Here is a 57,671-nt window from a genome sequence, read left to right as displayed (position 1 = left end):
ATCCGGACTCCAGCCCACGACCTCGTCAGGCATCGGATGCCAAGTCAGGCGACGGGGTTCGCCCCCTTCGACCGGCACGACGTAGACGTCGAGATTGCCGCCGTACTGGCCTGTGAACGCCACCAGCTTGCCGTCAGGAGAAAGGTGCGGATTGGAGGTGGCGCCCTGGAAGCTGGTCAGCCGTCGCGCATCGCCCCCGGCGCGATCGACGATCCAGATGTTGTTGGCGTAGGCAAACGCGATATGACGCTCGCTCACGGTCGGCTGACGCAACAGGAGGGTCTGCGCCGTACCCGACGACGGCGCCAGAACAACGAGTGCGACGAGTGCGAAGACAATGGCCCACCGTTTCATGGCTGGCTCCCGAATTGTTTGACGAGCGGAGAAGGGGTTCGGCCTGTCGTCACCGCCTGGGCGACCTCGACCGACTGGACCCTGGTACGACCCCGGCGGCGGGCCGGTTTCAATCCCGACTATAACAATGGCGCCCGCCCCCGAATCCGGAAGCGGGCGCCATTGGTTATGGCCAAACGGTCAGCGGACGCCGACCTGGCCTCGCACCGCCTCGACCATCTTGGCGACGTCGTACCCGACGCCGTCGCGGAAGACGATCTCGACGTTCTTGATGTCGGTCACCTTCTGGGCCGGGTTCCCGGTCACCAGCACGAGATCCGCGTTCTTGCCAACCTGAATCGATCCGGTCTCTCCGAAGATGCCCAGTGCCTTGGCCCCATTGGAGGTGGCGATCTGAATCGCCTCGACCGGAGTAAAGCCCGCTTCGACCAGGAGTTCGACGTTGCGCTGGTTGCCATAGCCGAACAGGGCCCCACCGTTACCGGTCGGGTCGACACCCGAGCCCAGTAGGCCGCCCGCCTTGGCGAAGGCGTACTCGTACTTCATACCCGTCTTGAAGATCTCGAGCGGAATGCCGCCGTTGCTCTCCGCGATCCGGGCCCGCGAGGTGAGGTACTCGGTCCGCGCATCCGCCGACATGGCGTCGAGGGTCCGCTGCTCGAGGGGCGGCCGATTCGGCACGAACAGCTCGTAGACGACGAGGGTCGACGTCATCGGCACCTGACGATCGATCAGCGTCTGGAAGGTCTTCTTGACCTCCGGGCTGTTGACGTCGAGTCCGATGAAGCTCTGGTTCAGATTCGGCGAGCACTCGTCGGGCTTCCGGGTCTTGTCGTAGTCCGAGTTGGCAAACAAGCCGTGTTCGAGCGCGTCGATGCCGAGGGCAACCGCCTCCTGGTAGGGCACGGAGCAAAGGTGGCCGGTGAACTTGAGGCCATGCTTGTGGCCTTCTTCGATAGCCGCCTTCATGGCCGCCCGACTCACCCCAGTATAGAACTTGAGCCAGCTGACTCCCTCCTGTGCCCAGTAGGTCACCACCCGCCGGGCCTCTTCCTCGCTGTTGATCGCGACCATGGTGCTGCCGAGGCCGAGCCGCTGGCCGGTCAGATACGGGCCGGTGATAAAGAGGCGGGGACCGGGAAAGCCACCCGACTCGATCGACCGCTTCAGGTTGAGTTCGGCGTAGGGATTGTTGGCGCCCGTGGTTCGGATCGTGGTCACTCCGGCCGCGAGGTAGAGTAGTGGCGCAGAGTAGTTCGACTGCACGGCTCGACCCGCTGCCGTGGTGTAGTAGCTGTGGTCATGGAGGCCCACCATGCCCGGCATCAGGGTCTTCCCGTTGCCATCGAAGGTTCTCGCCCCCGCCGGCACCGCAACCGACCCGGCCGGCCCCACGGCCGTGATCTTCCCGCCCGCAACGACCACCGTCTGATTGTCGCGCGCCGCCGTACCCAGGCCGTCGATGACACGAACGTTGGTGAAGGCGACTGTCGGAACATCGACAGCAATGAACTGGCGCGCGCCGGGACCGAACTGCGCCGGCCGTTGCGCCGTGACGACGGTCGCGCCGGCCAGCCCGACGACGCCGGCAATGAACAGGGAAGGAACGAGACGCATGCGGATATCCTGGAGTAGAAAGCGAATGAGCAACCCGTGCCGTGCGAACAACCTTCGATTATACTGCTGATTGTGTCCAGAGTGGAGCGGTAGCGTGAACGGAACTGGTCCTGGCGACCTGGCCGACGGAAAATCCCTCGCCACGAGCCGGAGCAGGCGGTGGGCGTATGTCATGGCAGGACATACGTTTGTCGCCCTGGGCATCATCGGTGCGTTCCTCCCGATCATGCCCACGACCATTTTTCTGATCCTGGCCGCCTCGTGCTACGGCAAGGGCTCCGCTCGGCTGCACCGCAAGCTGATGAGCCACCCCACCTTCGGCCCGATCCTGCTCGACTGGGAAGCCAATCGGGCCATGACGGTCCGAACCAAGGTGATCGCGATCAGCGCCATCGTGGTCGGCTTTGCGATTGGGGCCTACTACATCCCGCTCTGGTGGATCCGGATCATCCACGTCACGATCGGGCTGGCCCTGATCAGCTACCTGCTCAGCGTCAAAACCCGACGCTGAGCGCCCATCGCTACAGGATATAGCGTCTCAGATCGTCGTCGCCAACGACTTTGGCGAGCCGCTCTTTGACCTTCTCGCCGTTCATCAGGATCGGGCTGCCATAGTCGGGCAGCTCGAACAGCACTTCGTCCATCAGGGTCGACATCACGGTATGTAACCGACGGGCACCGATGTTTTCCATCCGCTCGTTGGCCAGGCCCGCGATCCGGGCAATTTCCGCAATACCGTCATCGGTAAACTCGAGTGTCGCGCCTTCGGCCGCGACCAGCGCCTGATACTGCTTGGTCAGCGCATTCTCCGGCTCCTTCATGATCCGGATGAAGTCGTCTTCCGTCAGCGACGTGAGTTCGACCCGAATCGGAAAACGTCCCTGCAACTCAGGGATCAGATCCGACGGCTTGGACACGTGGAATGCACCGGCCGCGATGAACAGCACGTGGTCGGTGCGCACGTATCCGTACCGCGTCTGCACCGTGGAGCCTTCCACGATCGGCAGCAGGTCCCGCTGGACGCCCTCGCGCGAGATGTCCGGCCCGCCGGCTCGCGAGCGTTCGCCGGCGATCTTGTCGATTTCGTCGATGAACAGGATGCCGTGATTCTCGACTCGATCGAGGGCCTCGTTGATCACATCGTCCATGTCGACCATGCGGCGAAGCTCTTCATCGGTCAGGATGCGGCGCGCTTCCGGGATCCGCACCGTCCGCCGCTTTTTTCGCTTGGGCAGCATTTCCTGGAGCCACTCGCCCCAGTTGACGTCGGCGCCCTCCATGTGTTGCGGCGGCTGCGGCATCATGTCGAGCGAGGGATAGTTCTGCGCCTGAACCTCGATGTCGACTTCGCGATCGTCGAGCTTGCCGTCGATCAGCAGCTGCCTCAGCTTTTCCCGTGACCGGGTCCGGCGGTCGTCTTCTTCTGTGGCCTCCTTGGACACGGCACCGGTCGGCGAGACCACGAACACGCCGGGCGTTTCCGACGGCTGAGCTGCTGGAGGTGGTGGCGGCGGCGGCACCGGAGGAAGCAGCAGGTCGAGCAGACGCTCATCGGCCTTGCGCTCCGCCTGGTCGTAGACCTCGTCCTCCCGCTCAGTACGCACGAGATTGATGGCCGCATCGACCAGGTCGCGCACCATGGTCTCGACGTCGCGACCGACATAGCCGACTTCGGTGAACTTGGAGGCCTCGACTTTGACGAACGGGGCCCCCGCCAGCCGAGCCAGCCGCCGGGCGATTTCCGTTTTTCCAACCCCGGTCGGTCCGATCAGAATGATGTTCGATGGCGTGATCTCGTCCCGGATGCCCTCGGGGGCCTGACTCCGACGCCAGCGATTCCGGACCGCGATCGCAATCGCTCGCTTGGCAGCCTGCTGACCGACGATGTAGCGATCCAGCTCAGCGACGATCTGCCGCGGCGGCATTTCTTCGAGCCACGGCAGTGGCTGCTGCGCATCCGACCCGTCCGGGGCTGCCGGTACATTGGCACGCGTCTCACTCATGGCCGGACCGGCAGTTCGAGGATGGTCAGATTGCGATTGGAGTAGATGCAGATTTCCGCCGCGATCTCGAGCGACCGCTCGACGATATCTCGCGCCGATTTGCCGGGATCCGGCAAGAGCGCACGCGCAGCCGCCAGCGCAAAATTGCCCCCGGACCCGACCGCAAGTACGCCGTCATCCGCTTCGAACACCTCACCCGAACCGCTCAGGAGGTAGGTGTGTTCGAGATCGGCGGCCAGCAACAGGGCTTCGAGCCGGCGCAGCATTCGGTCGCCCCGCCAGTCTTTGGCGAGCTCCACCGCTGCCCGCGGCAGATTGGCAGGATAGCGATCGAGCTTCTCTTCGAAGCGCTCAAACAGGGTCAGCGCATCGGCCACCGAGCCCGCAAAGCCGGCCACCACACGGCCGCTCTTTAGCAGGCGAACTTTGTTGGCGGTGGCCTTCATGACGGTATCCCCAATCGTCACCTGCCCGTCGCCGCCCAGGGCAACTCGGCCGTCCTTTCGAACGCAGACGATGGTAGTACCATGAAATTCTATCGGTTGTCCCATCCTTGATTCCTTCTAGCCCGCCCGAGGGTGGGCCTTGCGATAAACGTCTTTGAGTCGCTCGACGCTGGTGTGCGTGTAGATCTGCGTGGTGCCGAGCGAGGCATGCCCCAGCAGTTCCTGAACGGCCCGGAGGTCGGCCCCCGCATCCATCAGATCCGTCGCAAAGGTATGTCGGAGCGAATGAACGCGCTGCCCTTCGACTCCAGCCGCCCGGTAGAGCCCGTGAATCCGCCGCTGCACGCTCCGGGGCGTCAACCGGGTACCCCGACGGGAGAGGAACAGGGCCTGGCGATCGCCCCGAACGTCGCGGAGCAGGGCCTCGCGAGTCTCGAGGTACCGCCGAAGCGCCGTCTCGGCCTGCCTGCCTACCGGAACAATCCGCTCTTTCCGGCCCTTACCTCGCACCCGAATCTGATTCGAGAGCAGATCGAGATCTCGAAGGTCGGCCCCGGCGAGTTCCGAGAGGCGTAAGCCGCTCGAATAGAACAGTTCGAGCATGGCCCAATCCCGCACCGGCCCGAAACGACCCTCGACCCCGCCCGTCTCAGCGGCCTGGAACACCGCCGCCGTCTGCTCACGCCTGAGGTGTGTCGGCAGTCGTTTCTCGATCTTGGGAATCCGCGCTGCTCGGGCCACGCCGTTGCTGACACCGTGGTGCACGGCCAGAAATCGGTAGAACGAGCGCAACGCGGAGAGCGCCCGCGCCGCCGATCGACGAGTCAAGCCGCGTCGCTCGAAGTCGCCCAGGTAGCCACGCACGCCAAGTCGATCGACCGATGCCCAGGTCCATTCGCCGTAGAAGTGCCCGGCAAACCGGGCAAAGGCGGTCAGGTCGCGGCGGTACGCTGCCACAGTGTTGGGTGACTGATCCCGCTCCCGCGCCAGATGGTCGAGGAAGTCGCTGAGCAGCGTGGCGTTGTCGCTCACAATCCCTCCCGCCACGCGGCAAAGTCCCGCTCCGCCCGCTCGACCAGGGCTGCCCGGCGATCGGCCTTCTTGACGGCGGTCTCGAACGGATCGAGCAGGCCGAAATTGGCGTTCATCGGCTGGAAGTGCTTCGGATCCGCCTCGGCCAGGTAGCGGTAAAGACCGCCAAGCATGGTGGTTGGTGGCGGCACGGCGATCGGCTGCCCGGTCAGCACCCGGTGCAGGTTGATCCCCGCCATGATTCCGGTGCCAAGCGACTCGGTGTATCCCTCGACCCCGGTGAGCTGCCCCGCAAAGAACACCGGCTGCTCCGCACCACGAGTCAGACCAGGGCCGAGTGCGCCAGGACTGTTGACGTAGGCGTTGCGGTGGATGCTGCCATAGCGGAGGAACTCGGCGCGCTCGAGTCCCGGTATCATCCGGAAGACGCGCTGCTGCTCGGGAATGCGCAGCCTGGTCTGGAAGCCGACCAGATTCCACATCTGGCCGGCCCGGTCCTCCCGGCGCAACTGAACCACCGCGTGAGGAATCCTCCCGGTTCGCGGATCACGCAGTCCGACGGGCTTCATCGGCCCGAAGCGCAGGGTTTCCGGACCACGGGAGGCCATTTCCTCCACGGGCAGGCATCCTTCGAAGTACGGCACCTGATCGAACTCATGTGCAGTGAACTGATCACCACTGCTCAGCGCCGTGAGGAAGGCCGCATACTGATCAGCGGACATCGGCGCGTTGAGATAGTCGTCGCCGTCGCCCTTGCCGTAGCGCGACATAGCGTACAGCACCTCGTGATCGAGGCTCTCGGCCGAGACGATCGGGGCAATCGCGTCGTAGAACGCGAGCGCACCAGTGCCCAGCTCGTCGGCAATGGCCGATGCCAGCGCGTCGGAGGTAAGCGGACCGGTCGCGACGACGCCGGGGCGCGGCAGCTCGGTTGCTTCGCCGGCAACCACGGTGATCTTCGGATGCGCCCGGATCCGGCGATCGACCTCGTCAGAGAAGATCTCGCGATCCACCACCAGGGCGGCGCCGCCTGGCACTCGGGCCAGGTCTGCCGCGGTCAGCAGCAGACTGCCCAGCGACCGCAGCTCCGCCTTGAGCAACCCGTGGGCGTTGACGGTCTCGACCGACTTGAAGGAGTTGCTGCAGACCAGCTCGGCCAGCTTTCCCGTCTGGTGCGCAGGGGTCGACACTGCCGGGCGCATTTCGTGGAGGGTAACCTCGACGCCACGCTCGGCCAGCGCCCAGGCGGCCTCCGAGCCGGCCAGGCCGCCACCGATCACCGTCGCGCGGAGACTCATGGCCACCCGGCGCGGGCCCGCGCCAGGCCGAGCAGGGTGTCGGCAACGGCGTCCGCGGCCACCCCGGTGACGTCGATCTCCGCCTGAGCCTGCCGATACCAGGGCAGCCGCTCCCGTGCCAACGAGGCAAGCCGGGCCCGGCGATCACCTCCGGCCAGGAGCGGGCGAGCGCGATCGTCCGCCAGGCGTGCCGCCGCCTCGTCGGGGTCGACGGCAAGGTGCACGACGAATGCCTGCACGCCTACCGACGCGAGATTGCCGGGCTGCGCCGCCCATCCTCCGCCCGGGGTGATCACGTGCGGCGGCAACCGGAGCGCTTCGACCACGGCTCGGTGCTCGCGGACGCGGAATGCCGGTTCGCCCTCGGACTCGAAGAGCTCGCCGACCGTCTGCCCGGTTGCCCGCTCGAGCAGGGGGTCGATGTCGGTCCAATGGGTCCCGAGCCGCTCGGCGAGGAGGCGCCCCACCGTCGACTTCCCGGCTCCAGGCAGCCCGATCAGCACCAGATGCACCACAGGCGCCTCACGAATCCGGCGGAGACCAGCGGCGACCGAGCCCGGCCAGATAGCTCTCGAGGTTCCGTTCCAACTCGCCCATCGAATCGCCCCCGAACTTTTCCAGCATCGCGTCCGCCAGCACGACCGCGACCATGCTCTCGGCAATAACGCCAAGCGCCGGGACGGCCGTCACATCTGAACGCTCGCTGGCGGCCTGGGCCGGTTTGCCGGTCAGCAGGTCGACCGTAGCAAGCGGGCTCATCAGCGTGGCAATCGGTTTCTTGGCGACGCGAATCACCAGCGGTTCTCCGGTTGTGATGCCGCCTTCGAGACCGCCGGCACGATTGGTTGCCCGCGTAAATCCGCCGCGACGATCGAGATGGCGCGGCTCGGGGGCGGCAATCGGATCGTGGACTTCGGAACCCGGACGCCGGGCAGCTTCGAAGCCCAACCCGATCTCGACGCCTTTCACCGCTGGAATGGCCATCAGAATGCCGGCCAGTCGGCCGTCGAGCTTGCGGTCCCAGGCGACATGACTGCCCAGCCCGACGGGCAGCCCCGTCACCACCACCTCGACCTCGCCACCGAGGGTGTCGCCGGCCTTCTTGGCGGCGTCGATCACCGTGATGATCTCGCGCTCGGCAACCGGATCGAGCACCCGGACCGGCGAGGCATCGGCTGCAGCATTGAGATCCTCGGGCAGCCGGTCCGGACCTGCGCAGCGAACCCCGCCGAGCGAGACCACGTGGCTGCCGACCCGAACGCCGCACTGATCGAGCAGCCGCTTTGCAACGGCGCCGGCCGCGACCCGGGCGACCGTTTCCCGGGCACTGGCGCGCTCGAGGATGTCCCTGGCGTCGATCCGGTCATACTTGAGAACGCCCACCAGGTCCGCATGGCCGGGGCGCGGTCGGGTCACCCGCCGGCGGCGGACCTCTCCGGCGCCTTCGGCGGCCATCACGTCGACCCAGTTGTCCCAGTCGCGGTTTGGAATCAGCATCGCAATCGGCGACCCGAGGGTCTGCCCTGCCCTGACGCCTGCCAGGAACTCGATTGCATCAGCCTCGATCTTCATCCGGGCGCCGCGGCCATGGCCCTGCATCCGGCGGGCGAGGTCGCGATTGACCCAGCCAGCCTCGAGTTCGAGCCCGGCTGGCACCCCTTCGACGGTGGCGACAAACGCCTTCCCGTGGGATTCCCCTGCAGTCGTAAAACGGAAGTGCATCCCGGAAAAGTAACCGATACCGCGGGCGGCTGAGGTGCCGGGATTTCGCTATGAGAAGGGGACAAGAAACGACCGCCGGACCGTTCAACGAACGGCCCGGCGGTCTTGAGGGATCGGGACGAGCGAATCCCCTGGAACTACCTCTCGGTCGTGTTACCGACCCTGGTCGTCCACGATACGCGGCGTGACCAGGATGATCAGGTCCTTCCGGTTCTCGGTGTTCGACGTGAAGCTGAACAGGCTGCCCAGCAGCGGCAGGCTCGACAGCAGCGGAATTCCCGTCCTGGCGCGGGTTACGGTGGTGACCGTCAGGCCGCCGATGACCGCGGTCTCGCCGTCGCCAACCAGGATTTCGTTCTTGGTGTACTGCTTGTCGATGCTGAAGCCAAGATCGGCGGCCGAGAGCTGCTTCACCGCGGAACGCTCGGTCTCGATGTTGAGGACGATCTGCCGATTGTTGGTGACATGCGGCGTGACGTCGAGCTTGATGCCGACTTCTTTCCACTGCACGGTTGCCCGTGCGACCTGGCCCGGGCCGCCGCCGATCGAACTCGCGTCGACGACGCGGACCGGAATCTCTTCACCAACCAGCAAGGTCGCCTTCTTGTTGTCCTTGGTGGTAATGATCGGCTCGGTCTGCACGTCGGTCAGGTCGACCCGCTCGAGCGCATTGAGGAAACTCGTCAGGGTAAACCCGCCGAGCGCAATCGAATAGGTCAGGTCGAGCGCAGCGGACTGAATCGTCGCGTCGGCGTTACCGATGGCCGAGATGGCATTGCCGCCAAGGTCTACGATATTGACGCCAGGCGCGTACGGCTCGCCATCCGAGGTCGGATCAGGGCGCTGAATCAGCCGGTTGTAGAACTGCGATCCGGATCCGAGATCGTACTTGAAGCCGAGCTGCTCGACGTCGGTCCGATCGACGAAGATGATCTTCGCCTGGATCGCGATCTGGGCCGGGCGAATGTCGAGACCGGTCACGAAATCACGTACGTTCGGCACGGTCGAGCGCGGTCCGGTGATGATCAGAGAGTTGCTGCCCGTATCGGCAACCACCCGCGAGCGCGAACCCATCGGCATCACGCTCTTGACCGTCTCGACCAGTTCACCCGCGCTGGCATAGTTGATCTTGACGACCGCGGTTTCCAGCGGCTCGAGCGAATCGATGGCTGCCAGCGTTTCCGGCGCATCGACCCGAAGGATGCCGCCTTCGACTTCCTGAACCGAGAGGCCGTACGCGCCCAGAATCGCCTTGAAAGCATCGGGCCATGGCTTGTCCCGAATTTCGGCGGTAACCCGGGCGTCGATGTTTTTGCCGAGGATGATGGACCGACCGCTGATGGCCTGGAAGCCCGAGACGACGTCCTGGATGCTGGCGTTGTCCCAGCTGACCGTCAGGCGAGGCTCCTGCATCATCACGGCTGGCGAGAAGACCGACGGGCGGGCCACGCGGGACAGCGTCCGCTCGGCCGGTGCGTCAGCGGTGGCCACGGCGGGACGAACCGAGACTTCTTCGGTGTCCGGCTCGACGATCTGCGCGGCAACCGTGCGACCCGCGACCGGCGGCGCCACCACCGGTGGCAAAGCCGCCGCTGCCAGCATCGACCCGGTCGACCAGGCGACAAAGGCCTGATCGGACCCGAAGGCAACCCGGACCTCGTCCTCGCCGCGGATGACCGTGTAGGGCTTCATCCGATCCATCACGAGCACGACCCGGACGACCTCGTCGCTGAATTGGCGCACGCGCATGCCGATGACACCGGCCCGGTTGACGCCGTCGTACTGATCTCGGATGTCGGACGGAAGCGTGGCGCCTCGCAGATCGAGGACGATACGCGCCGGATCTCTCAGTGTCATGTCAGTGACAGACACGGCGCCCTGGATCCGAATTGCCAACTCGGCGCCGCCTTCGACGGACCGAAGGCTGACCGCGCGGACTTCACCACTCGGCACCGCTGCCCGAGAGACCGGCACGCCACCCAACGTCAACACGGCGGCCGCCATGACCGACCAGGAACTGAACCTCATTTAGTTCTCCTCCTGCTTGCGAAGCGACACGGTTTCCTGACGCTCCGTACCGAAGTCATCGATGGTGAAGGTGACGTCTTTGGGCCGAACGCTGGTAACCCGCATCCGTCCAAGGCGATCGCCGGGACGGAGATTGTACTTCCGATTGCCCACCTTTTCGCGCATCACGACGACACTGCCGCTGGTCGAGCGCGTATCGTAGTAGATCGCCACGAGGACGAGATCCGGCAGCTCCGGTCCGACGCGACTGGAGGCCAGCAGGGACTGGAACGGATCGCGACTCCCGCCGCCGTACGAGAAGCTTTCCCGCCCGAGCGTCTCTTCCTCGTTCGTCACTGCCGAATCGAGGGTCGTCTCGGCGGAATCGAGCGAACCTGCGGCGGAGTCCGCCGGGGCCGCTGCGGCCGAGACGGTCGCGGAATCCACCACGGCAACCGTGGCAGGTGTCAGCGCCGCCCGCTTGGCCTCGCCGTCCTCATCGCCACCGCATGCGGTCAGGGCCAGCGCAAGCGCGCTCCCGAGACCGAGCAGGGTTCTAGCGGCCATTGTGGCCTCCTTCCGGCGTTGCCGCCTGGCCCTTCACGTAGGTCCGAATCTGAAACCGCGCCTCGAGTACTGCGCGGGTGGTGTCGCCCAGCGCCCGCGCGTGTGCCGCCTGCGCAGACGCGACGGTCAGATCATAGGGAACGATGATCCGACGCAGGCTCGCAATGTCCGAAAGGAACTCGCCGATCTGATCGTAGCGGCCGACCACGGCAAGGTTATAGCTGTAGGTATCGAACGGAGCGGGACCCGCGACCACCGGCTGCGGAACCACCTGCGCCAGGTCGACCCCGCGAATCTTGGCGCGGGTCGAGATGTCGTCGAGCAGGTTGGGGACCTCGTTCCGCTCGGGCACCAGCTGACGGAGCAGCGACAGGGTGCTTCGGTTCGATTCGATCCGTGTCTTCAGTTCCTCGATGGTGCCGCGCGCCAGATCGCGCTTGACGCTGTCGGTCTGGGCCTCGAGCATGGTGATCGAGTCCTGCACCATCTTGACCTGCTCCTGCTTGACGGGCACGCCCTGCACCCCGATGGCGCTGACCGCCTCGCCGGAGTAGAACATGTATCCGATCAGGCCGGCAAAGACGACGCCGAGCAGCGGAGCGGCTTTGGGATTGTCGAGTAGAGCCATGGCTCAGTCCTCCCGCTGGGCGACGGTGGTGGTCCCCGGAGCGTTGGCCTCACCCTGCCCGGTGGCCCGCGACGGGGCCGTGGGACGCTGGTAGGTCGCTCGCAGAACGAAGGCGGTAACGGCCCGCTCCCGCTCGAGTATCGTGTTGGCCGAGACCGCGGTGACTTCGCTCAGATAGGGCGAATCCTCGAGCTGCCGCAGCAAGCGGGTGTACCCTTGGATGTCGACAGTCCGCCCGCTGATGGAGACCTGAACCGGCGGCGCAACCGCTGCGGCCGAATCGGCCACCGGCGCAGCCGCCGCGACAGACACAGTCTGGACGTCCGTGAGCCAGGTGTACGGAGGCACCGCCCGCGCGACCTCGTCGAGGATTCGCGGCCAGACGTAACGCTCGCCGTCCACCGTATTGATGGTCCGGATCTGCGCCTGGATCGAATCACGAACCGACTCGAGCCGGCGCTTTTCGCCCAGGAACGCCCGGAAGCGCTGATGCTCGGCCCGCGCCTGCTCGAGCTTCGGTTCGAGGTCGGCCAGTTCGCTCGAGGTGGTGAGCTGAGCAACCGCCACGTAGCCGAGCCAGGCGACGCTCACCGCCAGCGCAGCCAGACGGTAGGGATCCTTGATCTTCTGGCCGGCACTCTTGAGCCCCGCGAGCACGCCCGCAACGGGCGACGCCGCGCGGGCTCGTTTCGCACCCGGCTTGAGATTGATTGCAATCATCGTCGTCGAACCCTCTCTTCTTCGATCAGGCTGCCTGCCGCAGCGCCAAGCCCACGGGCAGCATGAGCAGCGGGGCGACTTCATCCACGTTCAACTGATCGAACACTCCGTCGGCTACCTGGATCCGTTCGATCGGATTGGCGAGCTGGACCGGCAGCTTGAGCCGATCACCCAGCACCTTGGCAAGTCCCGGAATCCGCGCGCCACCACCCGAGAGAAAGAGGCGGCTCAGACCGGCCGTGGACCGGTTGGATGTCTGCAGGAAGGCCGCAGCCCGTTCGATGCCGACCGCGAGCTCTTCACCCCGGCTCTGCAGGAACGGCGTCAGCACATCCGAGACTTCAAAACCCTGGAGCAGCTTGGCAGCTTCATCGGACGAGAGGCCGCGTTCCCGCTGCAGATCTTCGCGGAACCGCCGCGTGCCGATCGGCAGGTCGCGCGTCAGCACCGGAACGCCCTCTTCGAGAATGTTGACGTTGGTAACCTCGTGGCCGATGTTGACCAGCCCGACCACACCCTTCATCGCTTCCGGGTAGTTGACCTCGAAGGCGTTGTGGAGGGCAAAGGCATCGACATCGATGACCGACGGGTCGACCCCGATGTCCTTGAGCAGCGACACCTTGGTTTCGACCAGTTCCCGCTTGGCCGCGACCAGCAGCACCGACATCTGCAGACCTTCAGACTCGGGATCGAGAATCTGGAAGTCGAGTTCGACGTTATCCATGTCGAACGGCACGTGCTGCTCCGCTTCCCAGCGAATCAACTCGCGCGCTTCGGTTTCCTTCATCCGATCCATCGGGATCTTTTTGATGATCACGTCCCGCCCGCCAACCGCAGTCACCACGTTCTTCGGCTTGATCCCGGCCTCAGCGAAGAGGTTCCGGATCGCCTCGGACACGATGCCCGGGTCCATCACTTCGCCTTCGACGATGGCGTCATCGACGACAGTCGCCATGGCAACCTTCGAAAGCACCGGTTCACCGGAGCCATGCGAGATCACCGCGAGCTTGATGAGGCCGCTCCCGATATCGAGACCGACCGTGGTTCGGGTGCGGTTAAACAGTGCCATGTCTCGCCCAAGTGGCTAGATGGTTGACGGTCACGCTAGGAATAGTGCAAACTTTTGTCAAGGCGACGACGCGCTCGCGATCTCGTCACTCAAATCTTTATTTTTCAACACCTTAGCACTACCGAACACCTTGAGCCTCCGCCCCTGACCCTCAGGCGGCGTCCAGCCGCTGGTGTAAACAAGTAACGTGGTGGCGGGCAACCGTTATGCCAACCGTGGCAGCCGGGTGCGATCCTCCGCATCCGCCGCACTATCCCATTTCTCGACAACGAGTTACGCGAGCCGTGCTGGCGGGGAGCCGAGAGACGACTTCCGGTCATCATCCGGAACCACCGCAAAGTCCACTAGCCGCCGCGAACCGCTATTGATGTGCTTGGACCCACGGACGGGCAATCGGGTACGGTGTGAGCACCGAATCGCCGGCTTCCTGGCGGAGTCCAACCAGCAGGGCCTGCGAGCTGGCTGCAAGATCTCGCGCAGCCAGGTCGCGCTGGACAGCCCGAACCTCGAGCATCCACACCGTTGGCGATACCCGGAGGAGCCGGCGTTCGACCAGCGTCCGGACGTGCACCGATTCGCTCGGAAACGATTGAGCCTCTCCTGGCAGCAGCGCGGGTGCAGCCGCGGTCCACTGTCCCTGGAACCAGCCCGCCAGCTCACCCTCGGCCGCGCGGCGAACCGTAAGCTCGACAAAGGCGGCTCGACCGGCTCGAAGCTCGTCCGCAGCCGCTGGTGCCCCAACGCCAACGAGGAGAGCCAGGCCCGCCAGCAGCGAGAGCGCAACGACAATCATGGTACGTTGACGAGACGCAACGCGAGGGCGAGACTGTCGCCCGCTCGGGGAACGACGCCGGGTCCAACCGCGGTCTCCCGCCCGGTCAGCAACCGAATCCGCACTTCGAGTCCTGTGGCACCAGCGGGCACGATCTCGAACCCGCCAGGGGCCAGCGGTCCGAGCGCCGGCTGAACAACTCCGCCCGAGGCCGTACCAACCTGGCCGAGTTGCCAGGAGCCCGCTGAGTTGTAGGCACGCAACTCGAGCGGCTCGAAGCTCCGTGCAACGGTCGCCTCCGGAACAGGCTCTGAGTACGCGGCGGGGACAATCCGGTAACGAGCCCCGACTGCGCCTCCGGGGCAAGCAGCCACCTCGGGACCTGAGGCAACGGCCGCCGGCAGCCAGGCATCGAGCCGGCTCGCGGAATCACCGGGGAGATAGATGAGGAGACTGTCCCTGCCGCTGACAGGCAGCCGTTGGCGCCAGGCGCCGAGTTGCGTCGGGTCGACGGTCAGGGTGTCGCCGCTGAGTCGACAGACGGCAAGCAACCCCGTCTGGCCCCGGTAGGCGACACGCCCGGCGCCCAGGACCGCGTAATCCGGCCCCGCCACCGAGTCAGACCCGAGCCCGGCCCACTCCCAGCGAACCAGTTTGGCGGCAGTGCGCAGCGATGCGGTGGCGGCAAGGCGTTCCAACCGGCTCCGTCCGCTCCGCTCCGCTGCCACCTGAACCCGAATGGCCATGGTGAGCAGCACCGCAGCGACGACGACCGCGACCAGCAGTTCGACCAGGGTCACCCCACGTCTCGCGATCATCGGCAGCTCACCCTGGTACGGACGCTGTCGACCAGGACCCGCCCAGCCGCTCGCGCGCGCGCTTCGATGCTCAGCTCGATCAGAGTCGAGTCGCCCCGCACCGACCAGACGAGGCCGACCCCATCCGGGGTGTAGCCGGATCCGGACCCCGGCACCAAGCAGTTCGGCCGAGCCATTCGGTAACCCCGCTCCAGCCGAGCCAACTCGGTGTCGACAGCCCGCGCCATTGCGGTCCAACGCCTGCCGATGGCCACCGCGTGACCGGTTTCGACCGACGCCTTGAGCGCCACGATCGACGCGATGGCCAGCATCACCACCGCCGTCATGACTTCGAGAAGGCTGAACCCCGCGCGCGACTTGGGCATGGTGCCAAGGTGCGACGCGGCCAAGTCAGGCCACTAACCGTTTTGCTGCAATCTGGATGAAATCAACGCGAACGAACGAGAAGGCTCAGGCGAGCCCGTACCGGTTGAGCTTGTAGAAGAGAGTCCGTAAGCTGAGCTGCAGCACCTTGGCGGCCTCGCGTCGAGTTCCGCCGCAGGCGGCGAGCGCCCGAAGGATGACCTCGCGCTCGAACGCCTCGACCTGTTCCTTGAGCGGCAATTCGGTACCGCCGGGACGGGTCGTTGGCGCGGTGCTGACGAGCACCGGAAAATCAGAGCGATCGAGCTTGCCTGTGCTGCTCAGCACCGCAGCGCGTTCGACCACCTGCCGCAGCTCGCGCACGTTGCCTGGCCATGAGTAGGACACCAGGGCCGCCATGGCCTGGGGCGTGATGCTGATCGGCCGACCGGTCTTGGCCGCCACCTGCTGCAGGAAATGCGTGACCAGCGCCGGGATATCGTCACGACGTTCACGGAGGGCCGGGATGTCGAGCGTGGTGGTGCCAATCCGTTCGGCCAGGTCGACCTGGATCAGGCCTTCATGCACCAGACGATCGAGCCGTTTCTCGGCCGTAGCCATCAGCCGAACGTCGCTATCGGACGCGATCACGAGCTCGGTCGGGCGCCCGTTACGGCCGTTCCGATGTCCCAATCGGCTGACCAGAGAACGTTGGCTCTCGGGCGACAGCCCCTCCACCTCTTCCAGGAGCAGGGTGCCACGACTGGCCGAGCGCCAGACGCTCTGGGGATCGGCCGGATTGAGCGCAGCGTCATCGCTGCCGAAGAAGTCGGGAGTCGCGGGGCAATCGATGGCCACGAAGGCGCCATCGCCGCGCCGGCTGAATCGGTGCATCGCTCGCGCCAGGAGAGCCTTGCCGGTACCGCGTTCGCCGGTAATCAGTACGGCGTGATCCGACGCCGCTGCCCGCGCAGCCACCTCGAGGATCGAACGCATCCGCGCATCCTCGGCAATGACCATGGGTTCGAGACCCTTGGAGCCGATGGTGGCGCGCAGGGTCGCGACTTCGTGGCGGAGCCGGTCGCGCTCTTCGGTCTGCCGAAGCGCGAGGAGAACTTCTTCAGGGAGTGACGGTTTGCGCAGAAAGCCGTCCGCACCTTCACGCAGCGCTGCGCTTGCCAGAGCCGACTCACCGGGCCCACCCGACACCAGGACGACGCCCGTTCCGCCGCCGGCTCGATAGCGCCGCAGGAAGGTCAGGCCGCCCTCACCCGGTAGGGCAAGGTCACAGAGGATCAGTCGGATACCGCAGGCCTGGGCTTCCAGAAGGGCTGCGTCCGGATCCCGTCGAAATGCGACTTCGTACCCGACGTCTTCGAGGTACGGCGCAACCGTGTGTTTGAGAGATTCGTCGGCGTCGAGCAGCAGTACCCGCATGGCAGTCCTTGATCGCGCGCCGAGTGTACTAAGAGCAGATGATCTGGCCGTCAGTCGTTCCCGCGGTCCCACCGACCGAGACAGTGCACTCGTCGAGGGTCGAGGTGATCGAACTGTTGGAGACCGTTGCGGTGTAGCCCGAGTTGGTAGCCGAAATCGCTGCCGAGTTCCCGGTGGAAAACGTGAAGTTGGTTGACGCCTGCAACGCTGCCAACGTCGCGAAGGTGGTATGGTCGGCCCAGTAGGCTTCCTGCGCAGTCATGATGTTCCGGAGATCGGAACGGATCGAGGCCAGCTTGCCCTTGTCTTTGGTCGCCGCATACTTCGGAATAGCGAGGGTCGCGAGAATCCCGATCACCACGACCACCACGAGAAGCTCGATCAGCGTGAAGCCCCCGCGACGTGACTGCTGTGCCATGATCTCCCTCCTTCCCGTGAAAGTGTTTGCCGTGGCAGGTGCACGAACGGGGACGTCCACGACTACGCGAGAACGCCCCCGCTAGAGCGACAGGATCAGCTGCAGGTAATGACGCCGTCGTTGGCCGTGGTGGCACCGGCGCCGACCTGAACGGAACAGGTCGAGAACCCGGCCGTGATCGAGCTGTTGGTGGCCGTCGCGGTGTAGCCGCTGGCTACTCCATTAACAACCATCGTGTTGCCAGCCGAAAGCGAGAAATTGCTGGCGTTCTGAAGCTGACCAAAATTGCCGTAAGTGGCGTGATCCGAGAAGTACGCCTCCTGAGCGGTCATGACGTTCCGGAGGTCAGTCCGAACCGAGGCCAGCTTGGCCTTGTCTTTGGTCGCCGCGAACTTCGGAATCGCGATGGCGGCCAAGATGCCGATGATCACAACCACGATCAGCAGCTCGATGAGCGTGAAACCCTTACGATTGAACATGCTTCCTCCGAGTGGGGTACGATGTTGATCCTGAACCAAGCGGTGTCGCTCGTCCGGTGAAACTGAGGAGCAACGTTGGTGCCAGGGTAACTCATCGGATGCAACCCGTTGCCTTTAAATGCGTTATGAGAATGTTGCACGCCAGGATGCAGGCTTTTGTTGGCGCCGCCGCGTTGGACTTTGCAAGCGGACGGAGGCCGGAGGGTGGTAATGGGGTGCCCGCCGAGGTTCCCCGGTTCTTGCAACGGAGGGGGTTCTCATGACCCGACCGAACCTTTTTGCCGGCCTCGCCCTCGCCGGGCTCTGCCTGGCCGCGACAGTAACCGGCCTCGGCAACGACTACGCCCAGGATGACCTTCCGGTCATCAAACAGAACCCGATCGTCCACCAATTGACGAGTCCCGGGGCGTTCTTTTCCGAGTCCTATTGGCCCAAACCGTTCCCCCCCGCGTTGTACCGTCCTCTGGCGACGACCGGATTCGCGGTGCAATGGCAATTGGGGGGCGGATCACCGCTCGCGTTCCGATTGGCCAGCATTCTGATGTACGCGACAGCCGGGTTCGCTGTCTTCATGCTGGCGCGACTCCTCCTGCCGTTCGGTGCCGCCTGGGTCGCCGCTGCGCTGTTCATGATCCACCCGGTGCATGTGGAAGCTGTCGCCGTTGCCGTCAACCAATCCGAGATCATGGTGGGACTGCTGGCGTGTCTCACGGCGCTCTGTTATCTCCGAGCCCGGGAAGGCTCGGAGTTCACGGCACGGCACGGCGCCACCCTGTTCGCTCTCTATCTCGCCGCGACGCTGTTCAAGGAAAGCGGGCTCGTCATCATCGGCCTGATCGTCGCGGCGGAGTTGACCATCGTTCGCGACAACCGGCCCCTCACGACGCGACTGGCCGCCATCCGCCCGCTGCTGCTGGTCATGCTATTGGGAGCGACCTCGTTCTTCGCCATCCGAACGCTGGCCCTCGGAGGTGATCCGGTTGGTACGTTCACGGCCGAGGCCTTGGCCGGGCAATCGATGGGCGGTCGGGCCATTACCATGCTGGCCGTGGTGCCCCATTGGTTCCGCCTGTTACTCTGGCCGGCCAACCTGCAGGGCGACTACTCGCCCAGGGAAATCGAGCAGGCAGCGGCATGGGGAATCGACCAGACGCAAGGCGCGCTTCTGCTCGGACTGGCCGTTGCGCTGACCATTCTCACCTGGAAGCGGCACCCGGTCGTGGCGTTCGGGCTGCTCTGGACCGGGATCGGGCTCTTCCCGGTCAGCAACGTCCTGGTCCCTACTGGCATCGTTCTCGCCGAACGGACCCTCTTTCTTCCGAGCATCGGCATGATGCTGACCATCGGTGGCCTCGCCGAACCTCTCATGGCGCGAGTGAAAGCGGCTACCCCGCTCGTCCGCTGGGCGGCGGTTGCCGGGTTGACCGCCATCCTCGTCATGGGCACGACGCGAAGCGCGAGCCGCCAGCGGGTATGGAAGGATCAGATCACCTTCTGGTACCAGACCACGATCGATGCGCCATTCTCGTATCGGGCGCGCCACGCCCTTGCCCAGCTCCTGTTTCAGGCAGGCGCTCAAGGCCGGGCCGAGCGAGAATACCGTCTGGCCATCGCGCTCTACCCCACCAACTGGGGTCCGATGGTGGACTTTGCCGACAAGCTCCGACTCGACGGTCAATGCGCTCCCGCCGTGCCTCTGTATCGTCAAGCCCTCACGCTGTCCTCCGAGCAAACCGCCACGAGGGCCAGCCTCATCGCCTGTCTGCTGGACCTCGGCCACTATACCGAGGCACGATCTGCCGCGCGTGAGGCGCTCCAGCATGTTACCCAGCCCCGGGCCATCGGGTTGCTCCAGACATATATCCAGACGGCGGACAGCGCCCAGGCAGTCGGGGCCCTTCCGGGTACGGTCAAGTTGCCGCCTCCGCCGCCGGAGGATTCCAGCGGGTCATGACGGGCGGTCGGAAACCGACGATCACACCCGGCGCGGCATTGCTGATCGCGGGCCTGGTGCTGCTCGCGACGGCGCGTTCACTCCAGAACGGGTTCTCGTTCGACGACGTCCACATCATCCTCGAGAACGCGCAGGTTCACAGTCTCGCACCGCCATGGGAGTATGCTCAGCAGAGCTACTGGCCCCCTCGCGACCTCGGCGCCGCCTACCGACCCTGGACCATCTGGTGGTTCGCGATTCAATGGCAACTCGGCGCCGGTGCGCCGTGGGTCTTTCACCTGTTCAACCTGCTGCTCACCGCCGCGGTAACGTTCTCGGTGTACCGGCTGGCCACCCGCCTGCTTTCTCCGGTGGGGGCGGTGGCCACTGCCGCGCTCTTTGCCGTGCATCCGGTTCACGTCGAGGCAACCGCCAACGTGGTCGGACAAGGCGAACTGTGGATGACGCTCTTCGTCCTGCTCGCCTGCACCGCCTATCTGGACGTTCGCCGAACGGGAGCCGTGCCCGCTCTCCGGCAACGTTTGGTCTTGGGCATCCTCCTCGTTCTCGCGAGCGCCTCCAAGGAGCAAGGGCTCGTCCTGCCGGGCCTCATCGTCCTGATCGAGTTCATGGCAGTCGGTCGAAGCGAATCCTTCCGCACTCGCCTTGCCGCGATCGGACCAACCCTCAGTGTGCTGCTGGCTTCGGCCGTGGGAATGCTGCTGGGCCGATACCTCGTCTTGGGAAAGTTGGGTCAGGGCGCGATTGCGGCCCAACTCGACACGCTCGACCTGGGACAGCGTGTGCTGGTGATGTCACCCATGATTGCGGAATGGATCCGTCTCCTCGTCTGGCCCCGGCACTTGGAGACGCAGTACAGCCCACCCGCATACGGGGCCATGCCAGCAACGTTGACCCCAGTGGTGGTCGGCCTCGGTTTGCTGGTCACCCTGATAGCTCTGGCGGTCCTGGCTCGCCGATCCGCACCAACCGTGACCTTGGGGCTCGCATGGACCGGCTGTGCCTTGCTTCCGGTGGCCAACATCTTCTTCCCGACGGGTATCGTGATTGCCGAACGAACGCTTTTCCTTCCGAGCGTCGGCGCAATCTTGGCGGGAGTCGCAGCTGGAGCGTGGGCAGCGGCACGTGCGGAACGCCTGCGCCCGGTGTTCAGCGGAGTCCTGGCGACGCTGATCGTGCTGGGATCTGCGCGGAGCTTTTCGCGACAAGCCATCTGGCGTGATACCCAAACGACCCTGGCCCAAACCGTCATCGACGGCCCGCGGAGCTATCGTGGGTTCCAGTCGTACGGAATGGAATTGGCGTGGCGCGGAAATCCTCGAGCGGCCATTCCCTACTTTGCGCGTGCGGCCGCACTGTATCAAGGGGATCGCCGTGTCTTCGAGGACTGGGGACAGGCCCTCCGCAGGATCGGCCGCTGCGACGAGGCTATCGCGGTCCTTACGAAGGGCCTGGCTCACCACTCCGATGCGACCGTAATGCGGAGTCGCCTGTTCGAATGTCTGATGGCGACTGAGCAGTACCGGGAAGCCCTCGACATCGCCGAACGGGGCGTGTCACTCGGCCAGCCCGAATTCGAAGGAGCAGCACAGCGGGCCCGAGCGCGCCTCAGGTCCGAATAACCCCCGGAGCTCGCCAGAGCCCGCAATCGCCGCCGAAGGTCTTTGTTAATTCACTCCCGAGTTAGAGAGGCGGCAGCCGAAAGTCCCTTTTTGCCGAAGCCGCGAGGTATGCCTTCGCCTTTGGTTCAACCACCGAGCCCGCACGATACAGCTCCCGCAGTGCTGCAACCCCTTCATCACCCAACCCCTCCAGCCCGCCGACTGCATACAGCTGTATCGATGTACTGCTATGAGCAACCATAGGATGGCTCCGCTCGGCGGAGGGTGGTCGCGTTGCCGGTTCCCGCGCGACATTTGCAAGGAAAGCGGCAGCATCTCGCTGCTCGGCTTGGACAGCCACCGCCTTAACTATATAGGAGCGCATCAACCGGTCATCGCTTCGAGCCTGCTGATACACTCGCGCAAGGCGGTCAACCACCCCAGGCAACGTGACCATCAAGCCCCGGCTACGCGGGTTACCGAATTCGAACGCAATCTTGCCCACCGCTTCAAGCCGGCGAGGGTTACGAGCATCCTCCGCCGCCCTCTCTAAGCTGTCCAGCACACGCGCCGCAGGCTGAGGAACGTCCGGTGGCTGTTGCGCTGCAATACCCTTTACATCAGCAACCAGGACTCCAAGTACAGTCAAACCACCACAAAGCACCTGAGCAATTGAGTGCCTCCAGCCCGGCCTAACAGGATCGATGCCTATTGACACTTATTTCCTCCCACTCTTGGCAATACAATCATATCGAACTGGTATTTCGGTGGAGAATACCTCATGTCAAGCATAAAAGTGCGCATGCACGATGGATGCGTACCCACGTTGTCATAGACATGAAGATGAGCCACATCAGACCACCCTTCGATTCGCTCGTTTGCTCCTGACACCAACCCAGAAACAGCACTGACCAGATGACTTCTACTCGCTCTCACCAGTGGCTCGGTAATCTGATAGGGGTCATTCTCAGGCAAACGGGCACCTATGTAGGCCCGTGCTTGATGGCCATTCGCAACACTCCAATCGGTGTTTGGCACCTTAGTGCCCATAAACTCGTGCGCCAGAAGGAGGCTCCGCCATAGATCAATATCGTGATACTGACAGTATTTATTGTATGTGTAAAAGTTGACAATGACAGGATCCGTCGGACCTAGTCCAAGGGCAGCCCGGCAAATGGAAAGATCATCCCCGTGAGTCAGAGAATCGACCGCGCCATTCGGCCCTAGGCTAGGGTTTAGTTCAGATGCACGCTGAATCCGGTAGTGGGCCGATCCAATATACCATAGGCCCTGATTGGGACCGGTTGATACGACCGTAGGAATCGCGCCGCTATCGGGGAATACGGTCGCAGAAGGCTGGATCCAATCCTGAAGGCCCGGGCCGTATATGCAAGATCGCACGTCACGATTGACCCCCAACGTGCCGTCTCCTGGGAGGGACCCAGTACTGTCAATTAAGAAGGACTGATAGAAAGTACACAGTGGAAGAGTGTCCTGGACCATGTTCCACTTCGATCCGTCAGTCCACGACCAGCCACGAGATTCAACGCCAATGGACGCCAACGCCGTGTCCGAGACACCCGAAATGCTGGCCACAACACTCACTATGCCGGAGGTGACAGCTGCACCGGACCAAACATCTGCAGGATCAATCACCGTGATTGCCGATAAGGCCGAATCGGCTGGCTCAAACTTCCAACGAGACACTGAGAACGGAACGTTTCCGACAGTACTCGCTGTGCACGTAACGGTCTCGGCCCGCGTGGGTGAGGCAGGTAAGCAACTAACCGTTAGGCGCGGAAGCACCGTAACACGACTCGAGAAGGCCAGACTGTCCCCTTGAGCAATTACACTTACTTTCATCGTACCAGACTTTGATGGCACATAGTTGCAGACTGCCATATTGGGCAGACAAACGCTCTGTGGACTCCCAACATCGGGATGGAATACCCAGTAACTCGAGATTCCAAATGGAACCTGAACACCATCAAAATGGGTGGGCGTGATCGATGCAGAGAAGGTAACTGTATCCCCGCGATAGATCGTGACCGAATCGGGAAGGAATGTTACATCGGCGCGAATCTTTTCGACCGTGACCGTAATATCTTCACCAGAATACACGTAACACGGAACAGTGGTCTTATTGCATGTGGGGCTTGCAGCTGTGATGTTTGCCGGATGTGGATTCCAAAGTACTCCTCCGTCACCGCGGACTAACAATGCAACGTCAAAGTCTCTGGGCATACCTGGATAAAAACAGAACCCGTAGCTTCCCTGGACAGAGAACTGCACTACTACATTTGCCTGGCAAGTGTTCGAAACCCAGAAGCCACCGGGATCAAAGGGACCGATTATTACTGTACCAAAGTAACCAGCCGGCGGCGGCGGACCCCAGTTGGTAATCGGCGTAATTGTCCCGGAAGCCACTACGCGGAGCAGGGTTGTCCTTGCATATGTACCTATACCAACTGGACCGACAATGGTGTTGTTATCTTGGGGCGTCAAAGTGATCGTTTGAGTCGTGCTTCCAATCTCGACGACTCTGAAGGTCGGTACAAGTTCGGCACGCTGTTCGTCTTTCGCCCCGGGCTCCGCCACCGAGAACGTAGTCGGCTCTCGCTCACATGCACTTCCGACTATCACCATTGCGGCAACTAGACTCTGCCCGAAGAGACGCGCTAGCATTCGAATTCTCCTGAGAATCCCTAGACCTGCTACGTTCGGCCGCACTGTCGACGACGACCTGAGCTATACAACGAGTACAGTAGGCGTTCAAACCCCAGCGAGCGGCCCAACCGGAAGTGTACCGATTGCTCGGCACCTTCGTTCTAAAGAATATCGGAATACGAGCCTACCTGTGCAATAGGGCCGATTGGCCCTATACGGATTTCGGCCATTCCTCCGGAGTCTTGGCCTTAGGTCATCCGCGTTGGAGGGCGACCTTCGCGTGCCACAGCCCTCGAGATCTGCCCTCCCGACGACTGAAAACGATTACACCCGCACGCACCCGCTATCTTTGTTACAACGCGAAGCGTCGAGGGTCCGATCGCATGTCTGTACGCTCTCATACCACCCTGGGCATCGTCGCCACCGCTGCGGGCCTCCTGGGATCCATCGCCCTCCTTAGCGGTTGCGCAGCCAGAGCCGCGACGACCGCGCCGCGCGGCTATACGGTCATCGCCGAGTATCCGCACGATACCTCGGGATACACCCAGGGCCTGGTCTATCGCGGCAACGGGCCGCTCTTCGAATCGACGGGACGCTACGGACACTCGGAGCTGCGCAAGGTCGACCTCAAATCCGGCCGAGTCGAGCAACGGATTCCCCTGCCGGCCACCCGATTCGGCGAGGGGTTGACATCGCTCGGCGGCAAGCTGTACCAGCTCACCTGGCACGAGCAGATCGCCTACGTCTACGACGAAACGGCCTTCCGACTGATCGACTCGATTCCCTACGCCGGCGAGGGCTGGGGTCTCGCAACCGACGGCGCCTCGCTGATCGTGAGCGACGGCAGCGATTCGTTACGATTCGTCGACCCCGCCACCTTTGCGCTCCGCCGCGCCGTGAAGGTCCGGTACTCCTCGCGGGAACCGGCGGACAAGCTCAACGAACTCGAATACATCGGCGGCGAGTTGTTTGCCAATGTCTACCAGAGCGATTGGATCCTTCGCATCGATCCGAAAGACGGAACGGTCCTCGAGGTCATCGACCTGAGCCGCCTGCTCCCCGCTTACAGCGCCCAGAAAACGGACGAGGACGTTCTCAACGGCATCGCCTTCGACGAAGCAACCGGGCATCTGTATGTCACCGGCAAGCGATGGCCGCGGCTATTCGAGCTCAAGCTGGACCGTCCACCAGGTACGCAGGCACCCTGAATCCGGCCATGGTTCACGCATGATGCGCGTCCTGGCCGACCTGACGCTGGTGGTCCACCTCGCCTTCATCGCCTTCGTGGCCGTGGGCGCGCTGCTCCTGCTCCGCTGGCCCCGGCTCGTCTGGCTCCACCTCCCGCTGGCCGCGTGGGGCGTAATCGTCGGGTGGGGCAACTTTACCTGCCCGCTTACGCCGCTGGAGAACTACTTCCGCCGCCGCGCCGGCGAGACCGGGTACAGTGGGGGCTTCATCGAGCACTACCTCACACCGCTCATCTATCCAGACGGCCTGACTCGCGCTATCCAACTGGCCCTCGGCGCCTTCCTACTCGTCCTCAACCTGGCCCTCTACTGGTACGTGTTCCGGCGGCGGACCCGTTCGGACTCACCCGAGCCGGGGACGACCCGCACCCGCGACGACAGCCAGCCGTCCGGGTAACCGCTCCGGCGGCGTGTCGGTTCGGCAGCACGCCATCGCGCCGGACCGCGCGTCGTTTGGTACGATTGACTACGATATTTAGGGAAGCACGTACAGTCATGTAGCCCTCGAGGCGGCTAAGACCGGACTCCCCGTGGTGGCGATCGTCAGCCCCAATCAGATGGCACCCGCAGGCGGGCGCTCGCGTCCCGCCCGGCGGGACGACATTCTCCCTATCGAAGGTTCCGATGCGATCGACCCTTCCCGTTTGGACTCCTGCTCCTGGCGGCGGCCTGCAGCGACTCGCTTGCCTCGCCCGAATCAGCCCTCGTCGTCACGCCCGATCGGGCGGCAGTTTCGCGCGACGACCAGCGCATCACCATCCCGTTCACACTGACCACCGCGGCGGCGTCCAGGTGTTCGTACCGGCCTGCGGCGATCAGGCAAGCGTCGTCGTCGAGCACGCGACCAGCGCCGGCTGGGCACCCTACGTCAGCGGATTCTGCCTGGCCGCCCTCGCCGCCGCACCGATTCCGCTGGCGGCGGGCGGCACCTTGACCGGAAGCGTCAGCATCCCCGGCAAGACAGGCAGCTATCGGCTCCGACCTCGCTTCTCCGTCGATATCGGCGGCACGGAGATCGTCGGCGCGTCATCCGCACCTGTCGAGGTGCCGTAGCTGGCGGCCGCCTCAGGCGGCGGGGATACCACGCAATACCTCGACACCCCGTGTTACATCGTGTCCGGACGGGTCCTGGAAGACCTGGAGATCGAATTCCGGGACGACGGCCAGGAGGTGATCGAAGACATCGGCCTGAATCCCTTCGTACACCGCCCAGCGCGTATCATTCGTGAAGACGTAGATCTCGAGCGGGATACCGTGCTCGGTGGGCGAAAGCTGGCGGACGAGAAACGTCATGTCCTGATGGATTCGCGGATGGGCCCGCAGATAGGCGATACAGTACGCCCGGAAGGTGCCGAGATTGGTGATGCGGCGCCCGTTGCCCAGGATCGACAAATCGGTACCCTGCCTCCGGTTTTCCTCCTCGATCTCGATCTGTTTGTCGGCCAGATACTGCGTGAGCAGATCGATCCGGCGCCATCCCTCGACCATATCCGGGGTCGCAAAGCGCACCGAGCGCACATCCAGGTTGAGCGCCCGCTTGATCCGGCGCCCGCCGGATTCGAACATGCCGCGCCAGTTCTTGAACGAATCCGAGATCATCGTATACGTCGGAATCGTGGTGATCGTCTTGTCCCAGTTCTGCACCTTGACCGTGGTGAGCGAGACGTCGATCACATCGCCGTCGGCGCCCGCCTTCGGCATCTCGATCCAGTCGCCCACCTGGACCATTCGATTGACCGACAAGAGAATCCCGGCGACGAAGCCAAGGATGGCGTCACGAAACACCAGCAGCAGCACGGCCGTCAGCGCACCGAGCCCCGACAGGAGGTAGACTGGAGATTTATCGAGCAGCGCCGCGAGCACCATGATGATCCCGATGAGCGCCGCCACCAGCTTGACCGCCTGGCCAAACCCCTTAATCGGCATCCGTTCGGCGTGACCGGATCGATGGGCAATCAACTGCATCGCGTCGATTGCCGCGAAGACGACCGCCAGCCAGATGAAGGTGAGGTAGGTGGTCACCGCGCTCCGCAGTCCGGCCAGGACCTCGGGGCTTCCCCCCAGGACGTCGCCCCCAATGGCATTGATGACGATTGCCGGAGCCAGGTGCGAAAGCCGGGTAAACACGCCGGCCTCGAGCATCGCGTCGTCCCAGCGGAACTGGGTCCGGGCAATCACCGCCCTGACCGCGCGAAGGATGACCTGCTTGGCCACGACGTTGGCGAACCACGCGAGGCCCGCGAGCACTAGGATCCCGGCTACCGTCGTCGTGATATCGGCGACATTGGGCGGAAGTCCGGTCCAGTCGATCAGCTCACGAAACCATCGCATCAGGTTATCCATCGATTCTCCTTGTCATTCACCCTGCCTCGGACGGCGACCAACCCTCGACCCCATCGGGACCGTCCCAGGGTACCCAAGGCCGCAGAATGAGGCAACCAAACGGCAGCACAGTCGCTCGGCACCGACAGACCTAACCTCCTTTCGCAAAAGACGTTACAGCACCCGACCACGGCAAACCGCCCGCGACTGGGGCCGATCGTCGATGCCGGGTCGAGCGAGCAGTCGACCGCCCCCGAACGGAACCGTCCCCGCCAGTGTATTTTTGAGGCCCTTTTTCAACGCCCCTTTTGCATGCGGACGCGGCCGTGACCCAGGAAACTCCTCGCCGGGACTTCATTCGAGAAATGGTTGCGGAGGACGCAGCCAGCAATCGATTTGGCCGCCGGATTGCGACCCGCTTCCCGCCCGAACCGAACGGCTATCCACACATCGGGCACGCCAAGTCGATCTGTCTGAACTTCGGCATTGCACGCGAGTACGGCGGCACCGTCAACCTGCGTTTCGACGATACCAATCCAGCGACGGAAGACGTCCGCTACGTGGAGGCCATCAAGCGCGACGTCCGCTGGCTCGGCTTCGAGTGGGACGAGGAGCGCTACGCCAGCGACTACTTCGAGCAGCTCTACGAGTTTGCGGTCCGGTTGGTCGAGAAGGGCAAGGCCTACGTCGACAGCCAGACGGAAGATGAGATCCGGACCAACCGTGGAACTGTAACGACGCCGGGCACTCCCGGTCCGTATCGCGACCGCTCGGTCACCGAGAACCTGGACCTGCTGACGCGAATGAAGGCTGGGGAGTTCCCCGACGGGGCGCACGTGCTGCGTGCCCGGATCGACCTGGCACACCCCAACATGATCATGCGCGATCCCGTCCTGATGCGGATTCGCCATGCGCACCACTACCGACAGGGTGATGCCTGGCGCATCTACCCGCTTTACGATTTTGCGCACGGGCTGTCAGATGCCATCGAGGGAATCACCCACTCGCTCTGCACCCTCGAGTTCAAGGACAATCGTGAGATCTACGAGTGGCTGCTCCACGAACTCGGCTTCGTCCAACCACCCGAACAGACCGAGTTCGCCCGCCTCCAGCTCGACTATACGGTGGTCAGCAAACGGAAGCTGCTCCGCCTCGTCAACGAAGGTCACGTCACGGGCTGGGATGACCCACGGATGCCCACCCTCGCGGGCATCCGCCGCCGCGGTGTGACGCCGGAAGCGATCCGCGATTTTTGCGATGCCGTGGGCGTGGCCCGGAAGGACGCGCGAACCGAACTGGCCGCGTACGAGCACGCAGTGCGAAACGACCTCAACATGCGGGTCCCGCGCGTGCTCTGCGTCGTCAATCCGCTCAAGGTCGTGCTCACCAACTATCCCGAGGGACAGAGCGAGGAGCTGGAAGCCTCCTATTATCCGCACGACGTACCCAAGACCGGAACCCGGATGGTACCGTTCTCGCGCGAGATCTACGTCGATCGCGACGATTTCATGGAGGATCCGCCCAAGAAGTTTTTCCGGCTGGCCCCTGGACGCGAGGTCAGGCTCCGGTACGGCTACCTGATTACCTGCACCGACGTGATCAAGAACGCCGCAGGTGAGGTCGTCGAGCTGCACTGCACCTACGACCCGGCAACGCGCGGCGGCAACGCCCCGGACGGGCGCAAAGTTCAGGGCACGATCCACTGGGTGTCAGCGCCGCACGCACTCGACTGCGAGCTGCGCCTCTATGAGCCACTCTTCACCGTGGCAGACCCCGAAGCCGATGAGGATCAGGACTTCACTGCCCTGCTCAACTCGAAGTCACTCGTCCGGGTCACGGGCGCCAAGATCGAGCCCAGCGTGGCCCGCGACCCCATCGGGAGCCGCTACCAGTTCGAACGGACCGGATACTTCGTGTCCGACCCTTTGGATTCCGCGCCTGGCAAGCTGGTCTTCAACCGCACCGTGACGCTCAAAGACACCTGGAAGAAGGAGCAGAGCCGAGCGGGCTGATCTCGGTCTCTCGGAAGCAAGGCGGCACATGCCTTGCTCGAAGGCCACGCTAACGCATCATCGGGATGCAGCCATGGGCATCAGCGAACTCGGCCGAAACAGCAAGTCTGTCGAGACCGATGAGCTGCGCCTCTCGGAGATCGTCTCTGCCCTGTCCTACTCTCTCGACCTGACCGAGGGACAGACCATGGGGCATTCTGCCCGGGCCTGTATCATCGGAATGCGACTGGTCGAGCTGATCGGCCTCGACGCCTCCGGCCGGTCCGACCTGTTTTTTGCCCTTTTGATGAAAGACGCCGGGTGCTCCTCCAACGCCGCCCGGTTGAGCCAGCTCTTCCAGGCCGACGATCGCCTGCTCAAACGCGAGCACAAGCTGATCGACTGGACCCGGAAGGGACCCGCCGCGGGCTACGCCTGGCGCCACACCGCTGCTAACGCCAGCCTGATCGGTCGGGTCGGCCAGATGGCCCGCATTGCCGTCACCGCCGAGCGGATCGGACGCGAGATGATCGCGACTCGCTGCGAGCGCGGCGCCGACATTGCCCAAATGGTGGGCCTGTCGGCCGACACCGCACACGCGATCCGCTGCCTCGACGAGCATTGGAACGGCCGAGGTCACCCGGCCGGTCTGTCCGGACAGCAGATCCCGTTCTATGCCCGGGTTCTGACGCTGGCTCAGACCTTCGAAGTGTTCCTGAGCGAGCGCGGTGTTGCCGCCGCGTTCGATATGGCCCGGCGCCGAAGCGGCACCTGGTTCGACCCGGAGCTGGTCACCGCCCTCGATTCGATCGAGAGCGACACCGCATTCTGGCAGTCGCTCGCTGCGGAAGATCCCCGCGACCTGGTGCGGGATTACGAGCCGGAGGAGCGCGTCGTCCTCGCCGACGAGACGCGGGTCGACCAGGTGGCCGAAGCGTTCGCGATCATCATTGACGCGAAGTCACCCTACACGCACCAGCACTCGACCGGCGTGGCCGCCATTGCCGTCGAAGTCGGCGACCGGATGGGCTTCAGCAGCAGCGAACTCCGCGAACTCCGTCGGGCCGCCCTGCTCCACGATATCGGAAAACTCGGTGTGCCCAACACGATTCTCGATAAGCCTGGCAAGCTCGACGACGCCGAGTGGGCCGCCATGCGGAAACACACCGGCTACACTTATGAGATCCTGAGCCGAATCGACCGGTTTCGGACCTTGGCTGATGTCGCGGCCGCACACCACGAGCGCCTCGACGGTACCGGGTATCACCGCGGCATCGGCAGCAACGATCTCGGGCTTGCCGCGCGCGTGCTCGCGGTGGCCGACATCTGCGAAGCGCTGCAGGCGGAACGACCCTATCGCGACAGCCTGCCCTGGGATGAGGTGCTGACCATCATGCGCCGCCTAGCCGGCAAAGCCATCTGCCCTGCGGCGTTCGAAGCGCTCGCCACCGCGCCGCCCCGATAACCGGGCTGGTCTCGCACCTTCAGAAACGAGAATCGCCGTCGGCAGCAGCCGACGGCGATCGACGTACAGCAAGGCAGGGCTAGTAACTGGCGCCCAGGAACACCGCGTTGCCGAAGATCGGCGTCAAGCCGCGCCAGAGGTCGCGGAAGTTGGGATCACCCGCAAACGCAATCACCCGCCCGTTGCCGACCCGTTCCGTCCAAAGGTAGGGCGACCGCGCCAGTCGCCCCGGCGCCTCGGGCCACAGATAGCCCGCCATGCGCAGCCTGTCGGCGGCAGCGTACTGCATGACCGCCTCACCGGGCCGCAGATTCCGCGGCAGCGTCAACACGGTTCCGCCATCGACCATAACCGGCAGCTCGGTCTGACCGATCCCGGCGAGCAGCGGGCTCAACGTGTCCGCCACCGCGCGAACGATCGCGCCAGGGACATTGACCGGCAACGGCGCCATCCCATCCGCCCCCGCTGAATCGGGCCGGATCCGCAGCCGGGTAAGCCCGACCGACTCACGGGCCAGCCACGCCGTGGAGCCCTCGAGCGTAATCAGGACGCCACCGTTCCGAACCCAGGCCGCGAGGGCCGAGCGTCCCCCCTCCCCCAATGCGGCATCGAGCCCGCTGGTCTGCGCACCAGGCAGAACGATGACATCGAGATCCGGGAGTGCGGCCGACAAGAGGCGCGCCTCGACCGTCAGCACGGGATAACGCAGCCGCTGATCGAGCGTAAACCAGGCAAAGCCGAAGGAGTTGCCATTGACGCCCTGCCCACCAACCAGCCCGACCCTGACCGGGCGCACCGGAATCACACTGTTGCTGCCGAGATCGGTTCCCTCGTCGACCATCGAGGTGGCCAGCGGCACGATCCGCGCCCCCGACTGCGCCGCCCGATTCGCGACCCGCTGATGCACAGAGCTGTCGTTCGCAGCGATCTGAACCAGGAACGCGCCGCGCGGAAAGGCATCGCTGCCGATCCGGAACGACCAGCGTGCGTAGCGGACCCGAACACTGTCGGCCAGGAGACCCGCCAGCATCTGGAGGCTGGCTTCGCTCCCCGGGGCAAACGCATAGGCGAAACTCGCGGTCCGCGCCGACGATGGCGACGATGCGAGCCACGTCGCGGCCTCGAGCCCGGACAACGGACCACGAACGGCCCATGCGTTGACCCGGAAGGTGAAGGGCAGCGACCACCCGGTCACATCATAGAAGCGACTCGGCAAGCCGGTGCGCCGTCGCTCGAGCTCCTCATGAATGAAGGTCGAGTCGAGCACCGCGTCAGGCTCGAGCAGCGCCCGCGCCAGACGCCCCTGCGGCTGTGCCAGATCCACAACGTAACTGCCGGACGGCAGCCGCGCAGACCGGGGGGTGGCCTCACCATAACGGGTGGCGCCCGGCGCGTCGACGGCCCCGGTCAGCCGCTGAACCACGATGCTGTTGCGGGCCAGCAGTGCAACCAGCGAGTCGGCGCGCCCGTCACCGTCACGCTCGAAGACGACGTATCGAAATGCGGCGCGTTCGGATTCGGTGACCGCTGTCCGCCGGAAGGTCAGGTAGTCGCGCACCCGATCGCGCGCGCGCTCCGCGCTGATCCGAAGCGTCGACATCGAGGCCAGGTAATGCTGCCACGCGGCGGTGTGCAAGGTCAGATCGGTGCCATCGTTGCGCCGGATCCGTCCACCGCTGCTCGAGGCCTGCTCGTACGTCATCCCGGCCGCGCCGGTCAGGATCGGATACGAGACGCCGTACCCCGGCCAGAACTCGTCATAGCCTTCGCGGGTGAAGTAGGGCCGGCCGTACCGATCGAACGCCGCCGCGTTGGACTTGGCAATGATGTCCCACCAGTCCTTGATGTTCTGCGGCACATTTTTGTTGACCGGCTCCATCGGTGGCGCGAAGAAGTAGCTCGAGTTGGACCCCATCTCATGCAGATCGGCCACCACGTGCGGACGCCAGCGATGAATCACGCCAGCGCGCGCCCGCGACTCAGGATGGGACTGGATGAACCAGTCGCGATTGAGGTCGAACTGATAGTGACTGGTCCGCGGACCGGGCCAGTCACTCTGATTGATCATCGCGACCGGACTGCTCGGATGCCCGCTCCGGGAGGCCGAGCGCCAGACGCGCTGGACATGCCGTTCATGCCCATCGGGATTCTGGAGCGGGTCGATCAGCACGACGGTGTTGTCCAGGATGCGGCGAACTTCGTCATCCTGCCCAGCCGCCAGCTGATACAGGGTGGCAATCGCCGCCTCGGTCCCGCTCGCCTCGCCCCCATGCACCGTGTAGGCCAGGAAGACGATGACCGGCAGCCGCGCCAAGGCCGCCTCCAGCTCCCCATCCGATGCGCCGACGGGCTCCGCAATCCGCTCGGCTGCCGCGCGGATCTCGGGCATCCGGGCATGATTGCCGTCGCTCGTGACCACAGCCATTACGGTTTCCCGACCCCCGAAGGTCACGGCGAGCGTATCGAGGCGAACTCGTGAGCTCGAGGCCGCCACCCGCTCGAGGTACCGCATCAGCAGGTGGTGCGGCGTGAAGCGCTCGCCGACCTCATATCCCAGGACCGAACGCGGGGTCGGCACGGCAGGATCGTAGCGTCCACCCGCGGGAGCCAGGGCGTGCTGCGCGGCCATGGGTGTAGTCAGCAACAGGAGAAGGAGCAGGACGAGCATCGGCGATCCTGGTCGAAAGGTCGGGTGGGATAGTACCGAAGTCCGGGCGCCAGTGCGCCCATCCCAACAAAATAGATCACCCGCCTCCGCTCGGCACTAAGCGACTCCGCTGTCCGTATAGGTACTTTTAGGGCCGGGTCGACCTCGACCCTCGACTCTCACCCAATCGTCGGATCGCTATGCTCGCGCTCGTTCTCGCCCTCGCGGGGGCTGTGTCGGATACCCTCACTCCACCGTTTGTTGGCGCCTCCGGTCAGGTACGGTTCGCTCCACCCCGCATCGAGGCCGAGATCGAGGTTGACGGCGTGCTGGCCGAGCCGGTCTGGCAGCGAGCGGCCCGGCTGACAGGGTTCTCCCAGTATGCGCCCGCGGATCGCCGGCCGGCCGAGCAGGAAACCGAGATCCTGGTCTGGTACTCGCCGACCGCGCTGCACTTCGGGGTGCGAGCCAAGGCCACTCCGGGCACCGTCCGCGCGACCCTGGCGAATCGCGACCGACTCGGCGAAGAAGACCGGATCGAGTTCTACCTGGGTACCTACAACGATGGTCACCAAGCGCTCGTCTTTGCGGTCAATCCGCTCGGTGTTCAGCAGGACGGCGCCATGGCTGAGCAAGGGCGACAGAACGCCGGCGGGCGCGAAGGCACCGATCTGAGTCCGGACTACGTCTACAGCTCGCAAGGGCGGCTGACACCGGAAGGGTTCGAGATCGAAATCCGGATCCCTTTCAAAACGCTGCGGTATCAATCAAGCGATCCCCAGGACTGGGGCCTCCACATCATTCGGCGCGTCCAAGCCACGGGACACGAGTACTCCTGGGTCCCGGCCATCCGGGCCGCCCCATCGTTTCTGGGGCAATCCGGCACACTCCAAGGCCTGACCGGCCTCCGTCGCGGCCTCGTGATGGACCTCAACCCTGTGATAACAGCGCGCGCGACCGGAGCACCCGACCCGGCAAGCCCAGGCAGCTGGCGCTACGATGACGCCGCCGAGTTCGGCGCCAATGTGCGGTGGGGCATCACGCCAAACCTGACGCTCAACGGCACCTACAACCCGGATTTTTCCCAGGTCGAGGCGGATGCGAGTCAGATCATTACCGATCCGCGTCGGGCGCTCTTCTTCGCGGAAAAGCGGCCGTTCTTCCTCGAGGGGATCGAGCAGTTCTCGACACCGAATCAGCTGATCTACTCCCGCCAGATCGTCGCTCCCGTGGCCGCGACGAAGTTGACGGGCAAGGTCGCCGGCACCACGGTAGCCACCATGCTGGCGCTCGACGGGCGAGAGCTCTCGCGCACCCGGGAGGACAACCCGTTCTTCGCGATTGCCCGGATGCAGCGCGATCTGGGCGGCGGCTCCCGGCTCGGCCTGGTGTATACGGGGCGATTCGAACCCGGCAACAGCAGCCAGCTGGCCGGCATCGACACCCGGGTCGTGCTTCCCGGTCAGCTGGCGGTGTCCGCCCAATTGGTGGGCAGTGTAACATCTCGCCTGGGCCAGACGGTCACTGCGCCGCTCTGGGAAATCGACGTCCGCCGCGCGGGACGGAATTTCGGATTCGACGCCACCTTCGAGGGCATCAGCGACCAGTTCGTCGCTGCCGCCGGCTTCATCAGCCAACCCGATGCGGTCAGCCTGGGTGTTCGACCGTCGTATACCGTCTACGGCAAGCCTGGCGCATTCATCGGGCGCGCCACCGGAGCCATCCGGCTCCAAGGCCGCTGGATCTATGATGATTTCGTGTCGGGCCGTGGCCTGCTCGACCGACAGCTCTTCCTGACCGGTAACCTCGCGTTTCGCGGCGGCTGGACGCTCGACGTCTTCAACTGGCTGGAGGGCTTCGGCTACGACCACCGCATTTACCGCGATTACGCGGTGGAACGTCAACTCGGTGGTGGCGTCGTCGACACGATCGCACCGTACCCCGGCGGGGGCACGATCACCAACTACGGTAGCAACGCGACATTGGTGACCCCATGGGTGGGGCCGTTTCAGGGCAGCCTGGGCGGCTACTATGGCAACGACGTCAACTATGACGAGTGGTCGCCGGCCAAGATCTTCTTTGTCAACTCGACCGTTCAATTTCGACCCACCAGCCAGCTCCGCATCTACGGCACCTACATTCTGTCGGACTACCAGCGCCGAACCGATGGCAGCACGGTATCGGTCACTCACATTCCCCGCTTGCGGCTCGAGTACCAGATCAACCGGGCACTCTTTCTCCGCGTCGTCGGCGAGTACCAGGCGTCCCGACGAGATGCGCTGCGCGACGACGGGCGGACCGACGATCCGATTCTGATCCGGAACGCGGCTGGGGTCTACCAACGAGCTGCCCGGCGCGAGTCGAATGGCATGCGGGCCGATTTCCTCTTTTCCCTGCAGCCGACTCCAGGCACCGTGTTCTTTGCCGGCTACGGCGGCAGCTACCGGGACACCGGTCGCTTCAAGCTGGCAGATCTTCAGCGAACCGGTGACGGCTTCTTCGTCAAAGGCAGCTACCTCTTCCGGATGTAACCTCACGGACCAGCCCGCTTTGCCGGTCCGCTCGGCCGGCAAAGCAACGCTTTCGGGTCAAGGCGCGTCTAGTACAGACCGTCACCCAAATACCATGCAGAGACTCGCCGCGCTGCTCCTCCTGACCCTGAGCCTGGCCTCAGGCTCCGCCACGGCCCAAACCGGACTCGACACCTCATCGCTGGAGCGATTCTGGCAGGTGTACGAGATGCTGCAGACTGACCGCGAACCGTCTGACCGCACCTGGGATTCGCTGTGGGCTACCCCAGGCTACGCGCTGCTCGAGACCCGCGAGCGGCGCCGCGCCGCGCTGACCCGGGCAATGCGCCTGGCGTTCCGGCCCTCACTCAGCGCGGAAAAAGTGGCCGCGCTCCGTGAAAACAACTGGCTCGCGCGGGCGGTCGCCCACATGAGCCGAATCCCCGAGCACCGGGATACCCTGTCACGCTTCGTGGCGAGCCTGGACCGCCGCGCGATGGACCGGGGAGCAGCCCTGGCGCAACGGTATCTGCCGCCAGAAACCGTCAGCCGCGCACCGATTCCGAACATGTCATTGGTGTACTTTCTCGACGCGCGAGGCTATCAGGAGCGTCTATTGATCGACCCGCTCTACTTCCTCGAGCTTCCCAATCCCATCGAGGTCATGGCGCACGAGTTCCATCACTACTATCGCAGCACCCTCCCGCTGCTGCACCGCAGCTATGGCAGCGACCTCCTCGCCTGGGTCCTCTCGACTGTGGAATCCGAGGGGATTCCCGGTCTCCTCGACAAAGCCGAGGTTCCAACACTGTCCTCCGAGGCGATCCGCGGTCGATACAGGGATCCGGCGCAACAGAAGTACTACCTCGACTACCGGGTCGAGTACAACGAGCGCAGCAACCACAGGCTGCGCCAGGCCGAACGGGTTCTGGAGGTCATTGCCGCGCACCCGGACTCGGCAACCACGCTCGGGCCATGGCTTCATCGCGAGCTTCCGGACAACGGTCGGATCCTCGGCGCCTTCATGGCGGCCGCAATCGAACGCCAGCTCGGTCGCGATGCCCTCAATCGCACTGTGGGCGATCCAGCCGCGTTCTGGCGACTCTACGGCGAGGCCGCCTCACGCGACCCGACGCTGCCTCGCGGCCTGTCGCCCCGTGCGCTGGGTACGCTAACGGTTCTGGACTCGACCTATCGCCGCTGACCAGGCGACCGCGATACGGTACCGAGGCCGACCCGACGCCGGGCCCGTCTGGCCGTCCTGGCTCGACCTGACGCGGTCCAAAAGGGGAGACAGCTTGACGGGATAGTCGTCCTAAGCGACAATGATGCGCGGGAGCGATAAGAGATGAGTCTCATTCTCAAGGAACTAGCGAGATTCAGTCAGACTTCTCGCGGCTCTCGCCAACAGTCCAGGAGTTCCCGTGTCCTTTGTCCAGTTTCGTCTCGCCGCCCTGTCGCTGCTTGCCCTCGCCGTCCCCGGCCATGAGGCCCTCGCGCAGGACAAGGTCGTGCACGTCTATTCGTCCCGCTCGCACTATGGCTCGGAGCCGGTCTTCGCGGAGTTTACCAAGCGAACCGGAATTCGGGTCGAGTTTTTCTCGGGTAACAACAATGAGGTGTTCGAGCGGCTGCGCGCCGAGGGGCCCCGTACCAAGGCTGACCTGCTGATCTCGGTTGACGCCGGCAACCTCTGGAATGCCGCCCGCGCCGGATTGCTGGCTCCGATTCAGTCGCCGACCCTGGCAGCCAACGTGCCCGCGCACCTGCGCGATCCGGAGAACCGTTGGTTCGGCATAGCCGTCCGGGCCCGCACGATCATGTACAGCACCGAGCGCGTCAAGCCGGCGGAGCTGTCGACCTACGCGGCGTTAGGCGACCCCAAGTGGAAGGGGCGGCTCGGCCTCCGTAGCTCGAACAACATCTACAATCAGTCACTCCTGGCCTCCTGGATCAAACGCCACGGCGAGGCCAAGGTCGAAGGCATCGTCAAAGGCTGGATTGCCAATCAGCCGGTCATCTTCGACAGCGACAGCAAGCTGCTCGAGGCGATTGCCGCGGGTCAGATCGATGTCGGCATTACCAACAGCTACTATCTGGCCCGTCTCATCAATCAGAAACCGGGCTTTCCGGTGGCGCCCTTCTGGGCCGACCAGTCGGGGGCCGGTGTCCATGTCAACATTTCAGGCGCCGGCGTCACGGCCCATGCCAAGAACCGAGATCACGCGCTGGCGCTGCTCGAGTTCCTGACCTCGCCTGAAGCGCAACGGATCATCGGAGACGGCAACTTCGAGTATCCCGTCAATCCCGCCGTCACGCCCCACCCGCTGCTCGCGACGTTCGGAACGTTCAAAGCCGACGACATCGGTACCGCCGCGGCAGGAGAGCATCAGGCCGCCGCGGTACGCCTCGCGGACCGGGTGGGATATCGCTAGCTCCGAAGCAACCGTGACCCGGGGGCCGAGCGGTCGGCGGGGCTGGGTCTTTGCCGCCTCCACGCTTGCCGTCGTGGTGGCCGCTCCGATCGTGGCCGTCGGGGCCAACTTGCTCGAGCCGCGCTGGGACATCTGGGCGCACCTCACCAGCACAGTGCTGGGCGAGCTTGCGCTCAACACCCTCTGGCTGCTGCTCGGCGTCGGCATCGGCACCGCGATCCTCGGCACCGGCCTGGCTTGGCTGGTCGCGACAACCGAGTTCCCGGGTCGTCGCTTCTTCGATTGGGCGCTGCTCCTGCCGATGGCCATGCCGGCGTATGTGGTCGGATTCGTCGTGGTCGGGCTGCTCGACTATGCGGGGCCGATTCAGACCGGCCTCCGCGAGACCTTCGGTCCTGCCTTTCAGTTGCCGGATCCGCGTTCGTTTCCGATGCTCGTGATCGTGATGTCGCTGGTCCTGTATCCCTATCCGTACTTGCTGGCTCGAACCGCATTTGCGGAGCAAACCGTCGACCACCTCGAAGCGGCTCGCGCCCTCGGAGCGGGCCCCTGGGGCGCCTTCCGCCGGGTTGCGCTGCCGCTCGCCAGACCCGCCATCGTCGCCGGCGTGACTTTGGCCATGCTCGAAGCGCTGGGCGATTTCGGCACGGTTTCGACCTTTGGCTATCGCACCTTTACGACGGCGATCTATCGGGTCTGGTTCGGCATGTTCGATCGGATCGCGGCGGGCCAGCTGGCGGCCATGCTGGTTGTGCTGGCTGCGCTGGTGCTGCTGATCGAGCGACTGGCCCGAGGCCGGGCCCGCTTTGCCCAGACCCACGGGCGGACCATGACGACTCACCTGCGCAGCTTGCGTGGACGGGCCCGCTGGCTCGCCCCGCTGGCGTGCGCCGGCGTGCTGCTAGCCGGCTTCGTCGTTCCGGCCGTGACGCTGATCCGATGGACGTTCGAAGCGCACGCCAGCGATCGGATCGCCGCCAACCTCGGTGGCTTGGCCTGGAACAGCATCTGGCTTGCGACAGTCGCCGCGCTGCTCGTGGTGCTGGCGGCGGTCGTGCTGGTGTACGGCATTCGCCTGTATCCGACCTGGGGCCTCAAGACCGCGGCGCGAATCGCGACCCTGGGCTACGCCGTGCCCGGATCCGTTGCAGCGGTCGGCGTCCTGCTGGTACTTGCTGCGATCGACCAGGCGACGGCGTGGGCGAGTGAGCGGCTGCTGGGACGCACTATCCAACTCTTCCTGGTCGGGTCCTGGATCAGCCTGCTCTTTGCCTACCTGGTTCGCTTCCTGGCCCCAGGGTTTCAGACGGTCGAGGCTGGCGTCGGCCGAATCCGCCTCAGCCTCGACGAAGCGGCCCGCGGCCTTGGACGGTCGCCCAGTGGTGTCTTTTCCGGCATTCACCTGCCCTTGCTGCGGGGCTCACTGCTGACGGCGCTGGTGCTGGTGGGGCTCGATGTCATGAAGGAGATGCCGGCCACGCTCCTGATTCGACCGTTCGGCATGGACACGCTGGCGGTCGAGATCTGGCAGCGCACAACAGAGTCGCTCTGGGTCGAGGCGGCGCCGCCGGCACTCGCCATCGTCCTGGCCGGATTGCTTCCGGTTGCGCTGCTCACCCGCCTTCGACGCCACCCGACGGTCTGACCATGCCACCGTTTCTGTCGATTGCGGGCCTGACCAAGCAGTATCGCGGATCGACGCATCCAGCCGTCAACGACCTGGCCTTTACGCTCGATGAGGGCGAGATCCTGGTCTTGCTGGGCTCGAGCGGCTGCGGCAAGTCGACTACGCTGCGACTGATTGCGGGGTTCGAGCGGCCCGACTCCGGCAAGATTCTGCTGCGCGGTCGCGATCTGGTCGCCGGCCGGGTGCCCCCCGAGCGCCGCGGCATCGGTTTCGTCTTCCAGGATCTGGCGCTGTTCCCTCACCTGACGGTCTCCGCCAACGTCGGGTTCGGCCTGACCGGATCGCAAGCTGCGCACCGAGGGGATCAGGTGCAGTCCCTGCTGCGCCAGTGCGGCGTCGGACGCCTGGGCGACCGCTATCCCCATGAGATCTCGGGCGGCGAACAGCAACGAGTCGCGCTGGCGAGGGCCATTGCCCCCGCCAACGCCCTCATCCTCCTCGATGAACCGCTTTCCAACGTCGACGCCGAGAACCGCAGCGCGCTGCGTCAGGAAATCCGGCGCATCCTGAAGCAGGCCGGACGCACCGCCATTGTCGTGACCCACGATCGCGAGGAGGCATTCGACCTCGCCGATCGCGTTGCGGTCATGAACGAAGGGCGCATCGAGCAGGCCGGCCCGGTCGAGGAGGTCTACCATCGACCGGTCTCGCGAACCGTCGCAACGTTCCTCGGGCCCGCCAGCTTCCTCCGCGGTACCGTGTCGGCCGAGGGTGTCGTCTGTGAGCTGGGGGTACTCTCGGTCGACGGCGGCGGAGAAGTCGGCCGCCCGGTCGAGGTCCTGCTGCGCCCGCAAGCACTGTCGGTAACCCCCGATGCCAACGGCCCTGGTGTCATCCTCGGCCAGACCTTTCGCGGAGCCAGCCGAGTCTACCACGTGCGACTAGAGTCCGGCACGGAACTCCGCTGCGCAGCGAAACCATCCCTTCACCTGGCGGTCGACCAGCGTGTCGCCGTGCAGGCGGATGCCGATCAGGCCGCCATCCTCCCGCTCTGAGGGTCAATCGTCAGCTGCGCACCAGGTCACCGCCCCTCGAGGCGTCGCCCCCCACTCGATCAGCCTTCTCGAGGCACCCGTGTAGCGACACCGCTGATCCCGCAGTACATTCGACTTGCGGCCTTGCCGCCGCCCTCTCTTTCAAGCGCCATACCGACCATGACGGATCCAGCGGCCCTCACTGCCGCCGATCGGCAGCTGATGGCACGCCTCGCAACGGGCGACGAAGTGGCGCTCGAGGACATCCTCGAGCGCCACTGGGGCGCGTTGCTCGATTATGCCACCCGGTGGCTCGACACGCCGGATGCGGCGCAAGACCTGGTACAGGAAGCGTTCATCCGCCTCTGGGATCGCCGGGAACGGTGGGACGGGCAGAGTGGAGCGCGCCCGATTCTGTTCAGAATGGTTCGAAACCTGGCCATCGATCACCGACGCCAGACGGCTGCCGTCGAACGCAGCCTCCAATCCCTGCCCCCCGCTCTGCCGGTAGCGCCGAGCGCCGAGACGATCGAAGAAGAGGAGTTGCTCGCAGCGCTGCACCAGGCGCTCGAACGGCTCAACCCTCGCGAACGCGAGATCGTGATCCTGAGCCGGATTCAAGGCCTGACTCGATCAGAAGTGGCGGCGGTAACCGGCCTCGCACCGGGGACGGTATCCAACCTCTTGAGTATCGGCATGACCAGACTGTGGCGCGCTGTCGAGCGGATCATCGGTGACCCTGAAGCACCACCGCTGCGGCCGCCTCGCGGCCATCTCAGAAAGATCTAGCCCAAACACTTCCCGAAGTAAGTTCTCCCCCGCCGTTCGTTGTACCAGCATATCTGACAGTACCTCATCACACACGCGTCATTCGACCATGGGCAGCCTCCTTGGATGACCTGATCCTGCGCGCGCTGCAAGGCGACGTCTCGCACGATGAAGCGATGATCCTCGCTGCCTGGCGTGCCGAGTCGACAACCAACGAGCGGCGGTTTCAGAACCTGGCACGCTTGTCAGGCGTCCTGGAACAGCTCCGCGCCTCGGAATCACCCGACCGGCCCAGCGCGCGAGAGCTGATCGGAATCCACGGGCGACGATTCCCGGCACCCGCGATCCGCAGGGTTCCGGCGTGGGCCACGGCGACCGCCCTGGCTGCCGCCCTGATACTCGCTGTTGGGATCGGTCTGTTCCCGCGAAACCAGACCTCGCTCGAACCGGCACTCCCCGCCGAGATCACGACAGGTGACGGCGAAACCACGACGGCCCGGCTGCCTGACGGCAGCGTGGTCCGGCTCGCCGAGCGGAGTCGCCTGGTGCTGACCGGTGGCGCCGGCAAACGCGAGGTGTGGCTCCAGGGCACCGGGTACTTCGCGATTGCCAAACGGCCGGGAAGCACCTTCACCGTTAACAGTGCGAGCGGCAGCGCGACCGTTCTCGGCACCCGCTTCGAGATGCGCACCACCGACGAGCGCCTCCGGGTAGTCGTCGTCGAGGGCAAGGTTGCAGTCAGCCGGGGCCATAATCGGATCGAGGTGAGCGCCGGCGAAATAACCACCCTGGACAAGGACGCTCCGGCCAGTCTCGTCAAGGTCGATCAGCCGCGGCGGCTGGTCGGATGGATGGGGCGCAGCATGCTCTTCCAGGATTCGCCCTTAGGCAGCGTGATGGGCGAGATCGAGGAGCAGTTCAATGTCCGGGTCGTCCTGACCGACTCGGCCCTGTCGTCGGAACTCGTGAGCGCCTCGTTCACGGATCAGCCGCTCGAACAGATCCTTTCCGTCGTCTGTCAGGTCGTCGATGCGAAGTGTAGCAACAAGAGTGGCGTCATCACCGTCACGCCGAGACAGGAGTAGCAATCGTCAATGGCACGTTTGGTCGTATCACTCGATAGGGGGTCAGGTATGCGTGGGGTACTCGCAGTGACCGTCGCCTTATCCATGGGGATTCTGGATCTGGCGGCACAGTCACCTGTCGTCTTTGCCGGCGGCCTGCATCGGACCAGGGACCTCCTGGCCCGCGATGCGCGGCTGACGGTTGCCGGAACACCGGTGGCCGATGCGCTGATCGAGCTTCAAAAACAGTCCGGCGTTCCCATCGCCTTCAGCCGGAGTCTCCTGCCGCAGCGTCACCTGGTCAACTGTCGCTGTGAAACGGTGACCGTGGGTGATGCGCTGGACTCGCTCCTGCATCGGATCCCCTTCGTACCCTCCGTCCAGGACGAGCAGATCGTGGTCGTTCCGCGGCCGGTCCTTCGTCATTCATATGCGCCCACCAGCGGCCTTTCAAACACGAGCGCGAACGCTCGCCTCCACGCGAGCTTCCTCGAGCGCGTTCAGCAGCGAACCATCGTGGGGACCGTGGTCGACGGACGCTCAGTTCCGATCCGTGGCGCTCGGGTTGCCGTCGTCGGTGGCAGCGCCAGCACGCTGACGGAAGAAGGAGGCCGCTTCCGGCTCGCGGTGGCGGAGGGGGAGGTCACGCTCCGCGCCTCCATGATCGGCTACCGCCCGACCCAGCACGCCATCCGGGCCGGCGACACCGAGATCCGCATCATTCTGACGGAAATGGCCGTCAATCTCGACGAGCTCGTGGTCACGGGCACTCCGCAGCAGCAGGCGATGCGATCGCTCGGAACGGCCGTCGGACGGGTTCGGGTCAGCCAGATCGAAGAGGTCGCCCCGGCGCCCAACATCCAGGACCTGCTCAGCAAGGGCATTCCTGGTGTCCGGGTCATGAGCGCGGGTGGGGACGTCGGATCGGGCGGCAACATTCGGATTCGCGGCGCCGGCAGCCTGACGCTCGCGGCCGACCCGCTCCTGTACATCGACGGCGTCCGCGTCAACAACACCGGCGCCGATGCTGGAGGAATGGGCGGAGCCATCGGAGTCGACTCGCGCTACGCCCCTTCCCGGATCAACGACCTCAACCCCGATGACATCGAAAGCATCGAGGTCGTGAAAGGACCGGCCGCCGCGACATTGTACGGCACGGAGGCCTCGAACGGGGTCATCAACGTCATTACCAAGCGGGGCAAACAGGGCGCGGCGGTCGTCAACGTCACTGCCAAGCAGGGTGCCAACTGGCTCCCCAACCCTGAGATGCTGTTCCCTCCAACCTACTACCGCGCCGCGTCGGGAGAGATTCGTGAGTTCCGCATCCTGCGTAGTGAGCGTGTTACCGGCGAGTACCCAGGTGATACGATCTCGCGTCCGTCGCTCTTTCGGACCGGAATGCAGCACGGGTTCGCCGCCACGGTGAGCGGTGGCACACCTGCGCTCGGGTACTTCTTCTCAGCGGACTGGGATCGGGACGAGGGTGTGGTCAGCTACAACTGGAAGGATCGGCTGAGCAGCCGGGCCAACCTGACGTTCTCACCAAACGACAAGTTCAGTGTCGACTTCGGGATCGGATACCTGCGCAGCACCTACGAGTCACCCGGAGCGATCCAACCCGTCACGGTTCGGATCCTCTGGTCGTGCCCAGCTCCGGGGTGTGAGCCCGGCCGAAACCTGCCCAATGGCATCGATGGGCCGACCCGCGGCTTCCTGACCGGACCACCCGAGACCTTTACGGAAGACATCGAGGGCTTCGAGAACATCGATCGTGGAACCCTGACCGCAACGGCCCGACACCGGCCAACCAGCTGGCTTTCGCACCGGGTCACCATCGGCGGCGACTTCACCGGCCAGCGGCTCTCAGAACTGCTTCGGCGCAGCACTCTGATCGGCGGCGCCTCGGCACAGGGCGTGAAGGCCGTGGTGTACACCCGAACCACCTATGCCAGTGTCGATTACGCAGCGAGCGCCAACTTCACCATCAAGAATGTCTTTGGCACGGAAACGTCTGCCGGACTGCAATACTATCGCAAGCAGCAGGATGCCACCCTGTCGCAAGGCACCAACATGCCTGTCCGGGCACTGGAGACAGTGACCGGCGGGTCGGTCCGTACCGGCTCAGAGAACTTCTTCGAGAACAAGACGTTCGGCGCCTATGTGCAGCAGCAGGTGTCGTGGAAGAATCGGATCTTCCTGACCGGCGCCGTCCGGGGCGACGACAACAGCGCCTTCGGCGAGAACTTCGACTTCGTCGTCTACCCGAAGCTCGCCGCATCGTGGGTGCTCAGCGAAGAGCCCTTCATGCAGGGCCAGCGCCTGATCAACAGCCTCAAGCTTCGCGGCGCATGGGGCAAGGCCGGGAAGCAGCCGGATGTCTTCGCCGCCGTTCGGACCTACGCTCCCGAAACCGGCGACGGCGGCTTGCCGACCCTGACGCCGCAGAACGTCGGCAACCCGAACCTCAAGCCGGAAGTCGGCCAGGAGATCGAGGCCGGTCTCGATCTGAGTATCCTCGACGATCGAGTCAGCTTCGAGTTCACCTACTACACCAAGAAGACCACCAACGCGATTGCTGCGGTCCCGGCCCCCCCTTCGGCCGGCTTCCCCGGCTCGCAGTTCCTCAATATCGGTGAGATACAGAACCGCGGATTCGAGATCGGCTTCGATGCCACGGCGTATCAGAGCCGTGACCTTGGCGTCGACTTCAACCTCAAGTTCTCGCGCAACAAGAACAAGATCGTCTCGGTCGGCGAGGATCCGTTCCTTACGTACAGCGCCGGCTTCGGACAGTACCACGTGCCGGGGTTCCCCATGGCCGGCATCTTCCATCGACGCGTGCTGTCGGCGGATATCAACAGCAGCGGCAGCCAGCCCGTGGCCACCAACATGATGTGCGAAAGCGGCGCCGTGACTCCCGGCACCGTGACAGCGACGACACCCGGGTTCTCGGCCGGGGGCGGGCCCGCCGTACCGTGTCTCGATGCGCCTGCGGTATACTGGGGCAACGCAATTCCTGTCTGGGAAGGTGCGGCAGCCCTGTCGGTCACGCTCTTCCAGAACCTGATGCTCTTCGGACAGGTCGACTTCGTTGGCGGCCATACCATCCTGAGCGGCGACGTCCGGGCGGCCCACATGTCGTTCCGAAATACGCGCGCCATCATCGAGCGAACCGATCCGATTCTGCTTGCCTACGACATTCTGGACACGCGGCGCCAGCCTGGCATCATGAACGCAGGGTTTGCCAAGCTGCGCGACATCTCCGCGACCTACAACTTCCCGAGACGGATGGCCCAGCGAATCGGAGCCAGTCGGGCATCGTTCACGCTCTCGGCGCGTAACCTCTGGACCATCTGGGTGGCGCAGAAGTCCGATTTCGGACACGATCTGATCGATCCTGAAATCCGAAACAACGATGCGCAGGGACTGACCGCGTACAACCAGGAAGGGTGGCCCCAGAGCCGCCGGCTCCTCGCCACCTTCCGGGTGACCTTCTAATGTCGACTCCATCGTCTTTGCCATCGAGGCCGACTGCCATGACGACCCCACGGACGCCGCGCCGCGCGGCACGCCTGGCCGCCGCAGCGATCCTGCTCGGCAGCCTGACCGTTTCTTCCTGCAGTCTGGATGAGTTACTGAAAGTCGAGTTGCCCGGTCAGGTGCTCGAAGAAGCTCTCAACGACCCGACACTGGCCGAAACGCTGGTTCGCAGCGTCGTGTCGGACTTCGACTGTGCCTGGAACACCTACGTCACCGTTACCGCACTGCTGTCGGACCAGTATATGGAGGCCACTGGCAACCTTGCCCTGCGCAATTTCGGGTCGCGTCGCGTCGAGGCGAACGACGGCAACCTGACCGGAACCTGTCGCTCTGCCCTGGCGGCCTACAGCCCGATGCAGATCGCGCGGTTCCAGGCCGAGGACATCTATAAGCGGGTCGACGCCCTGCCTGATGCCGGCTTCCCCAGCAAGACCCTCTGGAAAGCGACCACGCGCGCCTACGCCGGCTACTCGCTGATCGCGTTGGGAGAGGGCTTCTGCTCGATGGTGGTCGACCGCGGCCCCCTGCTCCAGCCCAATCAGGTTCAGGCACTGGCCGAGGCCCGCTTCAGTGAGGCAATCACCCTCGCAACGACGGCCGGTAACCAGGACATGCTCAATATGGCCAGAGTCGGCCGGGCCAGGGCACGGCTCAACCTGGGGAACTTCTCGGGAGCACGAGCTGACGCCGAACTGGTCACGTCGGGCTATCTCAAAAATGCGACCAGGGACGGAACCGACACCAGGCGATACAACAGCAGCTGTGAAACCATGAACTGCGCGCAGCTGCCACGACGTGATGCGACACTGGCGCCAAGCTATCGGAACGTGACCTGGCAGGGGGTCCGCGATCCGCGGGTCAATGTTACCACCGCGAATCAGGCCGCAAGTGATGGCGTCACGATTCACTACACCCATGACAAAATTACCTCCCGCGCCTCGCCCAACCTGGTGGCGTCGTACAAGGAAGCCCAGCTCATCGTTGCGGAAGCGGCAGCCCGAACCGGCGATCTGGCCACGGCCCGCACCATCATCAACCAACGGCATACGCTGGCGAACATTCCTGGATACGACCCTGGTGGAACGGCAACGCAGGCCGAGGTCATCCGACAGGTCATCGAGGAACGGCGACGCGAGCTACTCGCGGAGGGGGGACATCGTCTCAACGACCATCTGCGGTTCCGGACCACCGAGTTCAAGATTCCGTTCCTCGGTGAGGCCGGATCGGATCACCCCAACGGGTTCAATCACAAAGACGTACCGTATGGGCCGACAACCTGTATTCCGCTCCCGACCATCGAGCGGCCTTCGGCCTAGTCGTCCATGACGTTCTATCTCGCGAGGTTCAGTATGATGCGAAACTCCTTACAGCGGCGGGCCCTGCTCGCCGCGGCACTCCTCGCCCTGGCGGCTCCCGCTGTTGCGCAGGATCGGACCCTGAGCACTGGCAAGCCCGAGGACGTCGGCATGTCACCGGGCGTGCTGGATGGCGCCGTCGCTCTGTATCGTGAGTCGGTTGCCCGTGGCGATCTCGTCGGGGCCGTCATCCTGATTGCGCGCCAGGGCAAGGTCGTGATTCATGAGGCCATCGGCTCCCGGAACAAGGAAGCCAATCTGCCGATGGAGAAGAGTACGCTCTTCAAGATGGCCTCGAACACCAAACCAGTCATTGCCACCGGCATCGGGATTCTGGTCGACAGAAACCAGATCCGCTACACCGACCTGGCCCGGCAATACATTCCCTCGTTCGACAACTACCGCAGTGGTTTCATTCAGGTGCGGCACCTCTTGACGCACACGAGCGGATTCCGGATCCCGACGCTGTTCCTGGCGCCGCCGGCCGGTGGCAAGGTCGGTAACCTGCAGACTGAGGTTGCCCGCTTTGGCGAGGTCGGAGCGGTCGTGGCGCCGGGCACCTCGTACGCGTACAACAATCCCGGGTACAACACGCTTGGTTCGCTGATTGAGCTCCGCTCGGGTAAGCCGCTCGAAGTCTTCCTTCGTGATGAGATCTACACTCCACTCGGCATGGTCGACAGTTACCATATGGAAACCGCCGACAAGCTCGACGGCAAGCTGTCCCGCATGGGCGCCGTCTACTACCAGCGCAAGGACGGACAGTGGGTGCCCGGCTGGAAGCCCGGCGACCCGCCGACCGTGCCGTTCGTCCGGGCATCGGGCGGCATGATCTCGACCGCGTGGGACTACGCCATCTTTCTCCAGATGTATCTGAACGGCGGCGTCTACAACGGCAAGCGGATCCTCAAAGAAGAGACCGTCAAGGCTGGGATCCGACGGCAGACGCTCGATATGGGCGTCTCGATGGCCGGTGGCGCCGGAAGCGACGGCGACGAGTCGGGCTACGGCTACGGTTGGACCGTGACCCCCGAAGGCCAGTACTCACATGGCGGCTCCGATGGTACCTTTGCCTGGGTCGATCCTTCCCGAGAGCTCTTCGCCATGGTTTTCACGCAAACGCCCGCCGGCCCGAATCCGATCGGACGGTTCCGTCAGCTCGTCAACCTGTCCATCGAGACCGGATCCCGCCGATGATCCGGCTCACCATCGCGCTCCTGCTGTCAGTCCTGCTGGTCCGGCCCGCGCCGGCCCAGCAAGCGACCTTCGACCTGATCATCCGGAACGGGCGGGTGCTCGACGGCACCGGCAATCCGTGGATCCGGGGCGACATCGGAATTCGCGGCGACGCGATTGCCGCGATCGGTGACCTCTCGAAGGCGACCGCACGTCGGACCATCGATGCGCAGGATCGCTACGTGACGCCTGGTTTCATCGACGTCCACTCCCACGCCGGGCCGGGACTCGAAGATCGCGAGCTCGGCGCGGGGTTGCCGCTGCTTGCGCAGGGCATCACCACTGTTGTCGTCAATCCGGACGGAGGCGGGCCGACCGACCTGGCAGCGCAGCGGCGCCGGCTTGGCACGCATGGCATCGGGGTCAATGTCGCCCTGATGGTACCGCACGGATCGGTTCGGCGTGAAGTGCTCGGCATGTCCGATCGGGCCCCGTCGGCCGCCGAGCTCGAGCGGATGCGCAGTATCGTCCGCGCGGGGATGGATGCGGGTGCGTTCGGGTTGTCGTCCGGACCGTACTATGCACCCGGCAGCTATGCCAAGACAGACGAACTGATCACCCTGGCCCAGATTGCCGCGCAGCACCGCGGGGTCTACGCCAGCCATATCCGCGACGAGAGCGACTACTCGATCGGGCTGCTTGGCGCGATCGAGGAAGTGATTCAGATCGCCGAGAGCGCCAAGCTCCCTGGCGTGGTAACCCATATCAAGGCTCTCGGACCGAACGTCTGGGGCTTCTCCATGGCGGCGATTGATCGGATCGAGCGGGCCCGCGCGCGCGGGGTCGAGATCTTTGCCGATCAGTATCCGTGGGACGCATCGAGCACCGGTTTGTCTGCTGCGCTGGTGCCGCGCTGGGCTCAGGTCGGCGGTGACAGCGCCATGATTCGCCGCTTCGACGACCCCAAGGAGCGCGACCGGCTTCGGGCCGAGATGCGAGTCAATCTCGCGCGGCGCGGTGGCGCGGATCGGTTGATGATCAGCCGGCACCCGGCCGAGGCCTCGCTGGAAGGGAGAACACTGGCGGGGATTGCCGCGTCGCGAAACGCCGACCAGGTCGAGACCGCCATCGCAATTCTCAGAGCGGGCGGCGCCGGGGTCGTGTCCTTCAACATGATCGAAGACGATATTGCTGCATTCATGCGGCGGCCGTGGACCATTACGTCCTCTGATGGCGGGCTGGTGCCGATGGGTGAAGGCGTGCCCCACCCCCGTGCTTACGGCACATTTCCGCGCAAGCTGCGGTTGTATGTCAAGGAGCGTGGTGTGGTCGGGCTGGAAGATGCAATCCGCAGCATGACTGCCCTGCCCGCCTCGGTGTTCCGGATGCCCGACCGCGGCCAGATCCGCGTCGGCGCCAAGGCCGACCTCGCTGTTTTCGACCTCGATGCCGTTCGCGAGCTCGCGACGTACCAGAACCCACACCAGATCTCCGAGGGGATGAGCTACGTCGTGGTCAACGGGGCCGTCGCCTTCGAGAACGGACGCACGACGTCATCCCGGCACGGCACGGTGCTTTCCCGCCCCTGATCCCCGCCTTCGTTCCGGCCGCGGGCGCCCCGCGGCCGGAATGCGGGCATACCCGCCCCTCCGGTTTCGATAGCCCCAGCGCCGGGCTAGATTTCGCGAGCGAATTCCCAGGCCCAAATTGCCTATTCTGTTCTTTCCGAGGTTCCTGATGCGTGTTCTTCTCTCGCTCCTCACCATCGGCGTCGCCGTTCCCGGCTCCATCGCCTCGGCGCAGGTCACCGAAGCGCACCGCGAGCTCGCTCGCCGGGTCTTGAGCACGACCCCGCTGATCGACGGTCATAACGACCTGCCCTGGGCGATCCGGCAGGATCCGAACATGACGAGGGACGTCGAAGCCTACGATCTTCGCAAGAAGACCCCCGGACATACCGACATCGAGCGACTCCGCAAGGGCATGCTCGGCGGGCAGTTCTGGTCAGTCTACATCCCCGGCGAGATTCGCGATTCGGGCTATGCGCGGGTCCAGCTCGAGCAGATCGATATCGCCCGCCGGATCATCGAGAAGTATCCTGACGTGCTCCAGTACTGCGAGACCGCGCTGTGCATGCGCCAGGCGTTTGCCGCCGGCCGGATCGGCTCGCTCCTGGGCATGGAGGGCGGACATGCGATCGAGAACTCTCTGGGCGCCCTCCGCGCATTCTATACTCTGGGCTCGCGTTACATGACGCTGACCCACAACGTGACCCTCGATTGGGCCGACGCCGCGTCCGGGCCGGCCCGGCATAACGGCCTGAGCCGGTTCGGCGAGGAGGTTGTCCGCGAGATGAACCGACTCGGCATGCTGGTCGACCTGTCGCACGTTTCCCCTGCAGTCATGAGCGATGCGATTCGCGTCTCTGAGGCGCCGGTGATGTTCTCGCACTCCAATGCACGCCAGCTGGCCAATGTTCCGCGCAACGTGCCCGACTCGATTCTGCAGAAACTTCCTGCCAACGGCGGCGTGATCATGGTGACGTTCGTCGACATGTTCACCTCGCAGGAGTACGCCGATTGGAACAGCCAGCAATCGGCCGCTGTGGCCGATGCTCGCCGCCGCAACCCGAACAACGCCGCCGCGCAAGAACGCGCGGTCGCGGAGTGGCGTAGCAAGAACCCGCGGCCCAGGGTCACGCTGTCGCACCTCGCAGATCACATCGACCACATCCGTAAGGTCGCGAGCGTCGACAACATTGGCATCGGCGGCGACTTCGACGGCATCTCGACCGTGATCGAGGGCCTGGAAGATGTCTCGACCTATCCGGCCCTCTTCGCAGAACTGGCCCGCCGTGGCTGGACCGAAACCGACCTGCGGAAGCTCGCCGGCGAGAACATTCTGCGCGCCTTCGAGCAGGCGGAACGGGTCGCGGCTCGCTTGCAGCTCGAACGCCCGGCGTCGACCAAGACGATTCAGCAACTCGACGGCAAGGCCTGATGCCGACCTATCTCTACGCCCCCGCCGACGGCACTACCGACGAGGTGTTCGAGTTGCGCCAGGCAATCAGCGATCCGCCCTATGCTTCGCATCCGGAAACCGGCCAGCCCATCCGGCGCGTCATCACGGGGGGCCTGGGGCCGCTCGTCGGGAAACGGGCAGCCGTACCGCCCCCGGATACCGATCCAGGAGGGTGCAACGGTCCCACGTGCGCCTGCCGCTGAGCCCACCATCAATTACCAGAGCGCCCGCCCCCTGGCGGGCGCTTTCGCATCCCACCGACCCCTGGTCAATTTGTCGATAATTAGTTATCATTTACGAAACGGAGGCCGGGAGCCGCTATGACCCTCGCAGCGGGAGTCGATGCTATCGTGATCGGTGGCAGCTACGCAGGTATCGCCGCATCGCTTCAACTGGCACGTGCGCGACGACGCGTCCTCGTGGTCGATGCCGGGATCCGCAGAAACCGGTTCGCCGCTGCGTCGCACGGCGTCCTGGGACAGGATGGTCGGCCTCCGGCCGCGATCGTCGCGGATGCCCGGGCCCAGTTGCTTGCCTATCCGACGGTGGCCTGGATCGATGGCATGGCTAGCGAGGCACGACAGGCTGCCGACGGGTTTGCTGTCACGGTGGACGGGGCAGCCTACCACGGTAGGCGGATCGTGCTCGCACTGGGCGTCAGCGACGAACTGCCGGCCATTCCTGGCCTTCAGGAACGGTGGGGAGTCAGCGTCTTTCACTGCCCCTACTGCCACGGATACGAACTGAATCAGGGGCCGATCGGCGTGCTGGCCACCGGACCGATGTCGATCCATCAGGCACTGCTGGTTGCCGACTGGGGACCAACGACGCTGTTGACCAATGGAGCGTTCGAGCCGGACGAAGCGCAGGTTTCGCAGCTGGCGTCCCGAGGCGTTGCCATCGAGCGCGGGCGGGTGCTCCGCGTTGCCGGTCAGACAGCTGACATCGAGCTAGGAGACGGAAGCATCCTGGCGTTTGCGGGCCTCTTTACTATGCCGACCACCCGGGTCTCCAGCCCGATTGCCGCTCAGCTCGGCTGCGCGTTCGAGGAGGGACCGTCCGGCTCGTTCATCGGAACCGACCCGGTCAAGGCCACTAGCGTTGCCGGCGTCTTTGCCTGTGGCGACGCGGCGCGGGCGGCTGGATCGGTGTCACTGGCTATCGGAGATGGCGCAATGGCTGGTGCAGCGACTCACAGGTCGCTGTTCATGCCCCCGGTCTGACTATGCGGCGCGAGCGCAGGTGTCGCACTGACCCAGCAGTACGAGATCGTGCCCCTCGAGGCGGAACTTGCGCGGCACGAGGTCCCGAAGGCCTTTGACGCATCCTTCGAGGTCGAAGACCCGACGGCAGGACCGACAGCGAAAATGGTGGTGATGGCCGAGTCCGGACGGCTCGTATCGGTCAGGTTCGCCAGGCAGTTCGACGGGTACGAGCCAGCCTTCATCGACCAGGGCCTTGATGCCCCGGTACACGGTGGCGATACCGAGGCCGGACACTTCGTCACTGGCGGATTCGAGCACCTCTGCCGGGCTCAGCGGTCGGCCGGTCTGTTCAAACGCTGCCCGAATCGCCGCTCGCTGCCTGGTATTCCGTGTCACAACGCCTCATCGGTTCGAGACGCTGAAAGATAGCCCGGTCGATTCGGCTCCGCATCTATTCACCCGCGGGTTAGGCGTCCGCCTCGCAGTCGGCGCAACGCCCATGCAGAATCAGCTCCTGGCGCTCAAGCCGAAACAGCTTGGGCAGCAATTGCTCCACGCCAAGAATCGCGCCGTGAATATCGTAGACGCGATCGCAGCGAGAACACTGGAAGTGATGGTGCCCGGCAAGCCCTGCCAGCTCGTACCGAACCACACCCCCCGGAAGCGAGACAAGGGTCAGCTGGCCCCCGTCGACAAGCTCCCGGAGGTGCCGATACACCGTGGCAATTCCAAGACGTGGAACGACGCGACGGCCGAGCTCGAGGACCTCGCCCACGGCAAGCGGCCGTCCCATTTCTTCGAATGCGGCCAGAACCGCCAGCCGCTGCGGCGTTGGTCGGCGGTCGTCGCACGGGAGAGGGGATGCCGCTATCATGCCCTCCTTCAGATGGTCTGCCGCGAAACCATGATAACGATAGTATATTATCACTAACTATCAGGCCGCGCAATTGTCTCCCTCGGTTCCGAACATGACGCTATCCGCTCGCCTCCTGTGCGTGCCCCTCCTGGTTCTCATGCCAGGGCTTGTCTCCGGTCAAACGAAGCCCACGGTGAAACCGGCCGACTACGGCAAGTTCGAATCGCTCGGTCCTGGGCGTCCGTCGCCAGACGGGCGCTGGTTTGCCTATGTTGTCACCCGGGTCGATGAGCGCAGCGAGCTGCGGATTGCGAACCTGGAGCGCGACTCGACCCGGACCAGCCCCTGGGGCAGCAATCCTCGGTTTGCCGCCTCCAGCCGATGGCTGATCTGGACCGTCGGGATGTCGCCCGACGAACGCGAGAAATTGACTCGGGACAAGAAGCCGATCCGAACCGGGGCCGGCCTGCTGGATCTGCGCACGGGAGTCGAACGCACCTTCACGTCGATCTCCGCCGCGGCCTTCGACGCGTCCGGCCGATATCTCGCGCTCCACGGATATGCACCTGACGAGCCGAAGGGCAGAGGGGCCGATCTGCGCATCCTCGACCTCGCGGCGGGAACCGAAGTCGCGCTTGGCAACGTTGCGGAGTTTGCCTGGAGTGAGGTCGGGTCGTTCGCTGCCGTCGCGATTGCTACGGGTACCGACGCCGGCAACGGTGTGCAGGTCCTGGACGCCGCGACGGGACGGACCATCGGGCTCGATGCGTCAGCCTCAGTCTACCGGCAGCTGGCCTGGCGCAAGAAGGGCCCGGATCTCGCCGTCTATCGATCGAACGGGCCAAGCTCCAAGCCTGGAGTCGGATTCACGCTGCTCGCCTGGCGCGGTATCGATCGATCTGCTCCGGCTCGATTGCAGCTCGACCCCAAAGCGCTTGGTGCGCCAGATTCGATGCAAGTGGTCGAGCACCGGAAGCCGTCTTGGTCTGACGACGGCTCCAGGATTGCCCTTGGGTTCCGCCCGGTGGAACCGGATAGCGCTTCGAACACGCCGGATTCCGCTCGTCGAGAGCCGGCACACAAGCCTGCCGAACTCCCTGGGGTCCAGATCTGGCACACCAACGACGTTCGAATTATTCCGATGCAGCAGGCGCAGCGCCAGGCCACCGCGCGCCGCACGCTGCTGGCCGTCTGGACCCCGGATGCAGCGCGACTGACCTGGGTCGGTGCCGACCTGATGGAGGAGGCCCTCGTCGTCGGGAACACCTGGCGCCATGGCATCGAACGGGCTCGATCGCCCTACCCGTGGGGCACCAAGTTTGGTCGGCCCTATCACGACGTCTGGGCGGTCGATCTGGTCTCGGGTCAGCGCAGCCGTGTGCTGGAAAAAGTCCGTCACGAATGGTTGAGCCCTGACGGACGCTACCTGCTCTGGTTCGACGGCAAGGACTACTGGACTCACAACCTGACCACCGGCGCCCGCCGTAACCTCACGGTCGGCGTCGCTGCTGCCTTTGCGGATACCGCAGACGACACTCCTACCGACCTGCCTCGTCCGCATGGCGTCGGAGGCTGGTCGACCGGCGACGCGGCAGTCTACCTCTATGACGAGTTCGACGTCTGGCGTGCCAGCCCGGATGGTGGCCGGGTCGAGCGACTGACAGAGGGAACCCGGGACAGCGTGATCCATCGCTTGGTGCGAACATCGCCCGACGAGCAGGCGTTCGATCCGACCAAACCGATTTATGTCTCGCTGCGGGGAGAGTGGAGCGAGAAGCGCGGATACGCCGTGCTGACCCGCAACCGGCCCATCGAACGACTGGTCTTCGAGGACCGCTTCCTTGGTGGCCTGACACGGGCTGACAGCGCCGAGCGCTTCTTCTACCGGCGCGAGGCACGCGCCGAATCGCCCAACTATGTCGCCACCGGCCCGTCGCTCTCCCAGGCCAAACCGATCAGCCACACGAACCCGTTTCTCGGTGACTATGCCTGGACCCGAAGCGAACTGATCGGGTTTACCAACGAGACCGGACGGCCCCTGCAAGGCATCCTGCTGTATCCCGCTGGGCATGATCCGTCGAAGCGCTACCCGATGATCGTGTACACCTACGAGATGCTGTCGAACGAACTGCATTTCTTTCAAGCACCAAGCGAGCGAAGCTACTACAACTACACAGCCTGGACCCAGAACGGGTACTTCGTGCTGATGCCCGATATTCACTTTCGTGCTCGGGACCCAGGCGTTGCCGTGCTCGAGACGTTACGGCCAGCGGTCGCGGCGGTCGCCGCCAAAGGCTTGATCGATCCGAAGCGCGTCGGCCTGATCGGCCATTCCTGGGGCGGGTACACTGCGACATACGTACCAACCCGAACCGACCTCTTTGCGGCGTCGGTGGCCGGCGCTCCGCTGACCGACTTCGTGAGCTTCATGGGCCAGATTCATTGGACTCCAGGCCTGGCGGAGGTCGACCACTGGGAGACAGGCCAGGCACGCATGGAGGTACCCTACTGGGAGGACCCCGAAGCACACCATCGCAACTCACCGGTGCACAAGGTCCACGAGATGAAGACGCCGCTCCTGATGGCCCACGGCAACAAGGACGGCGTGGTCGAGTTCTTTCAGGCCACCGAGTTCTACAACTTTGCTCGTCGAGCCGAGCGACAGATGGTTCTGCTCGTCTACGAGGACGAGAGCCACAGTTTTCTCAAGAAGGCGAATGCGATCGACTATCATCGTCGGATTCTGGAATGGTTCGGCCACTACCTGAAGGGTGAGGCGGCCCCCGACTGGATCACGAAAGGTATTTCGCTCGAACGCCTCGACGCCGAGAAGAAGCGCGTGGCCTCTCCGGAAACGGCGGGAATGACGATTCCTCCTGAGAATCCGTAGCCGGGGCCGGAAGTCACCGCAGCTGCCGGACCCAGCGTCCCATGGCCTTGGCAAACTCTCCGGCGCGGTTCGGGCGGCGGCGAAGGTACTCGGCGTAGATCGGAGCGGCTCGGTCGCGGAGCGCAATGTCCTCGGGGCTGTCCGATGCGCCCTTCGGCACTGCGTAGACGAAGGTAGACTGCGTCGGAGGCCCATCACGCTCGGCTGGCCATTTGTGGTACGTCTCGACCCGCCGGAAATCGCGGGGCACGACGGTCCTCAGTGAGTCGCCCTGGATCCCGGCTTCGACGAAGAAATCGACGGCCGGATCGGGATACCCGAACAGGTACCCGTAGCCCCGCCATCGGTCGGCGCGGTCAGCATGCTCAACGACCGCAAGCACTTCATCCGGATCCGCGGAGGGCGTGAGACCCAGTCGGGCAAAGAAATCGGCGTGGGCCTCGATGGTGCGCCGCACACCAGCGCGGTGAAAAAGCACCAGCGATGCAGCAACCCGTCGCTCCGTCGAATCCCGCCCCGAATACACCATCGCGTAACGCTGTACCAGCACCCCCACCTCACCGCACT

General features: G+C 64.5%; 47 protein-coding genes (1 of these 47 running past the window's edge). 23 read left to right on the top strand and 24 right to left on the bottom strand.

Going from position 1 to position 57,671, the window contains the following annotated elements; translation table 11 throughout:
- Positions 1–354, bottom strand: the 5' portion of a protein-coding gene (locus KF785_14590) for a PD40 domain-containing protein (GenBank protein MBX3147990.1). 2,916 nt of this gene lie to the left of the window's left edge; only the first 354 of its 3,270 coding nucleotides appear in the window; it begins with the start codon at positions 352–354; its stop codon lies beyond the left edge, outside the window.
- Between the two features lie 180 nt (positions 355–534).
- Positions 535–1,971 carry an amidohydrolase family protein gene (locus tag KF785_14585; protein ID MBX3147989.1) on the bottom strand — a complete coding sequence of 479 codons (1,437 nt, stop codon included), beginning with the start codon at positions 1,969–1,971 and terminating at the stop codon, positions 535–537.
- Between the two features lie 94 nt (positions 1,972–2,065).
- Here KF785_14585 and KF785_14580 point away from each other — a divergent pair, with 94 nt between their 5' ends.
- Positions 2,066–2,482: a YbaN family protein gene (locus KF785_14580; protein ID MBX3147988.1), complete on the top strand. Its 417-nt coding sequence runs from the start codon at positions 2,066–2,068 to the stop codon at positions 2,480–2,482.
- A 10-nt stretch (positions 2,483–2,492) separates the two neighbouring features.
- Here KF785_14580 and hslU read toward each other — a convergent pair whose 3' ends face one another.
- The 17 genes from hslU to KF785_14495 form a co-directional block, all read right to left on the bottom strand.
- Positions 2,493–3,896, bottom strand: a complete 1,404-nt coding sequence (hslU, locus tag KF785_14575; protein ID MBX3147987.1) for an ATP-dependent protease ATPase subunit HslU — start codon at positions 3,894–3,896, stop codon at positions 2,493–2,495.
- A gap of 74 nt (positions 3,897–3,970) precedes the next feature.
- Positions 3,971–4,525 (bottom strand): ATP-dependent protease subunit HslV, encoded by a 555-nt coding sequence (gene hslV / locus KF785_14570; protein MBX3147986.1) that lies wholly within the window; start codon positions 4,523–4,525, stop codon positions 3,971–3,973.
- Between the two features lie 12 nt (positions 4,526–4,537).
- Positions 4,538–5,452, bottom strand: a complete 915-nt coding sequence (locus KF785_14565; GenBank protein ID MBX3147985.1) for a tyrosine recombinase XerC — start codon at positions 5,450–5,452, stop codon at positions 4,538–4,540.
- Positions 5,449–6,750 (bottom strand): methylenetetrahydrofolate--tRNA-(uracil(54)-C(5))-methyltransferase (FADH(2)-oxidizing) TrmFO, encoded by a 1,302-nt coding sequence (trmFO, locus tag KF785_14560; GenBank protein MBX3147984.1) that lies wholly within the window; start codon positions 6,748–6,750, stop codon positions 5,449–5,451. The genes KF785_14565 and trmFO overlap by 4 nt, the downstream gene beginning before the upstream one ends.
- Positions 6,747–7,262 carry a shikimate kinase gene (locus tag KF785_14555; GenBank protein MBX3147983.1) on the bottom strand — a complete coding sequence of 172 codons (516 nt, stop codon included), beginning with the start codon at positions 7,260–7,262 and terminating at the stop codon, positions 6,747–6,749. Before KF785_14555 ends, trmFO begins: the two co-directional genes overlap by 4 nt.
- Before the next feature lie 10 nt (positions 7,263–7,272).
- Complete coding sequence (gene aroC, locus KF785_14550; GenBank protein MBX3147982.1) at positions 7,273–8,472, bottom strand: chorismate synthase; 1,200 nt, start codon at positions 8,470–8,472, stop codon at positions 7,273–7,275.
- 153 nt (positions 8,473–8,625) lie between these two features.
- Positions 8,626–10,500 carry an AMIN domain-containing protein gene (locus KF785_14545; protein MBX3147981.1) on the bottom strand — a complete coding sequence of 625 codons (1,875 nt, stop codon included), beginning with the start codon at positions 10,498–10,500 and terminating at the stop codon, positions 8,626–8,628.
- On the bottom strand, positions 10,501–11,046 hold the full coding sequence (locus KF785_14540; protein MBX3147980.1) for a hypothetical protein: 546 nt from the start codon (positions 11,044–11,046) through the stop codon (positions 10,501–10,503).
- Positions 11,036–11,674 (bottom strand): type 4a pilus biogenesis protein PilO, encoded by a 639-nt coding sequence (gene pilO, locus KF785_14535; GenBank protein MBX3147979.1) that lies wholly within the window; start codon positions 11,672–11,674, stop codon positions 11,036–11,038. Before pilO ends, KF785_14540 begins: the two co-directional genes overlap by 11 nt.
- Before the next feature lie 3 nt (positions 11,675–11,677).
- A complete protein-coding gene (locus KF785_14530; protein MBX3147978.1) occupies positions 11,678–12,394 on the bottom strand; it encodes a PilN domain-containing protein in 717 nt (238 codons plus the stop codon).
- Positions 12,395–12,419: 25 nt separating this feature from the next.
- Positions 12,420–13,463, bottom strand: a complete 1,044-nt coding sequence (gene pilM, locus KF785_14525) for a type IV pilus assembly protein PilM (GenBank protein MBX3147977.1) — start codon at positions 13,461–13,463, stop codon at positions 12,420–12,422.
- 361 nt (positions 13,464–13,824) lie between these two features.
- Positions 13,825–14,256, bottom strand: coding sequence for a hypothetical protein (locus tag KF785_14520; GenBank protein ID MBX3147976.1), 432 nt, complete (start codon positions 14,254–14,256; stop codon positions 13,825–13,827).
- Positions 14,253–15,053 (bottom strand): prepilin-type N-terminal cleavage/methylation domain-containing protein, encoded by an 801-nt coding sequence (locus KF785_14515; GenBank protein MBX3147975.1) that lies wholly within the window; start codon positions 15,051–15,053, stop codon positions 14,253–14,255. The genes KF785_14520 and KF785_14515 overlap by 4 nt, the downstream gene beginning before the upstream one ends.
- Positions 15,050–15,418, bottom strand: a complete 369-nt coding sequence (locus KF785_14510; GenBank protein ID MBX3147974.1) for a prepilin-type N-terminal cleavage/methylation domain-containing protein — start codon at positions 15,416–15,418, stop codon at positions 15,050–15,052. The genes KF785_14515 and KF785_14510 overlap by 4 nt, the downstream gene beginning before the upstream one ends.
- An 85-nt stretch (positions 15,419–15,503) precedes the next feature.
- Positions 15,504–16,832, bottom strand: a complete 1,329-nt coding sequence (locus KF785_14505) for a sigma-54-dependent Fis family transcriptional regulator (GenBank protein ID MBX3147973.1) — start codon at positions 16,830–16,832, stop codon at positions 15,504–15,506.
- 28 nt (positions 16,833–16,860) lie between these two features.
- Entirely contained in the window at positions 16,861–17,250 is a 390-nt protein-coding gene (locus KF785_14500) for a prepilin-type N-terminal cleavage/methylation domain-containing protein (protein ID MBX3147972.1), read from the bottom strand.
- A 95-nt stretch (positions 17,251–17,345) separates the two neighbouring features.
- Positions 17,346–17,729, bottom strand: a complete 384-nt coding sequence (locus KF785_14495; protein ID MBX3147971.1) for a prepilin-type N-terminal cleavage/methylation domain-containing protein — start codon at positions 17,727–17,729, stop codon at positions 17,346–17,348.
- A gap of 259 nt (positions 17,730–17,988) precedes the next feature.
- Here KF785_14495 and KF785_14490 point away from each other — a divergent pair, with 259 nt between their 5' ends.
- From KF785_14490 to KF785_14470, 5 genes are all read left to right on the top strand, one after another.
- On the top strand, positions 17,989–19,683 hold the full coding sequence (locus KF785_14490) for a hypothetical protein (GenBank protein MBX3147970.1): 1,695 nt from the start codon (positions 17,989–17,991) through the stop codon (positions 19,681–19,683).
- A complete protein-coding gene (locus KF785_14485; protein ID MBX3147969.1) occupies positions 19,680–21,305 on the top strand; it encodes a glycosyltransferase family 39 protein in 1,626 nt (541 codons plus the stop codon). Before KF785_14490 ends, KF785_14485 begins: the two co-directional genes overlap by 4 nt.
- A gap of 3,029 nt (positions 21,306–24,334) precedes the next feature.
- A complete protein-coding gene (locus KF785_14480; protein MBX3147968.1) occupies positions 24,335–25,159 on the top strand; it encodes a glutaminyl-peptide cyclotransferase in 825 nt (274 codons plus the stop codon).
- A gap of 19 nt (positions 25,160–25,178) precedes the next feature.
- A complete protein-coding gene (locus KF785_14475) occupies positions 25,179–25,595 on the top strand; it encodes a DUF2784 domain-containing protein (GenBank protein MBX3147967.1) in 417 nt (138 codons plus the stop codon).
- Positions 25,596–25,990: 395 nt separating this feature from the next.
- The gene (locus tag KF785_14470) at positions 25,991–26,251 is read left to right on the top strand and encodes a hypothetical protein (protein ID MBX3147966.1); all 261 of its coding nucleotides are present in this window, start codon (positions 25,991–25,993) and stop codon (positions 26,249–26,251) included.
- A 12-nt stretch (positions 26,252–26,263) separates the two neighbouring features.
- On the opposite strand, the gene KF785_14465 is transcribed toward KF785_14470, so the two are convergent.
- Complete coding sequence (locus tag KF785_14465) at positions 26,264–27,529, bottom strand: mechanosensitive ion channel (GenBank protein ID MBX3147965.1); 1,266 nt, start codon at positions 27,527–27,529, stop codon at positions 26,264–26,266.
- Positions 27,530–27,885: 356 nt separating this feature from the next.
- Between KF785_14465 and KF785_14460 the strand changes: the two genes are divergently transcribed.
- Both KF785_14460 and KF785_14455 read left to right on the top strand, forming a co-directional pair.
- Positions 27,886–29,532 (top strand): glutamine--tRNA ligase/YqeY domain fusion protein, encoded by a 1,647-nt coding sequence (locus tag KF785_14460; GenBank protein MBX3147964.1) that lies wholly within the window; start codon positions 27,886–27,888, stop codon positions 29,530–29,532.
- 73 nt (positions 29,533–29,605) lie between these two features.
- Positions 29,606–30,976, top strand: coding sequence for an HD domain-containing protein (locus KF785_14455; GenBank protein ID MBX3147963.1), 1,371 nt, complete (start codon positions 29,606–29,608; stop codon positions 30,974–30,976).
- A 79-nt stretch (positions 30,977–31,055) separates the two neighbouring features.
- Here the strand turns inward: KF785_14455 and KF785_14450 are convergent, their stop codons facing one another.
- Complete coding sequence (locus KF785_14450) at positions 31,056–33,644, bottom strand: hypothetical protein (protein MBX3147962.1); 2,589 nt, start codon at positions 33,642–33,644, stop codon at positions 31,056–31,058.
- A gap of 179 nt (positions 33,645–33,823) precedes the next feature.
- Between KF785_14450 and KF785_14445 the strand changes: the two genes are divergently transcribed.
- From KF785_14445 to KF785_14380, 14 genes are all read left to right on the top strand, one after another.
- Positions 33,824–36,154, top strand: a complete 2,331-nt coding sequence (locus KF785_14445; protein ID MBX3147961.1) for a carbohydrate binding family 9 domain-containing protein — start codon at positions 33,824–33,826, stop codon at positions 36,152–36,154.
- A 94-nt stretch (positions 36,155–36,248) separates the two neighbouring features.
- The gene (locus KF785_14440; GenBank protein ID MBX3147960.1) at positions 36,249–37,337 is read left to right on the top strand and encodes a hypothetical protein; all 1,089 of its coding nucleotides are present in this window, start codon (positions 36,249–36,251) and stop codon (positions 37,335–37,337) included.
- Between the two features lie 220 nt (positions 37,338–37,557).
- Positions 37,558–38,568 (top strand): extracellular solute-binding protein, encoded by a 1,011-nt coding sequence (locus KF785_14435; GenBank protein ID MBX3147959.1) that lies wholly within the window; start codon positions 37,558–37,560, stop codon positions 38,566–38,568.
- Between the two features lie 13 nt (positions 38,569–38,581).
- Complete coding sequence (locus KF785_14430; protein MBX3147958.1) at positions 38,582–40,213, top strand: iron ABC transporter permease; 1,632 nt, start codon at positions 38,582–38,584, stop codon at positions 40,211–40,213.
- 2 nt (positions 40,214–40,215) lie between these two features.
- Positions 40,216–41,250, top strand: coding sequence for an ABC transporter ATP-binding protein (locus KF785_14425; protein ID MBX3147957.1), 1,035 nt, complete (start codon positions 40,216–40,218; stop codon positions 41,248–41,250).
- Positions 41,251–41,409: 159 nt separating this feature from the next.
- A complete protein-coding gene (locus KF785_14420; GenBank protein ID MBX3147956.1) occupies positions 41,410–42,018 on the top strand; it encodes a sigma-70 family RNA polymerase sigma factor in 609 nt (202 codons plus the stop codon).
- Positions 42,019–42,119: 101 nt separating this feature from the next.
- Positions 42,120–43,082: a FecR domain-containing protein gene (locus KF785_14415; protein ID MBX3147955.1), complete on the top strand. Its 963-nt coding sequence runs from the start codon at positions 42,120–42,122 to the stop codon at positions 43,080–43,082.
- 48 nt (positions 43,083–43,130) lie between these two features.
- Positions 43,131–46,559: a SusC/RagA family TonB-linked outer membrane protein gene (locus tag KF785_14410; protein MBX3147954.1), complete on the top strand. Its 3,429-nt coding sequence runs from the start codon at positions 43,131–43,133 to the stop codon at positions 46,557–46,559.
- A 38-nt stretch (positions 46,560–46,597) separates the two neighbouring features.
- Positions 46,598–47,917, top strand: a complete 1,320-nt coding sequence (locus KF785_14405) for a RagB/SusD family nutrient uptake outer membrane protein (GenBank protein ID MBX3147953.1) — start codon at positions 46,598–46,600, stop codon at positions 47,915–47,917.
- A gap of 33 nt (positions 47,918–47,950) precedes the next feature.
- On the top strand, positions 47,951–49,153 hold the full coding sequence (locus tag KF785_14400) for a beta-lactamase family protein (protein MBX3147952.1): 1,203 nt from the start codon (positions 47,951–47,953) through the stop codon (positions 49,151–49,153).
- Positions 49,150–50,721, top strand: a complete 1,572-nt coding sequence (locus KF785_14395) for a D-aminoacylase (protein ID MBX3147951.1) — start codon at positions 49,150–49,152, stop codon at positions 50,719–50,721. The genes KF785_14400 and KF785_14395 overlap by 4 nt, the downstream gene beginning before the upstream one ends.
- 148 nt (positions 50,722–50,869) lie before the next feature.
- Positions 50,870–52,132: a dipeptidase gene (locus KF785_14390; protein ID MBX3147950.1), complete on the top strand. Its 1,263-nt coding sequence runs from the start codon at positions 50,870–50,872 to the stop codon at positions 52,130–52,132.
- Entirely contained in the window at positions 52,132–52,356 is a 225-nt protein-coding gene (locus KF785_14385) for a hypothetical protein (protein ID MBX3147949.1), read from the top strand. Before KF785_14390 ends, KF785_14385 begins: the two co-directional genes overlap by 1 nt.
- Before the next feature lie 117 nt (positions 52,357–52,473).
- Complete coding sequence (locus tag KF785_14380) at positions 52,474–53,376, top strand: NAD(P)/FAD-dependent oxidoreductase (GenBank protein ID MBX3147948.1); 903 nt, start codon at positions 52,474–52,476, stop codon at positions 53,374–53,376.
- Here the strand turns inward: KF785_14380 and KF785_14375 are convergent, their stop codons facing one another.
- Both KF785_14375 and KF785_14370 read right to left on the bottom strand, forming a co-directional pair.
- Positions 53,377–53,754 (bottom strand): transcriptional repressor, encoded by a 378-nt coding sequence (locus tag KF785_14375; protein MBX3147947.1) that lies wholly within the window; start codon positions 53,752–53,754, stop codon positions 53,377–53,379. It abuts the gene before it with no gap.
- Positions 53,755–53,824: 70 nt separating this feature from the next.
- On the bottom strand, positions 53,825–54,232 hold the full coding sequence (locus KF785_14370; protein MBX3147946.1) for a transcriptional repressor: 408 nt from the start codon (positions 54,230–54,232) through the stop codon (positions 53,825–53,827).
- Positions 54,233–54,407: 175 nt separating this feature from the next.
- Between KF785_14370 and KF785_14365 the strand changes: the two genes are divergently transcribed.
- A complete protein-coding gene (locus KF785_14365; GenBank protein ID MBX3147945.1) occupies positions 54,408–57,104 on the top strand; it encodes a S9 family peptidase in 2,697 nt (898 codons plus the stop codon).
- Between the two features lie 13 nt (positions 57,105–57,117).
- Here KF785_14365 and KF785_14360 read toward each other — a convergent pair.
- Positions 57,118–57,671: hypothetical protein (locus KF785_14360; protein MBX3147944.1), on the bottom strand; the 554-nt coding region annotated here is incomplete at its 5' end.

It is taken from the genome of Gemmatimonadales bacterium (assembly GCA_019637315.1).
Lineage (GTDB): Bacteria > Gemmatimonadota > Gemmatimonadetes > Gemmatimonadales > GWC2-71-9 > SHZU01.
The sequence above is the reverse complement of the archived record's forward strand: the minus strand, read 5'-3'. Positions and strand labels throughout refer to the sequence as shown.

Bases quoted from the DNA above. Each gene is read 5' to 3' on its own strand.
- KF785_14585 (MBX3147989.1), bottom strand. From the start codon at position 1,971: ATGCGTCTCGTTCCTTCCCTGTTCATTGCCGGCGTCGTCGGGCTGGCC.
- hslU (MBX3147987.1), bottom strand. From the start codon at position 3,896: ATGCCGCCGCGGCAGATCGTCGCTGAGCTGGATCGCTACATCGTCGGT.
- hslV (MBX3147986.1), bottom strand. From the start codon at position 4,525: ATGGGACAACCGATAGAATTTCATGGTACTACCATCGTCTGCGTTCGA.
- trmFO (MBX3147984.1), bottom strand. From the start codon at position 6,750: ATGAGTCTCCGCGCGACGGTGATCGGTGGCGGCCTGGCCGGCTCGGAG.
- aroC (MBX3147982.1), bottom strand. From the start codon at position 8,472: ATGCACTTCCGTTTTACGACTGCAGGGGAATCCCACGGGAAGGCGTTT.
- KF785_14545 (MBX3147981.1), bottom strand. From the start codon at position 10,500: ATGAGGTTCAGTTCCTGGTCGGTCATGGCGGCCGCCGTGTTGACGTTG.
- KF785_14540 (MBX3147980.1), bottom strand. From the start codon at position 11,046: ATGGCCGCTAGAACCCTGCTCGGTCTCGGGAGCGCGCTTGCGCTGGCC.
- pilO (MBX3147979.1), bottom strand. From the start codon at position 11,674: ATGGCTCTACTCGACAATCCCAAAGCCGCTCCGCTGCTCGGCGTCGTC.
- KF785_14530 (MBX3147978.1), bottom strand. From the start codon at position 12,394: ATGATTGCAATCAATCTCAAGCCGGGTGCGAAACGAGCCCGCGCGGCG.
- pilM (MBX3147977.1), bottom strand. From the start codon at position 13,463: ATGGCACTGTTTAACCGCACCCGAACCACGGTCGGTCTCGATATCGGG.
- KF785_14520 (MBX3147976.1), bottom strand. From the start codon at position 14,256: ATGATTGTCGTTGCGCTCTCGCTGCTGGCGGGCCTGGCTCTCCTCGTT.
- KF785_14515 (MBX3147975.1), bottom strand. From the start codon at position 15,053: ATGATCGCGAGACGTGGGGTGACCCTGGTCGAACTGCTGGTCGCGGTC.
- KF785_14510 (MBX3147974.1), bottom strand. From the start codon at position 15,418: ATGCCCAAGTCGCGCGCGGGGTTCAGCCTTCTCGAAGTCATGACGGCG.
- KF785_14505 (MBX3147973.1), bottom strand. From the start codon at position 16,832: ATGCGGGTACTGCTGCTCGACGCCGACGAATCTCTCAAACACACGGTT.
- KF785_14500 (MBX3147972.1), bottom strand. From the start codon at position 17,250: ATGGCACAGCAGTCACGTCGCGGGGGCTTCACGCTGATCGAGCTTCTC.
- KF785_14495 (MBX3147971.1), bottom strand. From the start codon at position 17,729: ATGTTCAATCGTAAGGGTTTCACGCTCATCGAGCTGCTGATCGTGGTT.
- KF785_14490 (MBX3147970.1), top strand. From the start codon at position 17,989: ATGACCCGACCGAACCTTTTTGCCGGCCTCGCCCTCGCCGGGCTCTGC.
- KF785_14485 (MBX3147969.1), top strand. From the start codon at position 19,680: ATGACGGGCGGTCGGAAACCGACGATCACACCCGGCGCGGCATTGCTG.
- KF785_14480 (MBX3147968.1), top strand. From the start codon at position 24,335: ATGTCTGTACGCTCTCATACCACCCTGGGCATCGTCGCCACCGCTGCG.
- KF785_14475 (MBX3147967.1), top strand. From the start codon at position 25,179: ATGATGCGCGTCCTGGCCGACCTGACGCTGGTGGTCCACCTCGCCTTC.
- KF785_14465 (MBX3147965.1), bottom strand. From the start codon at position 27,529: ATGCGATGGTTTCGTGAGCTGATCGACTGGACCGGACTTCCGCCCAAT.
- KF785_14460 (MBX3147964.1), top strand. From the start codon at position 27,886: ATGGTTGCGGAGGACGCAGCCAGCAATCGATTTGGCCGCCGGATTGCG.
- KF785_14455 (MBX3147963.1), top strand. From the start codon at position 29,606: ATGGGCATCAGCGAACTCGGCCGAAACAGCAAGTCTGTCGAGACCGAT.
- KF785_14450 (MBX3147962.1), bottom strand. From the start codon at position 33,644: ATGCTCGTCCTGCTCCTTCTCCTGTTGCTGACTACACCCATGGCCGCG.
- KF785_14445 (MBX3147961.1), top strand. From the start codon at position 33,824: ATGCTCGCGCTCGTTCTCGCCCTCGCGGGGGCTGTGTCGGATACCCTC.
- KF785_14440 (MBX3147960.1), top strand. From the start codon at position 36,249: ATGCAGAGACTCGCCGCGCTGCTCCTCCTGACCCTGAGCCTGGCCTCA.
- KF785_14425 (MBX3147957.1), top strand. From the start codon at position 40,216: ATGCCACCGTTTCTGTCGATTGCGGGCCTGACCAAGCAGTATCGCGGA.
- KF785_14420 (MBX3147956.1), top strand. From the start codon at position 41,410: ATGACGGATCCAGCGGCCCTCACTGCCGCCGATCGGCAGCTGATGGCA.
- KF785_14410 (MBX3147954.1), top strand. From the start codon at position 43,131: ATGCGTGGGGTACTCGCAGTGACCGTCGCCTTATCCATGGGGATTCTG.
- KF785_14405 (MBX3147953.1), top strand. From the start codon at position 46,598: ATGACGACCCCACGGACGCCGCGCCGCGCGGCACGCCTGGCCGCCGCA.
- KF785_14400 (MBX3147952.1), top strand. From the start codon at position 47,951: ATGATGCGAAACTCCTTACAGCGGCGGGCCCTGCTCGCCGCGGCACTC.
- KF785_14395 (MBX3147951.1), top strand. From the start codon at position 49,150: ATGATCCGGCTCACCATCGCGCTCCTGCTGTCAGTCCTGCTGGTCCGG.
- KF785_14390 (MBX3147950.1), top strand. From the start codon at position 50,870: ATGCGTGTTCTTCTCTCGCTCCTCACCATCGGCGTCGCCGTTCCCGGC.
- KF785_14385 (MBX3147949.1), top strand. From the start codon at position 52,132: ATGCCGACCTATCTCTACGCCCCCGCCGACGGCACTACCGACGAGGTG.
- KF785_14380 (MBX3147948.1), top strand. From the start codon at position 52,474: ATGACCCTCGCAGCGGGAGTCGATGCTATCGTGATCGGTGGCAGCTAC.
- KF785_14370 (MBX3147946.1), bottom strand. From the start codon at position 54,232: ATGATAGCGGCATCCCCTCTCCCGTGCGACGACCGCCGACCAACGCCG.